The organism is Trichocoleus sp. FACHB-6 (assembly GCF_014695815.1).
Lineage (GTDB): Bacteria > Cyanobacteriota > Cyanobacteriia > Cyanobacteriales > FACHB-T130 > Funiculus > Funiculus sociatus.
This window is the reverse complement of sequence record NZ_JACJOY010000116.1, coordinates 1-57,671: the sequence shown is the minus strand read 5'-3', so window position 1 is coordinate 57,671 and position 57,671 is coordinate 1. Positions and strand designations below refer to the sequence as shown.

At 45.1% G+C, this 57,671-nt stretch carries 43 protein-coding genes and 1 tRNA gene; 25 read left to right on the top strand and 19 right to left on the bottom strand.

From position 1 onward, the window contains the following. Nucleotides 1-53 precede the first annotated feature (53 nt). Nucleotides 54-932 carry an aspartoacylase gene (locus H6F66_RS23445; RefSeq protein WP_190426278.1) on the bottom strand — a complete coding sequence of 293 codons (879 nt, stop codon included), beginning with the start codon at nt 930-932 and terminating at the stop codon, nt 54-56. 159 nt (nt 933-1,091) lie between these two features. Between H6F66_RS23445 and H6F66_RS23440 the strand changes: the two genes are divergently transcribed. Together H6F66_RS23440 and H6F66_RS23435 are read left to right on the top strand one after the other, a co-directional pair. Continuing rightward, nucleotides 1,092-1,979, top strand: coding sequence for a LysR family transcriptional regulator (locus tag H6F66_RS23440; protein WP_190426275.1), 888 nt, complete (start codon nt 1,092-1,094; stop codon nt 1,977-1,979). 34 nt (nt 1,980-2,013) lie between these two features. Continuing rightward, nucleotides 2,014-2,187 (top strand): hypothetical protein, encoded by a 174-nt coding sequence (locus H6F66_RS23435; RefSeq protein ID WP_190426272.1) that lies wholly within the window; start codon nt 2,014-2,016, stop codon nt 2,185-2,187. 320 nt (nt 2,188-2,507) lie between these two features. Here the strand turns inward: H6F66_RS23435 and H6F66_RS23430 are convergent, their stop codons facing one another. The 6 genes from H6F66_RS23430 to H6F66_RS23410 all read right to left on the bottom strand — a co-directional run bounded on the left by H6F66_RS23430 (nt 2,508) and on the right by H6F66_RS23410 (nt 10,022). Further along, a complete protein-coding gene (locus H6F66_RS23430; RefSeq protein ID WP_190426269.1) occupies nt 2,508-4,418 on the bottom strand; it encodes an acetate--CoA ligase family protein in 1,911 nt (636 codons plus the stop codon). Nucleotides 4,419-4,687: 269 nt separating this feature from the next. After that, nucleotides 4,688-4,876, bottom strand: coding sequence for a CsbD family protein (locus H6F66_RS23425; protein ID WP_190426266.1), 189 nt, complete (start codon nt 4,874-4,876; stop codon nt 4,688-4,690). Between the two features lie 246 nt (nt 4,877-5,122). Then, nucleotides 5,123-5,947 (bottom strand): cyanophycinase, encoded by an 825-nt coding sequence (locus tag H6F66_RS23420; protein ID WP_190426264.1) that lies wholly within the window; start codon nt 5,945-5,947, stop codon nt 5,123-5,125. Nucleotides 5,948-6,263: 316 nt separating this feature from the next. After that, a complete protein-coding gene (locus tag H6F66_RS23415; RefSeq protein WP_242019253.1) occupies nt 6,264-7,463 on the bottom strand; it encodes a response regulator in 1,200 nt (399 codons plus the stop codon). A gap of 91 nt (nt 7,464-7,554) precedes the next feature. Next, the gene (locus H6F66_RS29090) at nt 7,555-7,680 is read right to left on the bottom strand and encodes a hypothetical protein (RefSeq protein WP_277874035.1); all 126 of its coding nucleotides are present in this window, start codon (nt 7,678-7,680) and stop codon (nt 7,555-7,557) included. Nucleotides 7,681-7,799: 119 nt separating this feature from the next. After that, complete coding sequence (locus H6F66_RS23410) at nt 7,800-10,022, bottom strand: ATP-binding protein (protein WP_199295341.1); 2,223 nt, start codon at nt 10,020-10,022, stop codon at nt 7,800-7,802. A gap of 701 nt (nt 10,023-10,723) precedes the next feature. On the opposite strand from H6F66_RS23410, the gene H6F66_RS23405 reads away from it, so the two are divergent. The 4 genes from H6F66_RS23405 to H6F66_RS23390 all read left to right on the top strand — a co-directional run bounded on the left by H6F66_RS23405 (nt 10,724) and on the right by H6F66_RS23390 (nt 16,384). Further along, nucleotides 10,724-11,851 carry a HetZ-related protein 2 gene (locus H6F66_RS23405; protein ID WP_190426324.1) on the top strand — a complete coding sequence of 376 codons (1,128 nt, stop codon included), beginning with the start codon at nt 10,724-10,726 and terminating at the stop codon, nt 11,849-11,851. 404 nt (nt 11,852-12,255) lie between these two features. After that, a complete protein-coding gene (locus tag H6F66_RS23400; protein ID WP_190426263.1) occupies nt 12,256-13,425 on the top strand; it encodes a hypothetical protein in 1,170 nt (389 codons plus the stop codon). A 291-nt stretch (nt 13,426-13,716) separates the two neighbouring features. Continuing rightward, complete coding sequence (locus H6F66_RS23395) at nt 13,717-14,400, top strand: Crp/Fnr family transcriptional regulator (RefSeq protein WP_190426261.1); 684 nt, start codon at nt 13,717-13,719, stop codon at nt 14,398-14,400. A gap of 112 nt (nt 14,401-14,512) precedes the next feature. Continuing rightward, the gene (locus H6F66_RS23390; RefSeq protein ID WP_190426259.1) at nt 14,513-16,384 is read left to right on the top strand and encodes a M61 family metallopeptidase; all 1,872 of its coding nucleotides are present in this window, start codon (nt 14,513-14,515) and stop codon (nt 16,382-16,384) included. Between the two features lie 483 nt (nt 16,385-16,867). Here H6F66_RS23390 and H6F66_RS23385 read toward each other — a convergent pair whose 3' ends face one another. From H6F66_RS23385 to nadA, 5 genes are all read right to left on the bottom strand, one after another. After that, on the bottom strand, nt 16,868-17,986 hold the full coding sequence (locus H6F66_RS23385; protein WP_190426257.1) for a hybrid sensor histidine kinase/response regulator: 1,119 nt from the start codon (nt 17,984-17,986) through the stop codon (nt 16,868-16,870). After that, nucleotides 17,964-22,535 (bottom strand): PAS domain S-box protein, encoded by a 4,572-nt coding sequence (locus tag H6F66_RS23380; RefSeq protein ID WP_206755805.1) that lies wholly within the window; start codon nt 22,533-22,535, stop codon nt 17,964-17,966. The genes H6F66_RS23385 and H6F66_RS23380 overlap by 23 nt, the downstream gene beginning before the upstream one ends. Before the next feature lie 444 nt (nt 22,536-22,979). After that, nucleotides 22,980-23,672, bottom strand: a complete 693-nt coding sequence (locus tag H6F66_RS23375) for a TIGR04283 family arsenosugar biosynthesis glycosyltransferase (RefSeq protein ID WP_190426253.1) — start codon at nt 23,670-23,672, stop codon at nt 22,980-22,982. Nucleotides 23,673-23,709: 37 nt separating this feature from the next. After that, nucleotides 23,710-24,324: a TIGR04282 family arsenosugar biosynthesis glycosyltransferase gene (locus H6F66_RS23370; RefSeq protein ID WP_190426251.1), complete on the bottom strand. Its 615-nt coding sequence runs from the start codon at nt 24,322-24,324 to the stop codon at nt 23,710-23,712. A 265-nt stretch (nt 24,325-24,589) separates the two neighbouring features. Next, nucleotides 24,590-25,564 carry a quinolinate synthase NadA gene (gene nadA, locus H6F66_RS23365; protein ID WP_190426248.1) on the bottom strand — a complete coding sequence of 325 codons (975 nt, stop codon included), beginning with the start codon at nt 25,562-25,564 and terminating at the stop codon, nt 24,590-24,592. A gap of 155 nt (nt 25,565-25,719) precedes the next feature. Here nadA and H6F66_RS23360 point away from each other — a divergent pair, with 155 nt between their 5' ends. The 4 genes from H6F66_RS23360 (at nt 25,720) to H6F66_RS23345 (ending at nt 27,614) form a co-directional block, all read left to right on the top strand. Then, entirely contained in the window at nt 25,720-26,646 is a 927-nt protein-coding gene (locus tag H6F66_RS23360) for a TIGR04168 family protein (RefSeq protein ID WP_190426245.1), read from the top strand. A 42-nt stretch (nt 26,647-26,688) separates the two neighbouring features. Continuing rightward, nucleotides 26,689-26,773: transfer RNA gene (locus tag H6F66_RS23355), tRNA-Ser, on the top strand. Between the two features lie 58 nt (nt 26,774-26,831). Further along, the gene (locus tag H6F66_RS23350) at nt 26,832-27,293 is read left to right on the top strand and encodes an MgtC/SapB family protein (RefSeq protein ID WP_190426242.1); all 462 of its coding nucleotides are present in this window, start codon (nt 26,832-26,834) and stop codon (nt 27,291-27,293) included. A gap of 135 nt (nt 27,294-27,428) precedes the next feature. Next, nucleotides 27,429-27,614 (top strand): hypothetical protein, encoded by a 186-nt coding sequence (locus H6F66_RS23345; RefSeq protein WP_190426339.1) that lies wholly within the window; start codon nt 27,429-27,431, stop codon nt 27,612-27,614. 46 nt (nt 27,615-27,660) lie between these two features. Here H6F66_RS23345 and H6F66_RS23340 read toward each other — a convergent pair whose 3' ends face one another. Then, on the bottom strand, nt 27,661-28,452 hold the full coding sequence (locus tag H6F66_RS23340) for an SAM-dependent chlorinase/fluorinase (protein ID WP_190426239.1): 792 nt from the start codon (nt 28,450-28,452) through the stop codon (nt 27,661-27,663). Nucleotides 28,453-28,559: 107 nt separating this feature from the next. Between H6F66_RS23340 and H6F66_RS23335 the strand changes: the two genes are divergently transcribed. The 7 genes from H6F66_RS23335 to H6F66_RS23305 all read left to right on the top strand — a co-directional run bounded on the left by H6F66_RS23335 (nt 28,560) and on the right by H6F66_RS23305 (nt 34,166). Next, complete coding sequence (locus tag H6F66_RS23335; protein WP_190426236.1) at nt 28,560-28,886, top strand: hypothetical protein; 327 nt, start codon at nt 28,560-28,562, stop codon at nt 28,884-28,886. A 2-nt stretch (nt 28,887-28,888) separates the two neighbouring features. Then, the gene (locus tag H6F66_RS23330; protein WP_190426233.1) at nt 28,889-29,113 is read left to right on the top strand and encodes a hypothetical protein; all 225 of its coding nucleotides are present in this window, start codon (nt 28,889-28,891) and stop codon (nt 29,111-29,113) included. Nucleotides 29,114-29,192: 79 nt separating this feature from the next. Further along, on the top strand, nt 29,193-29,384 hold the full coding sequence (locus H6F66_RS23325; RefSeq protein WP_190426230.1) for a hypothetical protein: 192 nt from the start codon (nt 29,193-29,195) through the stop codon (nt 29,382-29,384). Then, nucleotides 29,368-30,063, top strand: coding sequence for a Nif3-like dinuclear metal center hexameric protein (locus H6F66_RS23320; RefSeq protein ID WP_190426227.1), 696 nt, complete (start codon nt 29,368-29,370; stop codon nt 30,061-30,063). The genes H6F66_RS23325 and H6F66_RS23320 overlap by 17 nt, the downstream gene beginning before the upstream one ends. Before the next feature lie 42 nt (nt 30,064-30,105). Beyond that, nucleotides 30,106-31,947, top strand: a complete 1,842-nt coding sequence (locus H6F66_RS23315) for an ABC transporter ATP-binding protein (RefSeq protein ID WP_190426224.1) — start codon at nt 30,106-30,108, stop codon at nt 31,945-31,947. Between the two features lie 270 nt (nt 31,948-32,217). Continuing rightward, nucleotides 32,218-32,994, top strand: coding sequence for a type I methionyl aminopeptidase (gene map, locus H6F66_RS23310; RefSeq protein WP_190426221.1), 777 nt, complete (start codon nt 32,218-32,220; stop codon nt 32,992-32,994). Nucleotides 32,995-33,224: 230 nt separating this feature from the next. Further along, the gene (locus H6F66_RS23305) at nt 33,225-34,166 is read left to right on the top strand and encodes a Type 1 glutamine amidotransferase-like domain-containing protein (protein WP_199295340.1); all 942 of its coding nucleotides are present in this window, start codon (nt 33,225-33,227) and stop codon (nt 34,164-34,166) included. A 144-nt stretch (nt 34,167-34,310) separates the two neighbouring features. Here the strand turns inward: H6F66_RS23305 and H6F66_RS23300 are convergent, their stop codons facing one another. The 3 genes from H6F66_RS23300 to nuoB form a co-directional block, all read right to left on the bottom strand. Continuing rightward, nucleotides 34,311-35,006 (bottom strand): pentapeptide repeat-containing protein, encoded by a 696-nt coding sequence (locus H6F66_RS23300; RefSeq protein ID WP_190426216.1) that lies wholly within the window; start codon nt 35,004-35,006, stop codon nt 34,311-34,313. A gap of 72 nt (nt 35,007-35,078) precedes the next feature. Beyond that, nucleotides 35,079-36,419 (bottom strand): cytochrome P450, encoded by a 1,341-nt coding sequence (locus H6F66_RS23295; protein ID WP_190426321.1) that lies wholly within the window; start codon nt 36,417-36,419, stop codon nt 35,079-35,081. A gap of 120 nt (nt 36,420-36,539) precedes the next feature. Continuing rightward, entirely contained in the window at nt 36,540-37,277 is a 738-nt protein-coding gene (nuoB, locus tag H6F66_RS23290; protein WP_190426319.1) for an NADH-quinone oxidoreductase subunit NuoB, read from the bottom strand. 120 nt (nt 37,278-37,397) lie between these two features. Between nuoB and H6F66_RS23285 the strand changes: the two genes are divergently transcribed. The 3 genes from H6F66_RS23285 (at nt 37,398) to H6F66_RS23275 (ending at nt 46,378) form a co-directional block, all read left to right on the top strand. Next, nucleotides 37,398-40,967: an NB-ARC domain-containing protein gene (locus H6F66_RS23285; RefSeq protein ID WP_190426213.1), complete on the top strand. Its 3,570-nt coding sequence runs from the start codon at nt 37,398-37,400 to the stop codon at nt 40,965-40,967. A 1,385-nt stretch (nt 40,968-42,352) separates the two neighbouring features. Continuing rightward, nucleotides 42,353-45,532: a DEAD/DEAH box helicase gene (locus H6F66_RS23280; protein WP_190426209.1), complete on the top strand. Its 3,180-nt coding sequence runs from the start codon at nt 42,353-42,355 to the stop codon at nt 45,530-45,532. Between the two features lie 6 nt (nt 45,533-45,538). Then, nucleotides 45,539-46,378, top strand: coding sequence for an SWIM zinc finger family protein (locus H6F66_RS23275; RefSeq protein WP_190426207.1), 840 nt, complete (start codon nt 45,539-45,541; stop codon nt 46,376-46,378). Nucleotides 46,379-46,436: 58 nt separating this feature from the next. Here the strand turns inward: H6F66_RS23275 and aroF are convergent, their stop codons facing one another. Then, entirely contained in the window at nt 46,437-47,327 is an 891-nt protein-coding gene (gene aroF, locus H6F66_RS23270; protein ID WP_190426203.1) for a 3-deoxy-7-phosphoheptulonate synthase, read from the bottom strand. A gap of 542 nt (nt 47,328-47,869) precedes the next feature. Between aroF and psb28 the strand changes: the two genes are divergently transcribed. Both psb28 and H6F66_RS23260 read left to right on the top strand, forming a co-directional pair. After that, nucleotides 47,870-48,205 carry a photosystem II reaction center protein Psb28 gene (psb28, locus tag H6F66_RS23265; protein WP_190426200.1) on the top strand — a complete coding sequence of 112 codons (336 nt, stop codon included), beginning with the start codon at nt 47,870-47,872 and terminating at the stop codon, nt 48,203-48,205. Nucleotides 48,206-48,262: 57 nt separating this feature from the next. After that, the gene (locus H6F66_RS23260) at nt 48,263-48,766 is read left to right on the top strand and encodes a MogA/MoaB family molybdenum cofactor biosynthesis protein (RefSeq protein ID WP_190426199.1); all 504 of its coding nucleotides are present in this window, start codon (nt 48,263-48,265) and stop codon (nt 48,764-48,766) included. A 64-nt stretch (nt 48,767-48,830) separates the two neighbouring features. On the opposite strand, the gene ctpB is transcribed toward H6F66_RS23260, so the two are convergent. Then, nucleotides 48,831-50,135, bottom strand: coding sequence for a carboxyl-terminal processing protease CtpB (ctpB, locus tag H6F66_RS23255; RefSeq protein ID WP_190426197.1), 1,305 nt, complete (start codon nt 50,133-50,135; stop codon nt 48,831-48,833). 299 nt (nt 50,136-50,434) lie between these two features. On the opposite strand from ctpB, the gene H6F66_RS23250 reads away from it, so the two are divergent. After that, nucleotides 50,435-51,145, top strand: coding sequence for a YdcF family protein (locus tag H6F66_RS23250; RefSeq protein ID WP_199295338.1), 711 nt, complete (start codon nt 50,435-50,437; stop codon nt 51,143-51,145). A 471-nt stretch (nt 51,146-51,616) separates the two neighbouring features. Here H6F66_RS23250 and gndA read toward each other — a convergent pair whose 3' ends face one another. Continuing rightward, entirely contained in the window at nt 51,617-53,119 is a 1,503-nt protein-coding gene (gene gndA, locus H6F66_RS23245; RefSeq protein ID WP_190426194.1) for an NADP-dependent phosphogluconate dehydrogenase, read from the bottom strand. 230 nt (nt 53,120-53,349) lie between these two features. Between gndA and H6F66_RS23240 the strand changes: the two genes are divergently transcribed. Both H6F66_RS23240 and ileS read left to right on the top strand, forming a co-directional pair. Next, on the top strand, nt 53,350-54,288 hold the full coding sequence (locus H6F66_RS23240) for a Ycf66 family protein (protein ID WP_190426192.1): 939 nt from the start codon (nt 53,350-53,352) through the stop codon (nt 54,286-54,288). 337 nt (nt 54,289-54,625) lie between these two features. Beyond that, the gene (gene ileS, locus H6F66_RS23235; RefSeq protein ID WP_190426189.1) at nt 54,626-57,511 is read left to right on the top strand and encodes an isoleucine--tRNA ligase; all 2,886 of its coding nucleotides are present in this window, start codon (nt 54,626-54,628) and stop codon (nt 57,509-57,511) included. Nucleotides 57,512-57,671 lie beyond the last annotated feature (160 nt).

The window sequence follows — 57,671 nt, the reverse complement described above, 5'->3', positions numbered from 1 at the left end:
TGGTAACTCCTTTGTAGTTTTTACTCACCGATTCACTTTTTATCCTTTTTGTCTCAAACTAGAACCAGTTCCTTTTGGGTTATGCACATGGCAATTCCTTTCTCGTAGTAAGCCGCCTCGTTAATGAAAACTGGATAAACGGTTGATGTTCCTTGATAAGCGATCACTCGACCATCAAATGTCAAAAACATTGGCTCGCTTGGTTTAATAGCTTCGTAATCTCTAAATTGAAGTTCTGGGTGGATCATTGCATGAATTTCCCCGTCCTCATTTCTGGGATAGTCGATTGTCTGTAGGCATTGATAAATTGTGAAGGTATCTCTTGCTGGGAAAGGTGTTCCCCGGTTATAGGCGTCTACAAAGTCTAAAATTGCGTAGATAAGTTCTTCTGTTTGCTGAAATAAACGTGCATCCAACACGCCTTGTGCAACAGCACCCACTTCGATCGCGCAACCGAGTTCGGAAATTGATCTCAGAAACGGGCTATTATTCTCGTCTTTCCATCGATACACCTTCACGCTAGGATTCACGGATTTGAGATAAGCGGCTAACTGAAGGTTGAATGGATGCTTGGTACTTGGAATAATCGTCAGCCCCATGTTGGCTGTGGTAGTGTGCAAATCGATTGTTAAGTTGGTTTGCTCTTTTGGGAGCGATGCCAACGTTTGGTAAATTTCTTTAGCTCGAATTGCTTCATAGTTGGAAAGCTGAGCATTCTTTAAATCCTGTGGGTGGAAACAGCGATTGAGGTCGGTATCTACGTACCGTCTCCCGATTGCATACGCTTTAGGATTCGCCAAAAGTGTAATGCTCTCAAAACTCGCTCGTGCGATCGCGTTGGGAAATCGCTCGAATTTCTTCACCAGGTAAATTCCTGTGAGTTCGTTTCCGTGAGTTCCACCAACAATGGCAACACGTTTGATCTGATTCATATAGAAATCCCTTCCTACCCCAACCACAGCACTGTTTGTTGAGTCAGCCCAGTTGAGGTTTATAACGTCTTGCGATCCAGATTAGCCAAGCTATTACTATATGTCCAATATTTTATTGAGAGGTAAACTATATTTAAAAGATATAGTAGTAGCTAAAAGATGGAACTTCGACATTTGCGTTACTTCATCGCGGTGGCACAGGAGTTGAACTTCACTCGTGCTGCGGAGCGTCTACATATCGCGCAACCTCCCCTGAGCAAGCAAATTCACGATCTTGAAGTCGAGCTAGGGGTGCAACTGTTTGATCGCGCCAGGCGACCGCTCCAGTTAACAGTAGCTGGAGTTATCTTTTTAGAAGAAGCAATGAGCGCGATCGCTCAGGTAGAGAATGCCGTCAAAATGGCGCAACGTGCCAGTAGAGGAGAAATCGGGCGTTTGGTAATCGGCTTTACAAGTTCAATGGCAAACAGCTTTTTGCCAGACATCCTGCGCGTTTACCGCGATCGCTTTCCCAAAGTGGAACTTGTCTGGCGGGAACTAGCAACTTCCCACCAATTGCAAGCGCTGCGAGATCGACAGCTTGATGTTGGCTTTTTCCATTTAACGTCATGGATGCTTCAAGCCGCTGATTTATGCTTAATGACGATTTGGCATGAATCTTTGATTGTGGCATTACCAGCAACTCATCCACTGGCGAACCAACCGCAAATTTCTTTGAAAGCACTGGCACAGGAAGTGTTCATCCTCCCTTCTCGCCAATTCTCTCCGGTCTTATCTGAACAGCTTGAACATCTATGCCAACAATCTGATATTTCACCTGTTGTGATCCAAGAAGGAACAATGATGTTGACGATCCTGGGTTTAGTCGCTGGTGGCGTTGGAATTGCCTTGCTACCTGCGAATGCCCAAAATCTTCAACGCAAGGGTGTCGTCTACAAAAACATCACTGAGTCAACATCAACTATCCCGATGGCTGCTGTGTGGCGACGCGACGATGCCTCAGCTACTTTGCGTGAGTTCTTAGAAGTGACAAAAGAAGTTACGTGAACTTACTCTCTAGCAGTGGGTTGAGGTTGATGCTATGTCTCAACTCAAACCTCCTATTAGTAAAGCAATAATTTTAGTTAGTAGAATCGAATTTTTATCAAAAATTAAAGGGTTAAAACTAGCTAAAGCGATCGCGTCTAAAACAGCAAGTGATGGTGTTTTTGAATGGACACCAGAAACCACAATACTACCACAGTCTGTTATTTGAGTGACAAGTTTAAAGCATAAAAATGTTTTTGGGAGCCTACTGTTAAAGTAGAAACTCCCAATATTTAAAGTTGATTACGCGAATAGCGACTTATTTTTTCTTGCGCGTCCAAAGGTCGGTAAACATCATTGTCATCCCGCCGAAAAAAATAGCGATCGCCATCCCGCCTGCAATTGCATTCATCCAATCAATATTTTCCATTAAATTACTTTGCCAATTTTCATCTAGTCAACGCTACCAGATTAACGCCTCTGATATTGAACGGGGACTGGGGACTGGAGACTGGGTAAGATTCTTCCCAATCCCCAATCCCCAATCCCTTAGGCAACTTTGGGGATTTCCTTGAGATAAACTCGCAAAAATGGTTCAGCCACGCCAAGCTTGTACTGTTCCAGCAAGCCTTTGGCGCGGATGGAGATGTTGTCTCCTTCCTTAATAACCAAAGTCGAGTCGTCGCTGATACCCCGCGCTAGCATCATCTCAGTTTCGGTGGGATTATCCAAAACTATAATGTCACTACCGTGGTAAAACATCCCCTCCTTCTCTAAGACATCTTCCCTGTACTCAGCAATCAGCAGATCCAGCTTGGGATTACGCAGCAGGTTCTGCACGTTGCTGTTGTAATCTTTGTTCAAGTTTTTCTCAGAACGATTGACAAAAACCCCTTCGCGACAAACCGCGCCAATTGTCCATTCCGGGTGTCGAATTAGAACATCGTCAATAATTTCTTGGAGTTCTTGAACTGAAATCTTGTTGAAGGTGATAATCGGTAGCCTCGCATCTTTCTCTGATGCAAAGAAGGTTTCCAAAATATGCGAGGGTACATCAACGCTTTCACCCACAGCAGGTTTAAGGTGCATATAAATACCGGGAGCGGCGTTAATCTCGATGATGCCAAAATCACCATTTTTCCAAGATTTTGCCAGGTCGCCAGCAATTACGTCAATCCCAAGGCAAGTTAGGTGAAAATGTTGGGCGATGTCTTGCGCCAGGATGATGTTATCAGGGTGAACGTCGCTTGTCTTATCGATGCTCAAACCGCCTGCTGAGAGGTTGGCAACTTTGCGAAGATAGACAATGCGATCGCTTTCTATTACGCTATCGAGTGACAATTCCTGTTCTTCCAAATACATCTCCATCGCCTCATCGCACTGAATCTTCCCCAGTGGCGAAGTCGGCGTATCTATCCGTGCTGGCTTGCGATTTTCTCGCTCGATCAATTCAGCAATAGTTGAGTGTCCATCACCCACAATCGATGCTGGACGGCGTTCAGTCGCCGCTACAAATCTGCCGTTAACGCATAGCAATCGGAAATCTGTCCCCGAAATACTTTTCTCAACGATTATCTGAATTGGCTGGTCTTTAGGAATCGCATTGACTGCTCTGCTAAAGGCATATTTCATTTCCTCCGCACTTTGCACATCAGCCGTCACCCCAATTCCTTTGTGACCAACTACAGGTTTAACTGCTACTGGGTAGCCAATTTCTCTGGCTGCTGCCCTTGCTTCTTCCAGCGTGTAAACGATATCACCTTTGGGTACCGGAAAGCCCAAAGTAGCTAAGAAAGCCTTACAGTCATCTTTGCGAGTGGTGAAGTCGGAATCCAAATGACTATCGCAGTCAAAAGTTGTGGCTATACCGCGAACCTGTTTTTTTCCATAGCCGTATTGAACCAGTCCTTCGTCCCACAGATAAAAGGTAGGAATCCCATTTTGGTAGGCTGTACGCCACAGAGCGTAAACTGTTGGCCCACCGTAAGCAGATTTCCGAAATATCTCCTGTATCGTCTTGATCTGATCTTCCAGCCGGAAGTTTTCATGTTGAGTAATTGCTTCAAACCAGTCCCAAACGCAGTAAACTACTGACCGAGTTGTGCGTGCATGGAGCGATTGAACCGCAATCGTCACAAAGTTTTCATTCGGTTTGACACTCCAGTGGTGGAGGTGCAGCCCCATGTCGAGCTTTCCCACTTCTGAGGTTGTCCGGGCGAAGAGTTGAGCATGGGAATCATAAGTTTCCTCGCCCAAGTGCGGGTAGCGATCGCTAATAATCGCAACATAATCTTCGAGAGGACGCGCTTCTGTATTGTTCGTTACTGCAAAATCGAATACTAATGCCCCTGTCTCCAAATATGGGTTCGGGCCAATGTAATGCTTGAAGTTGAATATGTCGAAGGCATCAGTTTTTCTAGCATTGACTCGGACTGCATCGGTGCTTGTATCTCGGTTCATTAACTTTCTCCGGTTATCTAAACACCCTTAAAATTTGGAGTTTCGGTTATTTTGAACCTAACCCTATTCTGTTGCATTTTCAGCTATCGCAGGGCATACTCATTCTGAGTTACGTTCCCATACTATCCCAAAGCCTCAGCTTGCTTGAGATAAAGCTTTTAACCAACAGATGAATTGTCAGAATACCTTACCAAAACTAAAAAACCCGTTTTCTTAAAGAAAACGGGTTTTTTAGTTTTGGTTTTATCACCTGATATTGATTAAAAAACCTAAGCGTTATCTACAACCTGTTTTGCTTTATCTTTCAGGTCTTCTTTAAGGTGTATTGCCGCAGCTTCATCCTGCTTCATTTGCCCTTCAACTTGGTCTTTTTGGTCGCCTGTGACATGACCAAGTGCTTCTTGAGCCTTACCTTCAAGGTTTTTAGCAACTGCTTCCGCTCTGTTTTCAATGCTCATTTTAACTTTTCCTTAACAATAATTAGTTATTTTCGATACCCTATTTTTAGTATTGAATTTTACTATAATAAATCACCTCCCTCGGAGGGTAGATTATAGGATAGCTACGGGTAGTTAATAGTCCCACCCGTAGCTATAGCAATCCTAAATAATTCGTGAACCCCTGTAGGAACACGGCAATACCCTGTCCCTACAGGGTAAATACTCGTTCACAACTTAAATAGGATTGCTATATCCTACTTTTTCTTAATCAAGAATTGGCTTGCGAGTTTGCAAGTCAAATTTGTAACCGTGTGGAAGAACATGAAGCCTAGCTCCGCAAACTGCCAAAGCCTCATCCTTTAATATTTCGCCGACGTTGCTATGTGTAATCCCTGACTCATCGACAATAGTGACAGCGCCTTCCCCAATCACTTCAAACTTGTTATCGCTGATGGCGATCGCTGTATTCTCGTCAATACCAAAACCCAAGACAGCAGGCTGCTGCGCCAAAGCTGAAATTAAGCGTCCCATACGGCCGCGCTGCAAGAAATGCTGATCGATCACTACCCCAGGCAGAAAGCCCATACCAGGGCCCATTTCGACAACATTAACGCGAGGATTTGTCTCTGAATCTCCTTCAATAATCATGATATCTGGCATCATGGCAGCGCCCGCGCTTGTGCCGCCCACCACGATTCCTTCAGCGTATCGTCTGTGAATAGCGGCATCGACTTCTGTACCCTTAAGATTGCTGGTGATACGAGCCTGATCGCCACCCGTAAAAAACACGCCCGTAGCTTTCTCAATAGCTTCCAACGCTCTAGGGTCGCTTCCATCTTCCCGACTAGCCGTGTCAATGATTCTCACGTCATCGACTCCCAGCCGCTCAAACACTTCCGTGTAGGTACGTCCGACTTCATCAGGTAGCCCTGTCGCTACTGTCATAACGACAATCCGAGCCTGGGTACCGCCAGCGCGGCGAACGAACTCTCGCAGAATCGTGCAATCTCCTTCTTTATCTTCTGCTCCCCCGATAATTACCAATTGCCCACGGGCATTAGTCACGGGTGTGGTTTCTCCGGTTTCCATTTATTTAAATCCCAGGTATCAATGAGGGTGTGAATCGCTTTTTTTGACATGGAAATTCCTAGGAGGTATAAAAACTCCTAGGAAATAGGATATTTGTCAGATTGGCTGTCCTTGTTAATTACTTTACCTAATAGTCGGTACTGGGACTTCTTTCTATAGATATAATTTTCAATGTGTCTGTGTTCAAAATCACATTTTCTTTTTACATGAGGATTGGAAAAAGGCAAAAATAAAAAGGTCAAAAAAACTTTTTTTTTCCTACATCCGGAGCAACAAGCATCCCGTCTGTAAATTCCCTCCTCCGCAGTTTCTTCAATTAGTAGAGTAACTTTGCTTCGCCCAATACAGGAGTTTGGGTGCCGAAGACTTCGTAGAGGTCAATCCCTTGCTGCTTACCACGAGGTATTGCGCGGTCAATCCATCGGCATCTGAATAACTCTGGTTGACTTAGCTGGGCGATAACGGCATCACTGGCAAGAATTTCACAGCTGTAGACTTTTGTCAATTCTTCTAGACGGGCGGCAGTATTTACCACATCACCAATTACTGTAGAGTCCATGCGATGATCTGATCCTACTGTCCCAATCATCGCAGTGCCTGTGTGAATTCCTATACCAATGCGAAGTGGCTCATTTAAGTTGTACTGTTCGCGATTGGCGTTAAACTCCTTTAGGCTGTGTATCATCATCACGGCAGCGGTGAGGGCATCCTGTGAGTGGTTTCCGGCGCGGTCAAAGACAGCCATGATGGCATCTCCCAGGAATTTGTCAATAAAGCCATGATTGGTAGCGATGGTTCGATTCATCCGGGTATAGAAAGCATTCAGCCACTCAAAGGTTTCATTGACTCTTTGAGATTCAGTGATGCTTGTAAACCCTCGTATATCGCAAAATAAAATAGTTAGTTCTTCTTGTCTAGCGTTTCCCAGTTGAATTGATTCTACCCCTTTGGGTGCAATGCGTCTCAAGAATTGATCTGGCACAAATAACCGCAGCTTCTCTGAAAGATATTGATTAATCTCCCATGCAGCTGATATTTGCCCCTTAATTTTTTCTTTTACTTGTTCTTCAATTCTTCGCTCTTGTTGTTGCGATCGCATCTTGTTCAATCGCAATGTACTAGATATTTTCTTGATTAACAAATTACTTTTTATCGGCTTAGTAAAATAATCATCTCCCATCATTTCCAAGCCTGTTAACCTGGAATCTTCATCATCCAAAGCCGTCAAAAAAATTATCGGCACCGTTTGCAGATTTTGATCTTCCCGCAACTGACGGCAAACTTCAAAGCCCCCCATTCCTGGCATCATTACATCCAGCAAAATCAAATCAGGCCGAAAATCTTGCACAATTTCCAATGCTTGAGAGCCTGATGATGCCACAAGAGTTTCATAGCCTTGTGACTGCAACAACTCTTCTAGCAGTAATAAATTATTTGGCTCATCATCAACTAATAGAATACGCGGCAGGGGCTTTGTCATGGGATTGACAAGAGATAGAGCAAGTGGCGCCGTCATATAAAACTGCTTCTCCTAGCAACGATTACACTCGCGCCTTAATTTTGACTTGAGTAAATCTACTTAAAACAGTTGTCTGACTTAAGTAATCTTAGTTAGATGCCCCTGACCAATCTTCAGCTTCCTGAGATATTCTCAGTACAACCACGTAGATAAATGCTTTGTGTGGCTGCTGTGTCGGAAGATATATCTGAATCTTCTTAACACATTGAAACATACGCAATTGGCGATGACAATTAGTCATCAGATAGAAAGAAATTCAACCCCTTTAAGGGGTTGAACTTTTTGGGAGTGCTGTTCAATAACTGTCCGAAAGCGGCTAAAGATGTTTTGTCACTAATTCTGAATAAAAGATCGGACGGTTGTAATGACAGTATCCAGGTCTAAGGGCTTGCTGATGTACCCGTCGGCACCAGCAGCCAAACAGCGATCGCGATCGCCAGCCATTGCCATCGCCGTCATCGCAATTACGGGGACAGACTTCCATAAAGGGTGAGCCTTGAGTTGACGCATAATTTCAAACCCATCCACACCCGGCAGTTGGATATCCATGAGAATCAAGTTAGGTAGCGATCGCGCCAACACATAAGGAGATCGCATCGCCTCCAGCATCGTGCTACCGTCATAAATTAACTCAACCACATAACCTTCTAATTCCAACACATCCGAAATCAATGCCTGATTGAAGGCATGATCTTCCACCACTAAAATCCGTTTGGTATCCCTTGCGGCTAGATTAACATCGCCGTGGGTTCCTACGAGAAATGAAGACGGTTGTTGCTTAGCTGGCATCGGTACTGGCGCGGCTAACTCCTGCGGCACATCAGCTATCGGCAGCCATACCCGAAACGTACTGCCTCGATTTACCACTGATTCTAGAGAAACAGTGCCGCCGTGGAGTTCCGCCAACCGCTTAGTTAAAGCCAAACCCAGCCCCGTGCCTTCATGTTTTCTGGTTAAAGAAGCATCTATCTGCTGGAAAGGTCGAAACAGCAGATGCCACTTATCTTCAGGAATTCCGATACCTGAATCGGCTACTTCAAAACATAAGTAAGGCGTACTGAGATTAACCAAACTGCGATCAGGGCGAAATTCTTCTGCTAACTCACTTCCATAAGCCAATCGTCCACTCAGTTTAATTTTTCCTCGATTTGGCGTAAACTTAACAGCATTGGAAAGCAGGTTAATCAATATTTGGCGGACGCGGCGCTCATCTAGAGAAACTTGACCCAGGGAATATTCGAGTTCCAGCGATAGAGCGATTTGCTTTTTCTCAGCACGAGGCTGAATCATTTTCAGGCATTGATTGCACAATTCTGGGATGTAAACTGGCCCCAGGTCGAGTTCTACCTTTCCAGCTTCGATTTTAGATAGATCGAGAATGTCATTAATCAATTGCAACAGGTGTTGACCACTTTCTTCAATCACCCGTGTATAGTTCGTCTGACGGGGGTTCAAGGTTCCGGCGATTTGTCGGAGCAATAGATCGGAGAATCCCAGAATGCTGTTGAGGGGAGTTCGCAGTTCGTGGGACATAGAAGCGAGAAACTCAGACTTGAGTTGAGAAGCCCGTTCTAAATCCTCGTTAATTTGGCGCAAGTGTTCTTCAGCCTGCGCCCTTTCAATCGCAACGCCCAGTGTACGACAGGCTGCTAAGAGCATATCTTGTTGGGGAGCGTCCTGAAGTTTCTGCTGACTGCGAGACTCCAGCGTTAACACACCAATGATGTTGCCGTTGGCGGCAGGAATCGGAAAAATGCCTAGTTGACCAATCCCTGGGTGGCGAAATCCAGGTACTGCTTGGGGATGGCTGTGATAATCGTCAATAAATAGCGGCGATCCTGTTTCTACTACTTGCCACAGTAAACCCTGACCGTAAGGAATTCCTTGATTCAGCAAGGCTTCTATCTCGGCAACTGCTGGTACCCCGTAGGTGGCAATGAACTGGCTGGAAATCTCATTTGTGAGCATACTGGCTCTCGCCTCCCTGCCCTGACCGATGATCACTTTGACATCGCCGAAGGCAGCGCCCATTGTCGCCACTAGGTAGGAAAGTGCAAATTGCCCAATCTCCCGTAACTCACTGGCTGGCTGTAGCCGTTGCGTCATTCCCTGCAAAAAGGTTAAACGCCTCAACTCGGCGTTTAAACGTGCCTGGGATTGTTGATAACCAGTGACATCGCGGAAGGTAAACAGCCGTCCGCCATCGTTGGTTAAGGTGGTGTAAACTTCGAGGCAGATGCCGTTAGCTTGCTCTATGTAAAGGGAAACATTCTCAGTGTCTGGTCTGTTTAGGGCAGATGCGATTTGCTGGCGCTGCTGTTGAGACCAGTAGCCCTGTGCTACGACTTCAGCGAAGACATCATTACAATGTGGCTTACTAGCAAGCCTGTCGTCAGAAAGCCCCAAAATTTCGGTTAATTTGCGATTAAACAATACCAGGTGATGGCAGCGATCAAACAATGCGATCGCATTGTCTACTTGATTCAAAATCAGTTCTTGTTCCTCCTTTAACTGCTGCAAAGTAGCGATCATCTGCTCTGGCTCTATTGTTTTCATCAAGAAGGAAGGGGTTAAACTTTATTTATCTAAATTAACGAAATTTAACACCTTCCTTGAGTGAGGCAAATAACGCATTAATTGTGATCTTAGACACATGGGTAATGTGAAGAAGGGATTGGGGATTGGGGATTGGGGATTAGGAATTAGGAACTAGAAATTGGGAATTGGGAATTGGGAACTAGAAATTAGGAATTGGGAATTAGGAATTGGGAAGAATCTTACCCAGTCCCCAGCCCCTAGTCCCCAGCCCCCAGTCCCCAACTCCCTATGTAAATATTTGTAACTTGTGGCGTAATTTTTTAACTCCTACCTGAGAAGTCAATTGAGGTGCAAAAGTGGGCTATTGGTAGTAGAATCAGAAATTACCCCTACTCCATTCGACGCATACTTTTAAAACCTCACACTTAGTGATAGCAAGCCAAAAGGCTTGGGTGTTATGATTTCAAGCACTTTGCCTTGAGATCGTCATCTCAGTCCCTTGTTGTTCTTCGTCAAATCTCTGGGTGGGGTGAGATCACTTCTATCCAAAGGTAGACATGATGAAATAGAGAGCAGTTAATACTCAAATGGGTTGGCGTGAAATGAGGTTTGTAGGGCAAACTTTAGATCAGGAAAGTGAGTTTGGTGTCGTTCGTCCTACGTCCGGATTCCAAACTCATGAATCGAAGACTCAAACGACGCTGGGAACTCAAAACTCCATGTCATCGGCTCAAGAAATAGCACAGAATTGGCAAAAAGAGCTGGCATCTGACTGTCCTGAATATAGCGCAGCAACCCACGAAAGTATTATTAGCTGGCTGATGGGCGAGGACTTAGAGCGTTTTGAAACGTTTAACCCAACTCAGATGACAATTGCTAAGCAAGCGATGGAATATCGCTATCGCATTTTACGGCAACGTTATTTAGGAGTGGGGCCAGAGCGTGCCTATCGCAACTTAACTACGCGACTGGGCAGTTTGGTGTTGTTGAGGAATAAAATCCGCACCTGGGTGGCTTTGTCGCGCGATCGCCAGCGAGCAGTAGTAGATGTGTTGCAGGAAGTAATTCAGGAGTTACTTCATAGTGATCGCTACATTCAACAACAAATTACCTGGATTACCAAATGTACCGAAGACACTCGTCTTCGTAACTCCCTGCTGATGAGCAGCATTGAAGAATATTGCCTTAGACCGATTCGCAACCAGCCGCTGTTAGTGTATAGGTTTGTTAACTATCTGCGTCGTTCTCAGCGCGGCGGCATGACTCACGTCCCGGATGGAGAGTTGGTGCGACTGGTTTCGGAGGAAGTGACGCCGGATGAAGCAGACAATCCGGTGAGTTTACTAGACGCGCAAGCGGTTTCCCAATACCAAGAAAATCAGGCAATTGAAGAACAAATGTCCATGCGGACAGCTGTTAAGCAGGAATTTAGGAGTTATTTAACTGAAAACGTCAGTAAAGAAGCTGCTGCATGGTTGGAGCTTTACCTGCAAGGAAAGTCTCAAGAAGCGATCGCCAGCGCCTTGAACTTGCAGATCAAAGAAGTTTATCGTCTGCGGGAAAAAGTCAGCTACCACGCGATTCGGGTTTTTGCCATCAAAACTCAGCCAGAGCTAGTCGCAAATTGGCTACAAACCTCTGTACAGGATAGCTTTGGGCTGACACTCACCCAATGGCAGCAATTGTGCGAAAGCGTTACCCCGGTAAGTCGCCAGCTAATTGAGCTGTTGAAAAATGGTAAATCAATGGAAGCGATCGCGGCTGAGCTGAACATGAAAAGCCATCAAGTTATGGGAGAATGGAGCAAACTCTACTTAGCCGCTCAAGCTTTGCGGAGCGATCCCTGAGCCGTGCCCAAAAACACTGGCATTCTCTCCCTATAGTCTTAACGAAACTATAACTATTGACTGGTTTATTGACATTAAACCGCTAATCAATCGCGGTAACTCCATCGAAGGTGCATCTAAGATATTAATCAGGACTTAGATATTTGGAATAGTGACTAGGGGCTAGGGAGGAAAAATTCTTTTTGCCTTTTGCATAAGAACCTTTTACCTTTGTCTTTGCCTTTTTCTCCAATCCAATACGGTCTGCTTAAGAATAGTTGTAGGTTAGTCCCTTAGCACCTCACTCAACAGGCATATAGCATTTGTTGGATGAGGTGCTATCCCAACAAATCGTAGGGTTTGGATATTTGGCTTTAAGTGAACCGTGTTGGTTCTCCAATCCCACCTTCGATAGATGTAAACAAATGTTTAGACTGATTGACAAGCTCCTGCCCTTTGAAGCCTGTCTTTACTATCAAATCTTACCCCTAGCCGTTGAAGGCAGCTGCCTGAAACTCGGCATGGTGCATCCAGACGATACCGCCACCTTAGACTACCTCCGCCGCATCCTGGCCTACCAGAACTACTCCCTAGAAATCCAGGTAATAAAAGCCGAGGCTCTACAGGCAATGCTCAGCGCCTACTTGAAAAATACTGGAAATTCTCAGAAACCAGCTAAAGATGCCCAAACCCCAACTCCGGCAACCAAACCCTCAGACAGTCGAGTTGGTGAGGAAAAACTGCACAAAAAGTCGGATCGGATAAATCGGGACACTCTACCAACCCTGATTGTGGATAGTCCACAGGAATTGATACAGGAAATCAATAGCGCAAACGCTCAACCTGCTTCCGGGCCAACTCAAGAAAGACCGACTGGAAAATCAGATTTAAAGCGCGACAACAAAGACACGGGCGCTAGACAAAAGACACCCGTTAGTAAAGAGCGAGTAGCGGGCGCATACCCTTCACCCCATCACGTTTATGATTCTACAGTTTTAACAACTCTTTCGCCGCAGCAGCTCCTTAAAGAATTGCTGCGGCGGGCGTTGAGCGGGACAATTGATCGGATTGATTGCGAACGCCATCTGTATGAAGGTAACATTCTCTGTAGTCGAGATAACGTCTTACATTGCGCGATCTCAGGGCTGCCTCTGCCCGTTTTGCAAGGAGTTATCGACGAGCTAAAGCGGATAGGAAGCTTACCTTTAATGCCAGTCCAACAGCATCAAAGGGTTGAGATTGAGCGATGTTATCAACAAGAAAGTTTGTTGCTGCGCTTGCAGATTATGCCTTCCCAGTATGGAGATGAGGCAACCCTGCAAGTGTTTCGGGGAGAAGCTTTGAAGGCTTATAAGCAGCAGCAACTCTCAATTCTGTGGCGGGAAGCTTTGAGTATTGGGGAGAAACTTCAGCGCAAGGTGAATCAAATATGCGATGTCTACGGCTCAGACTCGTTGCAGGGCGCTTCATCCGCTCCCATGCTGAACAAAGAAGCCCTCAATCACCTGCTAGAAAGCGTTGAGCAACAGCTCTCAACCCTCAGTCCATTGCCAAGTGATCGCAAACAGGATGATTCTGTTCGCGTTAAGGGATAAGATGGCTCCTCTGTAATGATAATCTAAGCGTAGGAGAAGCTTTTTCCTCAAGGCTCAAGGAAGGATGAAAGACGAAAGCTCAAACAAAGGCGGATGCGATCGCGCGTTTAGCCCATCGCTGCTATAAGAATGAAAGGCGGGCTGTACAGCGACTACAAAAGCCTATATCAAAGAGCGTACCTATTGCGGTAGGGTATTATCTAAGCTAAACAATGAAACGATTAATAGCCCATCCTAGATAATAGTATTTTCAGAAGTTAAATTAAAATTTCACACCTTACACTTCCTTTCATGCAGACCAAAGCTTTTTCTGAGCTTTTCCCCTTATTTAACACTGCCGCTCCAGAGACATTAGAATGGCTTTTGTCTGTTGCAGTCGATCACGAATACCCATCAGATAGAGCTGTTTTGATGGAAGACGCTTGGGGCAATGCAGTTTACTTTTTAGTGTCAGGTTGGGTAAAAGTACGTCGTCTCTCTGGGGAAGATGTCGTTACCTTGGCGATATTGGGCAGAGGTGATTTTTTTGGGGAAATGGCAATTCTCGATGAATCTCCCCGTTCCACCGATGTAATTGCTCTCTCATCAGTAGAATTGCTCAGTGTCTCCGCCCAGCGGTTTATTCAAACTCTTTTCAAAGATCCGCAATTGCATCACCGAATGTTGCAACTGATGGTGAAGCGTCTGCGCCAAACTAACTTACGATTTCAAATGCGCCATCAGCCGCCAGCTGTGAAATTAGCCAATACTTTAGTGGGTTTGGGAGAAAACTACGGCGAATCCACTGAGACGGGGACAGAAATCTTTAATATCCCCTTTAAAGATTTGGCTAATGTCACAGATATCAGCGTCGAGGACACAACAAAAATTATGGGGAAACTGGATAGTAAAGGCTGGGTCAAGATCAATCCGGCACGTCAGACGCTACATTTGACTAACCTTAAGCAGCTAACCCATCTGGCGGGACGAATTTAGGTAGTAGTCAGGGAAGAGTGGGAAGGTGGGATTGGGATGTTTCCACCTTCCCACGCCGACGGACAACTGGCTAATCGCTACATTAGTTAATAGTTCCCTATAAAAATTACAAATGACACAAGCAACAGCTGTTCGCGATCGCTATCTACCTCAGACAGCACCAAAAATTCATTACCAGGTGGCAATCCGCGAACCCGAATCCCATCTATTTGAGGTATCTTTAACTCTACAGAACTGGCAGCTACAGGTTCTGGATTTGAAAATGCCTGTGTGGACTCCTGGTTCCTATCTGGTGCGCGAGTATTCCAAGCATCTGCAAAATTTTTCCGCTTATTCCGGCGATCAACCTCTGACGTGGCGCAAATTAAGTAAAAATCACTGGCAGGTAGACACAAATGGTGTGTCACAAGTTACAGTAAATTACCGTGTATTTGCTAACGAGCTAACAGTGCGGACAAATCATCTGGACGCAACTCACGGCTATTTTAACAGCGCAGCCTTGTTATTTTATATACCAGAATTTGAGCAACAACCACTTCTAATTACGATTGTGCCGCCGCGCCCAGAGTGGCATATCACAACACCCTTACAAGTTGCATCTGATTTGGAATTGCCGATTTTAGATTTTGGCTCCGGGGATGTTCGTCAGGAATCAGAAAGTGTCGAATCTAACCAGGAATCTGATTATCCAAAATCGATAATCGATAATCGAAATACCTTCCTGGCTCCTGATTTTGACACGCTGGTAGATAGTCCCTTCGAGATTGGGACTCATCAGTTGTATCACTTTGAGGTTATGGGAAAACCCCATGAATTAGCTATCTGGGGAAAGGGTAACGCGGAAGCAGAGCGAATGATTCCGGATATGCAGAAAATTATTGAGGTGGAAGCTCAACTGTATGGGGGATTACCTTATGACAGATATGTGTTTTTGCTGCATCTAGCTTCTACGGGGGCAGGTGGCTTGGAACACAAGAACTCTTGCACCTTGAATTACCACCGTTTCGGGTTTCGCGAACCGGATAAGTACAATCGCTTCATGCAGCTGGTGGCGCATGAGTTCTTTCACCTGTGGAACGTTAAGCGCATCCGCCCGAAAGCGCTAGAGGTGTTTGATTATACCGGGGAAAATTACACGCCTTCTCTGTGGTTTAGTGAGGGTACGACGAGTTATTACGACTTGGTGATTCCGTTTCGGGCTGGTATATATGATATTAAGTCTTTCTTGAATGAGTTGGGTAAGGAGATTACGCGGTTACAAACGACACCAGGGAGATTGGTGCAACCCGCAAGCGAGTCGAGTTTTGATGCTTGGATTAAGCTTTATCGCCCGGATGCTAATAGTGGAAATTCTCAGATTTCGTACTATTTGAAGGGGGAAATGGTATCATTTTTGCTGGATTTGCTGATTCGAGCGCGTCATGAAAATAAGCGATCGCTTGATGACGTGATGCGGAAAATGTGGCAGCAATTTGGGCAAGATGAAGTCGGTTTTACTCCAGAAGAGTTGCAGCAAGTAATTGAATCGGTTGCTGGAACAGATTTGCAGGAGTTTTTTGCTCGATACGTTGACGGCACCGATGAGTTACCTTTTGATGAGTATTTGTCACCTTTTGGCTTGCGCTTGGTTGGGGAAAAGGAGGAACCAGTTGCTTACCTGGGGGTGACGGCGAAGACAGAAAACGGGCGGGAAATGCTCAAATTTGTGGAGGCGGGTTCTCCGGCGCAGTTAGCGGGAATTGATGCGGGAGATGAGTTGCTGGCGATAGACGGTTTTCGGGTGACGGCGCAAAATTTGAGCGATCGCCTGAAAGATTACAATCCAGGTAATACTATCCAAGTTACAGTTTTCCATCAAGATGAACTCCGCACAAGTCTGGTGACTTTGGCAGAGCCTCGTCCGACTTCCTATAAAATTGTGCCAGTCGAGTCTCCAGACGATACCCAGAAACAAAACTTTGCTGGGTGGCTGGGTAGTAATTAGTTGTTGATGGTTCATTGTTCTTAATACGAATGGCACTGACTTAACGGGAATTGGATTTTATCGTAGTAGCGCGTCAAATCTAAATTGCTCTAGCTAGTTTTAGGTTGGGTAGCCACGCGAAAAGCGGGGATTTCCCCGTTGAGCGACGTGGCGTTTGAGGTAAGCGTTACCCAACTTTATCAAGCCTTTGTTAGATAGCGAAAAAGGCTCTAGCCAATAAACTAATTTAGACTATACACGCTACTACAAGCCTTAAGTCAGTGCCATTTCTCTTAATACAGATGCAATAGACATTTTGCAAAAGTAGATAAACTATCTGCGTTCATCTGCGGTTAAAAATTCTAATATTCGAGTTTTGCAAAAAATATAATCAACCATGAACCTTAAACCATCAAGTTGAAATAATATAGCAATCCTATTTGAGTTGTGAGATGCCCGTAGTTCAGATCCCCGACTTCTCTCTCGAAGTCGAGGATCTCGCCTTCATAAATCATTTAGGACTGCTATATTACTTGATATAGGCAGCGAAATATGTATTGTTGTTTGCCGAGCGGGTATACTTTGAATCGTCAATTGTCCTCCATGTAATTCAGCCAATCGTTTAGCAAGAATCAGTCCTAATCCCGAACCTTGCTGTTCGTAGATTTTACGATTAAATTGCATATAGGCTCCCAGATTGGCAATTTGTTGGACATCCATACCCCGTCCCTGGTCGCTTACACCTAGAGTAAAGGTATTATTTTCGGAAATACTGAAAACGCGAATTGGGGTGCTAGTTGCAGAAAATTTACAGGCATTATCAACTATTTCTTCAACAATTTTCTTCAGGTTTGCCTCAGAAATCTTCAGAGGCGCATCTTGCAGTTCTAAAGATAAATCTGCTTCTCTGCCAGCTGTTTGAACTATTTTGCGCGCAACTTCTGCGATCGCTTTCTGGGGATTGTTCATTTGACTAGCCCGCAATTCCTGAATTCGCTCTGGCTTTGTCGCAATTAGTTCAAGGTCTGCATATAGCAGAAAATTCAGAATCAGCCTGTTTAAACGACTGGCAGAAGTATTGATGTCTGAGAGCATTTCCAGAACTTCTTCTTTTTCCATCAAATCATATGATTCGATAAGAAGTTGTGAAAATGCCATAATTCCATTAAGGGGGGTACGCAATTCGTGGGGAAGTGACTGGACGATATTACTCCGCAACTCATCCAGCTTTTCTTGGGATTGCTTATCTCCCGCTACCTTTTTTTCCAACCGAGCCGTGATAGCTCCCAAAAGTTCTTTTACTGTAAAGGGTTTGGTGAGATAATCATCTGCTCCCAATTCCATACCTTGACGCAAATCGGCTTTGCTAGCTTTGGCGGTAAGAAAAATAAAGGGAATCATCGCCGTTGCGGGGTTTTGGCGCAAGTTGGTAAGTACACCATAACCATCGAGTTCAGGCATCATTACATCGCAAATAATCAAGTCAGGTAGGTAAGACTGAGCTAATTGGATGCCTACTTGGCCATTTTCTGCACTAAGGGCATCAAAATTCTCGTTATCAAGCATTTCTAAAATAATCTCTCGAAGATCTTCTTGATCTTCAATTACTAAAATTCTTGTCATAAGTTTGTGTGTATCTATTCAAGGGAAGAGTAACAGTAAATGTTGTACCTACATCAATTTCGCTTGTAACCGCGATTGCTCCACCGTGTGACTCTACAGACTTTTTGACAATTGCCAATCCTAGTCCAGTACCAGGAATTTTGCCGACATTTTTAGCACGATAAAATGACTCAAACAGTCTTTGTAAATCTTCTTCGACAATGCCAAGACCTCGATCTTTGACTAGGAAAATGGCTACTCCATCCCCAAAAGATAACTCAAAATCAACAACACCGCCTTGGGGCGAATACTTAATAGCATTCGAGAGTAAATTGGTGAGGATGTGCCGCAGCAGTTTTTCATCCATGCAAGCATCGGTACACGTACCTCGAACCGTAAAGTCAATTTTATGCTGGCTGCCAGTTGTAAGTTGCAGTTCTTCGACCACGACAAGGCAAAATTGCACTAGATCGATCGGGGAAGGCTTAAACTCTATTTTTCGCGCTTCTGCTTTGCCAATCAGCATCACATCTTCTAATAACTGAACTAAATGTTTGACGTTAGATTGAATGCGATGGATATAGCTAAGTTTTTTCTCCTCTGTCCATTTGTGGCTGTAATTTTCTAGTAATTCGGCAGAACCCAGAATTGCTGTCAGTGGGGTACGAAACTCGTGAGAAGTCATGGAAATAAAGCTGGATTTGAGTTCGCCGAGTTCTTTTTCTTTTTCCAGTGCCTTAATAACTTCTTCTTCTGTTCGCTTGCGCTGAATGAATAAGCCCAATTCAGTCGAAGCTGAAATCAGTTCAATCAGTCGTCGATCCTCGTCACGAGATTCAAACATATAGAACAAGAGGACAGCGAGGACATTATCATTAGCAACAATAGGAATTGCTAGTGCGGCTTTTAATCCAGCTTGCATCGCCATCTGTACGCGGGGATACACTTGCTTGGACTCAATTGAAACATCTCGTCGCCACTCTGGTTCTTTCGATACCCAGACGCGGCCGGGCATTCCAACGCCTGGTGCAAATGTTACCTCCTCGCTCAGTCTTCTGAATTCGTGTAAAAGATCGCTGCGGGTATACCAAGCTGGGCTGCATTCGAGGACGGTTCCATCGGGGCGTGGAATCCAGGCTTCTCCAACATCCCACCCTGTCGCTTCGCACACTTTCTCTAGGGCAATCCGCAACGCAGCGTGAAAGTCTTCGGAATCAAAGACCGCTTTCGTTATTATTTGTAGGAAACGGACTTCTTCCTCGGTCTGCTTGCGCTGGGTTATATCCTCTGCAAGACCGACAATGCGAGAAACTTTCCCAGTTTCGTTTTTAACAGGAAAAGCGCGATCGCGTATCCAGCGAATCGTACCGTCATTGCGTACAATTCGATACTCCTCGTCGTAGTCGCTAAGCTGTTTCTCTTGAGCAGCTATCAGGCGCTCCCGATCCTCCCGATGGATAGCGTTCATCCAAGAGCTAGGCTGCTCGTACAGGCTTTCGCAACTGTAGCCCCATATCTTTTCATATGCAGAACTGACATAAAATATCTGAGCATGATCTGGAGAAGTTATCCAAAAGACTTCATTGATAGTTTCTGCCATCTGGCGGAACCGCTCCTCGCTTTCCCGCAGCGCTTCTTCCGTCTGTTTTCGCTCGGTTATATCAATTGCCACTGAAACAGCAGCGCTGCCTTGCTGATACTTTTGAGCAACGATTAAGTAATCTCTAATAGAGTTATTAATTTTAGATTGTATGACTCGACTTGCTGCTAGCTCCTGGCTGGCAAGAAACTGATGCAGAAATTCAGCACACTGAGAGTTTTTTTCTAAAAAATCTAAAGTTTGACCGACAAAGGCATCTGGAGACAAGTTAAAGCTGGCAGCAAGATGTCTATTGACACCCTTGAATCGCAGATCTGAGCCAATCCAAGAAACAAACCCAGGTACCGCATCCAAGACGGCTTGGAGGTGTTCTTTAGCCTGTTGCAGTTCCTGCTCAGCTACTTTTCTTTCAGTGATATCTGTTTGAATGCCAATATACTGGCTGAGATTGCCAGCAGCATCATAAATCGGCGCAATGCTTAATTCATTCCAGAACAGAGTGCCATCTTTGCGGTAGTTGCGTAAAACAACGGTGCAATCTTTAGCTTCTTGAAGTGCATCCCTAAGTTTGGTTAACTCTGCTTGATGGCGATCGCTACCTTGAAGAAATTGGCAGTTTCGTCCCAGCACTTCTTGTGCTTTGTACCCAGTCATTCGCTCGAAAGCAGGATTGACGTAGATCATTGGCAAATCGGGCAGTCTGGCATCACAAATAACAATGCCGTTGCTGCTAGCTGCGATCGCGCGATCGCGCAGTCGCAATGTTTCTTCTGCCTGCTTGCGAGCAGTTATATCGCGGCAGACACATATCATTCCACCATCTGAAATTAAGGTAAGGGAAATTTCCACAGGAAATGTAGTCCCATCCCGTTTTTGGCCAATTGCTTCTCCTTGCCAGCTACCCTTTTCTAAGAGAACGGGAAAAATATCGCTTTCAATTCTCCGCAGTTCTTCTTGATGATATAAATCTTTCCAAGCCTTGCCAATCATTTCCTCCGCGTTGCCATAGCCAAATGTTTGGACGTGCGAACCGTTGAGATAGATATATTCAACATTCTTATTAAGAATGGCGATGCCATCTGTTGCAGCCTCTACAGCAGCTAACTGTCGCCGCATAGTTTTCTCTGCTTGCTTGCGCGAGGTAATATCTTCTGAAATACCCAACAAATATTCTGCTTTTCCTGTGGCGTCGAAAATCGGTATCTTTTTGGTATGCAGTAGCCTTCCGCCTTTATGGCTTGTTTGTATCGGTTCTTCCGGTATATCTAAAGATTTTCCGCTTGACAATACTTCCCGGTCTTTAGCGTTGAAGAAATCAGCTACTTCTTGAGGAAAAAAGTCGCGATCACTCTTGCCCACGATATTTTTTTTGGAAAACCCAAACAGTTCTTCAGCTGCTTTGTTTATGCTGACAAACTTAAGCTCGTTGGCATCTTTGACAAAAATTGTATGGGGAATATTTTCGACAATAGAGTTAAGAAAATTTTGTGTGCGCCGCATTTCTTCTTCAGCTTGTTTGCGCTTGCTGATATTTTTAAAATAAACTGATAGTCCATCTTTAGATGGATAAGCATGGACTGCAAACCAGGTATTAAGAGTGGGATAAAACTCTTCAAATTCGACCGCAATTTTCTGGGATAATGCTTTATGGAATTGCTCGTAAAAAATTAAGCTAACAGCTTCGGGGAACTCGTTCCACAGATTATTACCCAGCAGTTCGTCGCGCGATCGCTGCAAAAGTGGCTCTGATTGCGGGTTCAGATAGGTAAATCGCCACTCGTTGTCTACAGCAAAGAAACCATCGGTGATGCTTTCTAAAATGTTCGTAACTCTATTTTTCGCTGCCTCCGCTGCACTCCTTGCTGCCTGCTCTCGTTCTAGAAGTTGCAGTCGCTCTTGTTCTGCCCGCCGACGAGCAGTGATGTTGCGAAATACTAATACCGCTCCATACATTGCTCCATTGCTACTAAGAATGGGGGCACAACTATGATCTATAGGGATTTGTCTGGCATCTCGTGCGAGCAAGACTGTATTATTAGTTAATTGTTCGACAACCACTCTTTCTTGCAGCACTTTCTTTATAGGAATTTCAACCTCTTGCCGCGTTTCACCATCAATAGTAGAAAAGACTACATCTATTTTTCTGCCTATAACTTCTTTGGCAAGCCATCCTGTTAGCTCTTCTGCCCAAGGATTTATGAAGGTTATGTTTGCTGTTGTATCAGTTGCAATTACAGCGTCACCAATGCTGGAAAGAGTTACTTCTAGTAACTCCCTCTGTTCTTGCAATGCCTCCTCGGCTTGCTTTCGTTTAACAACTGTGCGTTGTAACTCAGTAACATGAATTCGTAGTTCTAGTTGCGTTATAACTTGCCTCCCCAAAGCTTTTAGGGACTCAAGCTGCTCGTTGGTTAGATTCCGAGGAATTGTGTCGATCGCGCAGAGGGTTCCCACAGGAAACCCTTCAGGTGTTACTAAGGGGACACCTGCATAAAACCGTATTGCTGGGTTAGAAACTACCAAGGGGTTCGTGGCAAAGCGCTCATCTTCTAAGGCATTGGGCACAACTAGCGGTTTCTCTGGTATAAGAAGGGCATGGGCGCAGAACGCTAAATCTCTTGGTGTTTCTGTTGCTTCAATACCAACTTTTGACTTGAACCACTGCCGATTTTCATCGACAAGGCTGACTAAGGCAATGGGAGTGCCGCAAATATATGAAGCCAAGAGAGCCAGATCGTCGAATGCCTCTTCCGCAGGAGTATCCAGAATGTTGTAGCGGTGTAGCGCCTTTAGTCTCTCCGTTTCGTTGCTAGGCAAGGGTGCTGGGTTAGCTTTTGGTGTCGGCGTGTTTTGAGAACTAGAAGAGACTGTTTTTGTGTTACTCCTCTTGAGGTAGCTACGAAAAAAACTAACGCAGCCTAGAGATATTTTGCCCAGTTGTCTGTAGAGCGATCGCAGGATTGGACGCATAACTTTCATAGAGGGACTAAATCTGATATCTTAAGTGAAGATTTTGCCTTAACGTACTTCTCGATTACTCACTGCACTATCAACATGGCGATATATTGGGTTAGAGATAACCATGCGTTAGAAAACTTCTTCGCTACACTTGCTCCCCCGCTTTGACTAAATTTCTCCCTCTAAAAACAATAATTAACCTGAAAGATAACTGCAAAAAGTTTTATACTTTATATAGTTTCTATTTTTATGTTATGCACTAATTGTGCAATGTTCATGTAGCATTGACATCGGTATTATTACTATATAAGCAGCAAATAATAAAAACACTAGATATAATTAATATTAATCAAATTTTTATATTCTGGCCTATAAGCAGCAAATAATAAAATTACTAGATATAATTAATACTAATCAAATTTTAAAATTTTGGCGTTCCAGCCTCAAAAAAATCTTTTAAGGGCGGAATCTCCCATACCAACGAACTAGCTGCGAAGGAGGAACTCGCAGAAAGTAGCCAATAATTACTACTTGGTTAATGAAAGTAGTTTTTACTACACCAAGTTTTTGCCAACGACGTGCAGAAGTCAACACCGAAGCCGGGACAACGGTAATATTTCCCAAACGTCTCAGGCGAAGGATAAATTCAAAATCTTCCATAATTGGGAGATTGGGAAAACCCCCAATCTCGTGAAAAACCGATGCTTTCAAAAAGATTGCTTGATCGCCGTAGGGTAGATGCAAAAAGCGCGATCGCCAATTTACCATCTTTTCTACCAGACGAAGCGATCGCATCCGTGCATCAATCTTCAACTCAAATGCACCAGCAATTGTTCCTCTTTCAGCTAATGCTTGGCGAACTATAGCATCGAAACCAACAGGTAAACGGGTATCCGCATGAAGAAATAGCAGAATATCCCCCGTAGCAACTTTAGCACCCGCATTCATTTGGCGATCGCGACCAGCAGCAGCAGACAGAACTTGCACACCCAAAGATTTAGCTATAGCGACAGTTTCATCCTGACTTCCCCCATCCACCACAATCACTTCCACATTTGTCGTCTTTTCAAAGCTTGCTAAATTTAATCTAATTCGGGAAGCCTCATTTAAAACTGGAATAATAACCGAAATCCTGGGTGCTTCTGTCACTCATAACTCCTAACTCTAGACGCGATATATCGCATCTCTACAATTCAAAATTCTTAAGTTGTGCCAAATCCTCTGGACGGTCAATATCAGCCAGCGGTGGAAGATAGGCTATACTCAAATTCATCGAGGATGCGATCGCTATGGTTTTTGCAAATACCTCAGAAGTTCCCCAAGGAATTTCCACAAACAGTTGGGGAAAAACCCGACGCAAACCTATTAAATAATATCCTCCATCCAAAGCTGGCCCCAAAACCAAATCGTGCAGAATTAGCCCATCAAACGCTTCTGACATAATTTTCGCACTCAAATCGGGGCAATCAGTGCCAATAATCAAAGCACCCTCTATCCCGTTACTAAAAGCACCATCAAACGCCGACACTATCCGCAACCCTAAATCTCCATCAACTTGAGGCTTACAGACAAAATCAGCCCCTAGCCAGTCTTGCATCAGCTGTTGATTACCGCCAGAAAAATAAACTTCCACACTCGTAGGACGTTCCCCCTGGAGTTCCCTAACCCGTGAAAGAGTATATTCAGTTAACTGACGATGAAGATTTGCCGCACCTTGGGTTCCCAAAGCCGGAATTAATCGAGTCTTCGCTTTTCCCGGTTCTGGATAGCGAGTAAAAACAATTAAACACTCTTTACTCATTTTTCCGATTTTAGCTAAAGCGTAGGTTGGGTGGAGGCACCAAACCCAACTACAATTATTTTTAACTTAGCAGGAAAAGTATTCAGCTATAGCAGTCCTAAATGATTCGAGAAGGCGAGATCCCCGACTTCTTTAAGAAGTCGGGGATCGGAATAGCTGGCTGAAAACACCCTCAACGCCCTTTTAGAAGAGCTAAGAAAAAGCAACATCTGGCGTTACTTCTCAAATTTTCTTCGCTTCTATCTTCGCGTTCTTTGCAATTCAATTAAATACTCATTTCCAACATCCGCTGCATTGGACGCAACGCTGCAACTCGCATTTCCTCCGGTAAAGTCACTTCTGGCGTTTGATTTTTCATCGCTAAATAAAGCTTCTCCAGTGTATTTAACCGCATAAACGGACACTCATTGCAAGCACAATTATTCATTGGCGGTGCTGGAATAAACTTTTTATTTGGCTCCCGCTTCTGCATTTGGTGGATAATTCCCGGCTCAGTAGCAACAATAAATTCCCGGCTATCACTTGCTTGAGAATAATTCAGCAAAGCTGAAGTAGAGCCAATATAATTGGCGTGGCGCAAAACTGGAGGTTCGCACTCAGGGTGAGCAATTACCTCAGCATTTGGATGTTGAATTTTTAGCTGGATAATCTTCTTTTCTGAGAAAGTTTCATGGACAATACAACTACCTTGCCACAGCACCAAGTCTCGCCCAGTTTGCTCCATAACATATCGCCCTAAATTCCGGTCGGGAGCAAAAATTATCGGTTGATTTTCTGGGATTTGGTTGACAATTTTAACCGCGTTGGAACTTGTGCAAATAATGTCGCTCATCGCCTTAATTTCAGCGGAGCAGTTAATATAAGAAACCACCAGATGTCCGGGATGAGCAGCTTTAAATTTGGCAAAGGCATCCGGCGGACAACTATCTGCCAAAGAGCAACCCGCGTCCAAATCTGGCAGCAACACCAGTTTATCTGGATTGAGAATTTTGGCCGTTTCCGCCATAAAGTGAACCCCTGCAAAGACGATGACATCAGCATCGGTGCTGGCTGCTCTGCGGGAAAGTTCTAAGGAATCCCCGATATAATCTGCTACATCCTGAATATCAGGGTCTTGATAGTAATGGGCAATAATAACGGCGTTAAGCTTCTCTTTTAAGGCTTTTATCGCCTCAAACAAATCGTAAGGTAGTGCCTCGGTCTGGGTAATACCGCGTTGGGGAAGTGTATTGGTAAACACAGTTAAAAGATGCCTTGAGTACCAAGTTGTTAGGGGTGTAATCAGTAATTATAGTTGTTTTTACCAAAAGCTGCTGTGGGGGATTAGGTTTTTTATATAAGAAATTTCTCTCGTTCCCCGGATTGCTATTCTGGAATATAGGCAAGGGAGTAGGCATGACGAGTCATCAAGAGAAAATTATCAAAATCGCTGTTGTGGGAGATGTTCACGACCAATGGGAAGCGGAGGATGAACTAGCCCTCAAGCATCTAGGCGTTGATTTGGTGCTGTTTGTGGGGGATTTTGGTAATGAATCGGTGGATGTGGTAGAGGCGATCGCATCCCTCAACCTCCCCAAAGCAGCAATTATGGGCAACCATGACGCTTGGTATAGTGCCTCAGATTGGGGCAGAAAGCGGTGTCCCTACGACGGTGAAAAAGAAGACCGAGTGCAGGAACAATTGGATTTACTGGGAGAAACCCATGTCGGCTATGGTAAGCTCGACTTTCCAGAACTCAATTTAAGCGTGGTCGGGAGTCGTCCCTTTAGCTGGGGTGGTTTGGTTTGGAAAAATGCGGAATTCTATCAAGAGCGTTACAAAGTAACGAATTTTGCAGAATCCACCGAGCGCATCGTCGCGGCAGCAAATAGAGCTGCTTATGAAACTATCATTTTTATGGGACACAATGGCCCGATTGGGTTAGGCGATCGCGCAGAAGATCCTTGCGGGAAAGATTGGTATCCCATCGGCGGCGACTATGGCGATCCGGATTTTGCGGATGCGATCGCTCAATCTCGCAACCAAGGTAAAACCATTGCTCTAGTTACCTTCGGTCATATGCACCACCAACTGCGTCATACTAAAGAGCTGCGAAACCCCATCTATATCGGCGCAGAAGGCACAGTTTACTTAAATGCGGCGAGTGTACCCCGGATTATTCAGACACCAAGCGATCGCCTGCGTAACTTCTCCCTCGTTTCCCTGCAAAACGGTGCCGTCTCCCAAGTCTCCCTCGTTTGGCTTGGGCGTGACTTCAACATAGCATCCGAGCAAATTCTTTACTGTCGCCAAGAGTCAGTACAATCAATCCTCAGCCAGTAGTCAAAAGATCCACCAATCTTGATATGATAAAAAAATGAACCTGGAGAGGTGGCAGAGTGGTCTAATGCGCTCGACTTGAAATCGAGTGAACCGAAAGGTTCCGAGAGTTCGAATCCCTCCCTCTCCGTTACCCAAAACAGCTTGTAACTTAAACTGGTTGAAGTATTCCTTCTTCCAGTACAAAATTGTCACAAACTTACTTACTTTCCCCGGATGATTGGTTAGGCATCAGCTTCAGGCTATGCTTTGCTATGCTTGTTGGAGCGGTTATCGGCATAGAACGGGAACTAAAGAACAAACCAGCCGGCTTAAGAACTCATATGCTGGTGAGTTTTGGTGCAGCACTTTTGACATTAATACCCCTTTTGCTAGATGAAAACGAACTGAACTCTGATGCTCTAAGTAGGGTAATTCAAGGAATTACCGCGGGTATCGGGTTTTTAGGTGCTGGGGAAATTTTACGGGAATCGCAGCAGGAATCGAGGAAAAAGATTAAAATTCACGGACTCACTTCTGCTGCTGCTATTTGGGTTTCAGCGGCGTTGGGAATTGCCGCAGGTTGTGGGTTATGGCAGATAAGCTTAATTGGTGCTTTGTTGTGTTTTTTGGTGCTGAGAGTCTTTAAAAAGATAGAGCCTCATAGCTAAATTTTCCCCACATTTGGAGTTTGTGAATCGGCGTTTCATCTCTCAAAGTGATGATATTAAATTCAGCAAAGGGGAAGGCGCGGCTTAGGGAATCGCCTTGATATGCTGTATGAGTAGAGTAGCCTGGAACTGGAAATGAAACTTATGAATAGAGCAGTGGTGTCAATTCTAGTTTTTGCATTGTTAATATTAACCATTTTCTCTCCCTTTGCAGCTCTCGGTACTTTGATGCTGGTACTTTTAGCATCGGCATTTGTTTCGGCATTTTGGAATGTGGCGCAGGCAGTAGTAGGAAATCCTAAACAGCCTTCAAAAAATTAAAAATGCAAAACCCTAATTAATTTTGCATTTTTAATTTTTAATTTGGTTAACTCAGGCGAGTTACTAACTGATTTAAGCGGGGTCTGCCGAAACGTTCCCAAGCACTTCCGCCGCGCAGAAATAACTCCATCCAGCGGATCGGTTGATTATCTTTAGCGGAATTCCAACCGGAACTTCCCGGCGAAAATGCCAGAGTTCCTTCTGGGACTTTGAAACTGCCGTCTGAGTAGATGGCATCACTGACCACATCTCCGACTCGAACCACCACCTTTTGTTCTGGTTTCAAATCGACGCTATGGGCGGGGATAGTGGTTTTAATGTTACCGTAACCGTCACACCAGGCGATGCGATCGCTTGGTGCATCAGGTATCTGGTCTGGCTGCAAGACTTCTCCCAAAAGGCTAGTATCTCCCGAAGCGATCGCAGCAGCAGCAGTGGGAAACACATCCCGCGATCGAAACTGCGATCCTCCCCGCGAAACCTTCACTGTGTGTAAAACTTCAGCATGGTCTTTGATAAAAGAGAGAGTGTAGCCAGCAAATACACCCACCACTTTGACACCGTTTGGTAGCAGAGCATAAGTCAATCCCTCGCCCTCGTTGTTTTTCCGGGCCTCCGGGTCATCTTGGCGAGGAGCGCAATTGTGATATATTAGTCGATCTGCGGAACCAGGGTTTAGTCCGAGTTGCGCCACCCAAAAGCCAGTCGCCAGGGTACTGAAGGGAGGCACCGAGAGGCAGTAAATCTGGGATGCTGGTAAAGCCATCAAAAGACGTTGTGTAACCTCAGCAAATGCTGGATCACCGTTTCCGTAGTCTGCAATCAGGCTAATGAACATAGCGCCTCTGAATAGAAGTTTGCTACAGCAATATTACTGCTCACCGAATCAAAAAGCGATCGCTTTTATTTTGAGATAAACTCGTGACACTAGAAGGCAATGGTTAGATGTCCGATATTTTCGTAATGATTCGGAATCAGGATAACAATGCCCTGACTTCCATTGATGGCATTGCATTTGTAACTTTACTTCGGCAAGACGGACAGCCGCTTGCAGAGGAGACTTTTGACTTAATTTATGCGGATGCGGGTTTTGATGACCTTCCGGTTGGGGAATACACTGTAGTTGTGAAACATGAACTGGTTGAACCTCAACAAGCAACCTACGATGTAAAAATTATTAGTGAAGATGAAGTGATATTGCTAACATTTGTTTATCTAGAGCCAGAATGGGTATTTCTCCGCATTCAAGCTGCTGTAGAACAGAGATTATAACTATGAAAATTAAAGTTATTCCGCCCTGCTCAATTAAAATGTTTCGCTATCGAGTGAATTTTCTAGCGAAGGATCTCTGGAAAGAAAAAGACCCAATTTGTCGGGCGAATTTAGCTTTACAGCTAGCGGATGCGGCTACATCGCTGGCGAGACTAGAATTGCAAGAAGCGCAAAAATTACAGCAAACTTCTCATACTCATAACATTTCAGGTTCTAATGAGCCATGATTAGCCAAGTTTAGAGGATGCGTCGCCTACGTCAAATTAAATTGATTCCCCTAAAAGCGTAAATATCGCCTTTTTTACTATGAATTCCTTAACTTCTTCTCATCCCCAATCTGAGAATGCTGCCAAGATTGTTGTAACTGAAGTTATTGGAAATACTTTATGTATAACTTCTGAGGATGGACAAAAAGTTTACCAGCAGATTGCAGCAGCTTTTAAAGGAGGTAAAAAGGTGATTCTTGGCTTCAAGAAAGGTTATGCTCACTCTAAATGATATTGCCAGATTTTTAGATCAATTCTTTGCCGTCCATCGTTTCGGTGATGACCAAGGCGGAATTTACCACCATTCAACACGCCCAATTCATCGTTTTGGATTAGCGGTGGAACCTTGGGATGGATTGGCAGAATGGGCAAAATCTAGACAAATAGATGCTTTATTTTTACATCGTCCCTGGAAACTGGAACCAGGATTAGCACCAGATATGGGGGTGGTGGCGTATCATTTAGCTTTTGATGAACGCCTGACACTAGGGTTTAATAATCGTCTTGCAGATGTGTTGGAAATGTCTGCATTAGAGGTGTTGGGTGAGAAAGAAGGGCGACCGATTGGGATGGTGGGGGAAATTCCCACACAGAGTATGGTGAGTTACTGTAGTGGTTTAAACGAAATCTTCGGCGGACGCGACAAAGTGCTGGCGGGAGTTAGCGGTGAGGTGAAGCGGGTTGCTGTAGTTGGCGCGATGACAGATGCGCTGGTACGCGAGGCGGCGTTGCGTAAGGTCGATTTATATATTACAGGGCAGTTGAGACAACCTGCTGAAGCTGCTGTAAAAGAAACTGGAATCAGCGTTGTTGCAGTTGGTCATCGTCGCTGCGAAGAGTGGGGGTTACGGGCCTTATCTGGAGTGTTGCGCGATCGCTACTCGAAACTTCAGGTTGTCTTACCTCCCTGAAGGTGCAACACAACACCCCTAAAGACGATTTATAACAAAGATATGAGTCGTCACCAGAAATTTAACTTTCTCCAGAGTATTTGGCAACGTTTGCGTCAATCTCTGGCAGTTTTCCGATACAGCGATCGCGCCCTCAGCTTAGTTTGGACTACTAGCCGCATTCTGACAATCATCTTTGCCATCCTTACTATAGTGGCAGGTTTGCTGCCAGCAGCCGTCGCCTATGTAGGCAAATTAATTGTCGATGCAGTAGTCTTAGCTTCTCAAACCGGGTTGCAAAGCGAACGCCTTCAAGCTTTGGGTTACGTGGGACTCGAAGCGATCGCAGTCATATTACTCGCAGGTAGTCAGCGGGGTTTAACTGTTTGTCAATCTTTGCTGCGAGTCCTGCTGGGACAAAAAGTGAATGTTCTAATTTTGCAAAAAGCGCTAACGCTAGAACTTCCCTATTTTGAGGATTCCGAATTTTACGACAAATTGATGCGGGCGCGGATGGAAGCATCAAGCCGTCCCCTCTCCCTAGTAAGCCGCACATTCAGCTTAATTCAAAATGCCCTCTCCCTGGTGACTTACGGCGGCTTGTTACTGAATTTCTCCGCTTGGGCTGTGGTGGTACTTGCAACAGCAGCATTACCCGCCTTCATCGCCGAATCTCGCTTCTCTGGGGAAGCTTTTCGCCTATTCCGCTGGCGATCGCCTGAAACTCGCGCCCAACACTACCTAGAAACCCTGATTGCGCGAGAAGACTACGCCAAAGAGGTGAAACTATACCAACTGGGGGATCTGTTACTACAACGTTACCGTGACATCTTCCATCGACTTTACGACGAAGACCGCAACCTGACTCTAAGGCGAGGATTTTGGGGTTACTTGTTGGGGTTATTGAGTACCTGCGCCTTTTATCTCGCCTACGCTTGGATTGTACTGGAAGCGATCGCCAGTCGCATCTCTCTCGGCGACATGACCATGTACTTAATGGTATTCCGCCAAGGACAGTCTACCTTTTCCGCCGCCTTGGGTTCCATCGGTGGAATGTACGAAGACAACCTGTATCTCTCCAACCTCTACGAATTTCTAGAAGAAGAAATCCCGAAATCTTGGGGTACAGCAACTGAGGGGTCAATTCCCGGTGATGGGGTACGTTTTCAGAACGTCTACTTCACCTACCCCGGAAGTTCGCAACCCGCCTTAAATGGAATTTCCCTACACCTGAAACCGGGAAAAAAACTAGCAATTGTCGGTGAAAACGGTTCGGGAAAGACTACCCTGATTAAGCTTTTAACCCGACTGTATACACCAGACTCAGGACGCATTTTACTCGATGGCTTAGACTTACAAGAATGGGATAGTGAAGTGTTGCGCGATCGCATCGGCGTAATTTTTCAAGACTTTGTGCGCTATCAGTTCAAAGTTGGGGAAAATGTCGGCGTTGGCGATGTAGACCACATAGAAGACGAAAAACGCTGGAAAATTGCCTCCGAAAAAGGCATGGCTGAACCTTTCATTGAGAAAATGGCGCAAGGCTATCAAACTCAATTAGGGAAATGGTTTCGGGGAGGAGTCGAACTCTCCGGCGGACAGTGGCAAAAAATTGCTCTTTCCCGTGCATTTATGCGAACTGCGGCGGATATTTTGGTATTAGACGAACCAACAGCAGCGATGGATGCGGAAGCTGAAGTCAAGATTTTTGAACGTTTTCAGAAGCTTACCCAGCATCAGATGGTTCTCCTCATCTCGCACCGCTTTTCAACTGTACGGATGGCTGACACAATTGTAGTTTTAGAAGGAGGCGTTGTACTGGAAGAGGGAACTCACCAAGAGTTGTTGCAGCTTCAGGGACGTTACGCTACCCTTTTTAAACTGCAAGCCGCAGGATACCAGTAGACTCAACACAAAACGAAACCCAACATCCGTGTAAACAAGCGTGACTTATTGGATTTCTCCACGAGTTCGTCCAACCTACAAATTACTTCTTCTTTCCCCTTCTTTCTCTTCCTTCGCGCCCTAAGCGCTAACGCGCAGACTCTGCCAACGCGCCTAAAGCGCTATCGCGCATGGCTAAAGCGCTATCGCGCATGGCTTCGCTAACGCTAACGCGATTCATCTCTTAAATTCAACCCAAAACCATCAACCACAACTTAAAAGGCAATAACAATGAAAACCGAAATGATTGAGATTTTATCCAGCAGAGAAGTAGAAAAAATGCGTGCCTCTGGACGCTTAGCCGCCGCCCTCCTGTCCCACCTAGAACCAATGGTTAAACCAGGAGTAAGCACACTACAAATCAACGACGAAGCTGAACGCTGGACAAAAGAACATGGAGCAATAAGCGCTCCACTAGGCTACAAAGGATTTCCCAAATCTATCTGCACCAGCATCAATGAAGTAGTATGTCACGGCATCCCAAGTGCTAAACAAGTTCTTAAAGAAGGTGACATTATTAACATTGACGTGACACCAATTCTTAATAGTTATTACGGAGATACATCCAAGACATTCTTTGTCGGTTCGCCCTCACCTACAACAAAAAAGCTGGTTGAAGTAACCAAAGAGTGTCTTTTCAGAGGAATTGCCGAAGTTAAGCCTGGGGCGCGGATTGGCGACATTGGTGCAGCTATCCAAGAATATGCTGAGAAAGAGGGCTTTTCCGTAGTACGGGATTTTGCAGGACACGGCGTACACCGCATTTTTCATACTGCACCTGAGATTCCCCACTATGGTAAACGCAATACAGGTAAGCGTCTGAGATCGGGAATGGTCTTCACTATCGAACCTATGATTAATGAAGGTACTTGGGAGGTGGAAGTTCTCAAAGATGGCTGGACTGCTGTCACCAAGGATCGAAAGCTTTCCGCTCAGTTTGAGCATACAGTAGTTGTGACTGAGGAAGGTGTCGAAATCCTGACTCTACGCGAAGAAGAGATTCTGTAGAGTTGGTGGTTTGACGCAAGCGATCGCAAAATTATTATCGGCGTATCCACATATCTCGGCAAAACGCCAGCTTCCCGGTTAGTGCCATTCGCCCGGTAATATAATTCTCGTTACCAGTAGGGGCGGGAAAACCCCACTCCGACAATTTCAGTCAGCAAGCTATGGTAAATTTATCCCGACTCCCTTCAGCACTGAAAATCAGCACGGTCGCACTGTTGTTGATGATAATAATGACAGTTCTAACCTTACCCGCCCAAGCCAAAGTTACGCGCTATCTGAAGGGTAACTCCGCCGATGTTAATCCTACCTTAGCTGGCCCAGCCTATAACTTTGGCGGCGGTGGCCCTGATGTAGATGAGGCGATTCAGTGGATGATTAATCAGGTAAGGGGTTGTACAGACTGCGCCACCAAAGTTGATGTCGTAGTTATCAGATCCTCCGGCGATGATGGATACAACGATGCGATCGCATCCATGAACGGTGTTGACTCCGTGGAAACTCTTGTCATCACCAGTCGGGACGATTCACAAAAAGCGAATGTTGTCAATCCTATCAAAAACGCTGAGGTGATATTTTTTTCTGGTGGCGACCAGTGCGAATACACCCGGAACTTCAAAAATACAGCGGTTGAGGCGGCGGTAAAATCAGTAAATGCCAGAGGTGGCGCAATTGGTGGCACCAGTGCAGGTTCGATGATCCAAAGTGATTTTGTTTACAACGCCTGCTCGGATACTGTGGAAACCAGGGAAGCTTTAGAAGACCCCTATGAAGACATCAGCTTCACCTACGACTTGTTTAAGTGGGCGAATATGAAAGCAACCCTTGTAGACACCCACTTTAGCAAACGCGATCGCATGGGTCGCACCATGACCTTTATTGCGCGTCAAATCAGAGACGGGATATCTGACAGCGCCTTGGGAATAGCAGTAGACGAAGATACATCGGTTGTTGTAGATAAAAACGGGATGGCGCGGGTGATGGGAGGTGCTGCATACTTTGTCCTCGCTGACCATATGCCAGAGGTATGCGAACCGCAAACCCCCCTGACCTTCTCTAACTACAAGATTTGGAAAGTTGAAAGCGGCGATACATTCAACCTCAAAAATCGCCCTACATCTGGCTACTATCTCAGAAGCGTTAACAAAGGGCGACTTAGCTCAGATCCGTACTAATATAGCGTTTCTCAGTTGGGCGGAATATATCGCGGTTCTGAAGTTCTCCCCATCTTGGTAGGGACATGGCAATGCCATGTCCCTACATATGTATCGCACCCAATTGAGAATTGCTATAATCTCGTTCCCAGTCATATCTTAAAGCTAGTCGTGGATTGTCCCATCTGGCAAGATTGCGCCAGTCAACTTGGCTCCAACCAGCTTAACCAGCAGGCGGTCATTTACCCCAACCTTTGCATCAGTCAAATCAGCACCACTCAAATCAGCACCACTCAAATCAGCGCCAATTAAGTTAGTCTCCCGTAAATCGGCATCCCTCAAGTTTGCTTGCAGCAAATTGGCTCTAAAAAGATTCGCTCTGTAGAGAGAGGCTCCCTGAAGATTGATCTTATGTAGAAAGGCATCGCTCAGGTTAGCTTGGCTCAAATTAGCATAACTGAGGTTTCTGCCTGACAAGTCTTTTTCTTTGAAGTTAGCACCACGAAAGTCGCCTCCACTGAGATCCGAACGCGCCGAGTTGGTTTGATGGTGAGATTTAGCCTGTTCGTTCGGGCGGGAGCGAGAATTGGCTGCGGTATTATGTGGTTGTGTACGAGATTGCGATCGCTGCGATTGAGCCGTTTTTTTAGAAGTATTTCTTTGAAATGACCGCAATTCATCCCGTGCGTGATTAATCTCTTTGAGTTTTTCTTCAGCCTTTTGCCGCAACCGAGGATTATCTTCAGGAATCCGATCGGGATGCCAAATAAACGCTAAATCCTTATAAGCCTGGTTCACCTCTTCCGGTGACGCTCCAGGCTCAATTCCCAGCACTTTGTAGCATCGGTTTAGATCGCTCATCTAAACCATCCTATCGAATGCTAAGGTATGTTGACACTGATGCAAGGAGCCTGGAAATAATATTCAGGTCATTTAACGCTGAGCGACCATCATCATCGGCACGCCTCTAGCAGGTGTTAAAGTGATACCGCGACGTACAGGCAAAACTTCCCGATTATCGGTAAGTGCCATTTCATACCGAGATAATACAGTCGCCAACACCAATTTCATCTCCAGCAGAGCAAGCGCCCAACCAATACAGCGACGACTCCCGCCACCAAAGGGGATAAATTCATAGGGGGAAAATTGACGTTCCAGAAAACGCTCTGGCTTAAAACTCTTCGAGTCTGGGTAGATATCTTCCCGATGATGAGTCAAATAAACACAAGCAGTCAGCAGTGTACCCGGATCGAATTTGTAACCCATAATCTCGATTGGTGACTTCACAATGCGAGCGAAGGAAAACAACACAATCGGGTAAATTCGCAGCGATTCCGAGCAGATAGCCGTAAGATAGGGAAGTCGGGCAATTTCCGTTGGATCTGGATCGGAACCGATACTTTCCAGCTCTTTTAAAAGTTTCTCGCGGACTTCGGGCAGATGGTGAATCCAGTAAAATGCCCAAGCTAAGGATGATGCTGTGGTTTCGTGTCCAGCAAACAGCAACGTCATTAATTCATCGCGCAACTCAACATCTGTCATCAGTTGCCCGTTTTCATCGCTAGCAGACATCATTAAACTGAGGATGTCTGTACGATTGGAATCTGGTTGCTCCCGACGTTCCCGAATTTCGCTGTAAAGGAGTTCGTCAATTTGCTGACGCTGACGCAGAAAACGTCCCCAAAAACTCCAGTCACCTAAATCTTGTTGGAGAATTGGGAAGAAAATGACGGTAGAAGTCAAAGGCGAGTTAAAAGCATCCAGCATGGAAACCAATAGTTGCCTGAGTTGCTGAAAACGCGCTCCTTCATCAATGCCAAAAACTGCCCGCAAGATAACTCGCAGGGAGATTTCTTGCATGGCTGGATAAACTGGTTGAATGTTACCAATTGTCCAGCTTTTCATCACTTGTTCGGCTATTTGACAGATCAGCTTGCCATAAGCTTTCATTCGTTCGCCGTGGAAGGGAGGCATTAATAGCTTTCGCTGTCGTTGGTGGCGATCGCCATCTAATAAAATTAATGAGTTATTCCCCACTATAGGCTGTAAAATCTTGCTACCCTCGGCAGAGTCAAACTGATGTGGGTCAGCGGTAAAGATTTCCTGAATTGCTTGGGGGTTGCTCAAGACTACAGTCGGGGGAAATCCAAGCGATCGCATTGTAAACACATCACCGTATTCCTTGGCAGCAGCTTCCAAATATTCCAAAGGACGCGCCATTCCTTGGATGGTCTGCATCCACGCTGGAATCCGCGGACTATCCGGTAGTTTAATCGCAGTTTTGCTTGTCATAAAAACGAACCGCACTTATATTTTTTTAAGGCTGAGGAACCTTAAACGCCACCCCCCTCAACGTCTGAACAAAGCGCACGGGGGTGGCTCCCATTCCCTACATCAGATTTTTGATTGATTCTTTTCTGGGAGTGATGGAAACATCACAGAAGATGCCTCTTTGATCATTTTGGCTAATTCTTCGGGTGGATTATTCCGCGACGAGGACTCTAAATATTCCCCAGAGTAAAGCGGTGGCGCAGGCTTCATTTTGTGAGTAATGCTGTAGTAGCGATGACTTTGAGAAAATGCACCTTGCTCCTGTATCGATTCTTGCGCTACTTTCTTACGCAGTTTGATGATGGCATCAATAATTGCCTCTGGTCTGGGAGGACAACCAGGTAAATAGACATCTACCGGAATTAACTTATCCACCCCTCGCACTGCTGTCGGTGAGTCGCTACTGAACATTCCCCCAGTGATTGTGCAAGCACCCATCGCGATTACATACTTGGGTTCTGGCATTTGTTCGTAGAGGCGTACCAAGGCGGGTGCCATTTTCATTGTGATGGTGCCAGCAGTGATAATAACATCAGCATGGCGAGGACTGGTCCAAGGTTTGAAGCCAAAACGCTCGAAGTCAAACCGTGCTGCGAAAAAAGCAGCCATCTCAATAAAGCAGCAAGCAGTCCCAAACATCAGAGGCCACAAACTGGAAAGTCTAGCCCAATTATACAAATCGTCTACTGTGGTTAAAATGATGTTTTCGGAAAGCTCTTGGGTAATCTGAGGACGCTCAATAGGATTGATTATCTGAGTTTTTTGCTCGTTCGGCTCAAGTATAGTTGCTGTCGGGTTCATAATTTTCTCCTTTAGCTCAACATTGAGAACCTGATTCCAAGATGTCACCATCAATCAGGTTTCGCCAGTAAAGTTAAAGGTGTTAAGCACTAACTTAAGTCTCTAACCCCCGAATGAGGTATGGATCGCTATAAGCAAAAACGCCAGCGCGGTGTTATCCTTACTCTCCAAGGCTTGAAGAAGCTGCAAGATGCAAGACATCAGGCGGAAATTCTGGAAAATGCTGGAGACAAGTATACTCTTGAAGAATTAAGCGATCGCACTCAACTGGCTCCCTTTACTGTTGCGAAGGTTCTTGCTCGTGATGAAGGTGTCGATAAGCAGACACTCGCTCTTTTTTTTCGAGCCTTTAATCTGGCGCTAGATAAATCTGATTATTGCCGACCTAAACCAGATATTGAATCAACGTCCAAAAATCCCCCTAAAACTCGCTCTTGTTGGGGAGAAGCGATTGATGTCTCGGTTTTTTACGGACGCGAGGATGAACTTGCAAAACTAGAATACTGGATTTTGAGCCAGCACTGCCGGCTTGTCACCATCCTGGGAATGGGGGGAGTTGGTAAAACTGCGGTTTCGGTGAAATTAGCCGAACAAATTCAGGATAGTTTCGAGTATGTCATTTGGCGATCGCTTCGTAATGCCCCACCCCTCAAAGAAATTCTTTCCCACCTGATTGAGTTTTTCTCCAATCATCAAGAAACCCATTTACCAGAAAATATTAGCGCTCTAATTTCTCGCCTCATTGATTATTTACGTTCTTCACGTTGCTTGTTAGTTCTAGATAATGCTGAATCTCTTTTATGCAGCGGCAATTGTGCTGGATACTATCGAGAAGGATATGAAGATTACGGTGAATTATTCCGACGAGTAGGGGAAGCCGCTCATCAGAGTTGTTTAATTCTTACCAGCCGGGAAAAACCTAGAGAAGTTGCCGCCCTAGAAGGAGGATTACCCGTTCGCTCTTTGCAATTATCCGGTTTAAATGAAGTTGCCGGACGAGATATATTTAAAGCTAATAATTTCTTTCTCGGCTCAGACTCTGAATGGCAAGAACTTATTAACCGCTACGCAGGTAATCCCTTAGCTTTAAAAATTATTGCCACCACAGTCCAAGAATTATTTAATAGCAATATATCACAATTTCTCGCTCAAGGCACAACCGTTTTTGGCGATATTCGAGATTTATTAGACCAACAGATTAACCGACTGTCAGATTTAGAAAAGCAAATAATGTACTGGCTGGCAATCAATCGCGAACCCGTTTCGCTTGCCGAGTTGCGAGAGGATATTGTTGCGCCTTTATCCCCGGCAAAGTTACTAGAAGCGTTAGAATCGCTTTTCAGGCGATCGCTTGTCGAGAAAAGCAACTCCCTCTTCACTCTTCAACCAGTAGTAATGGAGTATCTAACTGAGCAATTCATCGAGCAAGTTGTTGAAGAAATTGTTAATCAAAAACTTTCATTTTTCCAAACCCATGCTCTCATCAGAGCTACAGCAAAAGACTATGTAAGGGATACTCAAATTCGCCTTATTCTGAAACCGATTAGCGATAAATTGCTTTATCTCATCGGCAGCAACAACAATATTAAAAATCAACTCGTTAAAATTTTATCAACCCTGCGCGGAAAATCTCCAAGAGAAACAGGCTATGTCGGAGGTAATTCCATAAATTTGATGATTCAAATGCAGATTGATTTAAGCCAACTTGATTTTTCTCATCTAACAGTTTGGCAAGCTTATCTTACCAAAGTTAATTTGCATCAAGTCAATTTTGCCCACTGCGAATTATCCAAATCTGTTTTTGCGGAAAACTTAGATAGCATCATCTCGGTAGCATTTAGTTTGGATGGAATTTTGGCTACTGGGGATGCAAATGGTGATATTCACCTGTGGCAAGTTGCGGATGGTCAACAACTTTTAGCTTGTCATGGGCATACTGGTTCTGTACAATCAGTTGCCTTCAGTCCTCAAACTAAGATACTAGCCAGTGGCAGCCACGACCATACTATAAGGCTATGGGATGTTGCCACAGGTCAATGTCTGAAAGTTTTAGAGGGACATAGCAGTTGGGTTTGGACAGTTGCTTTTAGTCCAGATGGGCAGATTTTAGCTAGTGCCAGTGTAGACAAGACGGTGAAACTTTGGGATGTCGCCACAGGTTTAGAGTTAAGAACTTTGCAGGAAGATAGCGATGCGGTATTGTCAGTTGCTTTCAGTCCGGATGGCAAAATTTTGGCGAGTGGCAGCATAGACAAAAAGGTGCGTTGCTGGGATGTTGAAACAGGTCGCTGCGTCAGAATTTTGCAGGGACACACTTGGTGGATATGGTCAGTTGCTTTTAGTTCGGATGGTTGCACCTTAGCTAGTGGCAGTGAAGACTGTACAGTACGTTTGTGGGATGTTGCCACAGGTCGAGAGTTAAGAACTTTGGCAGGTCATGCGAACCGAGTATGGTCAGTTGCCTTTAGTCCATCTGATGTCAAAGGGAAGATGCCTGTGTTACTGGCTAGTGGCAGTTGCGATCGCACAGTGAAGTTGTGGGATATTAACACTGGCGAGTGTGTCCGAACTTTACAGGGACACACCAGTTGGGTATGGTCAGTCGCCTTTTCTCCACATGGTTACACCCTTGCCAGTGGTGGTTTAGACCAAACTGTAAAACTGTGGGATGTCTCCACAGGTCGCTGCATCAAAACTTTGCAAGGACGGATCAGTTGGATAAAGTCAATTAGCTTCAGTCTGGATGGTCAAATTTTGGCTAGTGGCGGTTATGACCAAAAGGTACGTCTTTGGGATGTGGCAACAGGTCGCTGCATCAAAACTTTGCTGGGACACAGTAATGGAATTTTGGCAGTTACTTTCAGCCCTGATGGTCAAATTGTGGTCAGTGCTAGTTATGACCAAACGGTACGTTTCTGGTATGTGGCAACAGGTGGCTGCATTAGAGTTTCCCAAGGGCATATTGATGGAGTATGGTCTGTTGCTTTCAGTCCAGATGGAAAAACTTTGGCTGTTAGTTCGTACCGCGAGGTGAAGCTTTGGGATGTTGCTACAGGTGTCGAGTTAAAAACTTTGCAGGGGCATTCTGATGTAGTCTATGCAGTTAGCTTTAGCCCGGACGGTTCTATACTTGCCAGTGGTTCTCAAGATTTTACGGTAAGGCTATGGGATGTGAAAACAGGCAAATGTCTGCACGTATGCCAGCAACATATCAGTTGGGTACATTCAGTTGCTTTCAGTCCCGATGGTAAGATTCTGGCTAGTAGCAGCAGTGACGAAACTATCAAGCTATGGGATGCGGTGACAGGTCGCTGCTTAAAAACTTTGCCAGAAGGTAGTCATGGAATATGGTCGCTGGCTTTCAGCCCTGACGGTGTTCTAGCCTGTGGTAGCACTGACCCCAAGGTGAAACTCTGGGATGTGGCAACAGGTAAGTGTATCAAATTGCCAGGACATAGTTTGGCGGTATATTCAGTTGCTTTCAGTCCCGATGGGCAGATTTTAGCCAGTGGCAGCAAAGATGAGACGATTAAGCTTTGGGATATGCAGACTGGTGAGTGTTTGCAGACGCTAAGAAGCGATCGCCCTTATGAAAAAATGAATATTACTGGTGTTAGTGGTTTAACTGAGGCGACTATCACCACTTTGAAAGCTTTAGGGGCAGTTGAGTCTCCTGTATCCCCACAATAATATTTCAATCCCTAATAGGGATTAAGACCCACGACGCACCTATATCCTATAGGTAAGCGTAAACGTTACTCAGTCCAGTCTTAAATAAATGCCGGGGCTGGATTCAATTTCTTTGCTTGATGAGAAAGGTGATAAATTATCGTCTTACCTAAATTTATTCTGATTTGGCAGGGAAAACCGCCTTGTGCTGGTTACAACCCACATCAGAAGCAAAAGCTGGAGTTGCCACGGTGAAAACAGCAAACACACAATCAGACTAACAATCGCTGCTGATGCAGCGAGTTTGGCGATTTCGTCATGGGAGTTTTCCAAGACTAGGTAGGCTGAACCTAGCGATATCACCAAGGGGATCAGAAAAAGTAAGGACATTACCTGTCACCTCTCGAACTAGAATATACACGCTACTCCGTTTAAAAAGTACGCTTTTTTAGAGTCATTACTGACGGTTATTACTCATTTTTCTCTAGCCGCCTCTTGTTGTCATCACCCAATTGGATAAGGTTTATCAGTTAATGACTTAGATACACTGAGGAATCAGTATAGATCAGATTTTAAAATTATGCTTGATAGTGCTTGGCGAATAGGAACCGGCGTGAATGAGAACGATAATGGCTGACCTAAACAGAAACAGAAAAAACTTCAGCCAAAGAATTAAACGCTCTGCTCTTATAACGCAAAGATAGTAGTAGATTTTGATTTTTTTGGCTTCTATCTAGCGTTTAAAGCGATCGCGTTATCAGAGGAAATTTAGACAAAGGATGGTTTCCCTAGCCGCTAGATACCAGACGGGAATCTTACCACCGGCAGCCACTATCGGCGATATATTAAGTTTTGTTACAAATATGGCGGGGTGGGGGGTGTCACCCCTCAGAGAGGTTATAGTTAATTTAGTAGATGCACCCTGATGATCGACGCCCTCAAGTTCTTGTTGGGCGTTTTTATTTTTGGGGGTACGCCACCTAGACTAGAGCGGCGAACAGATTTATATTTATAAGCAAGTTCAGCGAGAGAGGGGATTAGCGATCGCTATCCCCTCCCTCGCCTACCCCTTAATTTTTGCCTTTTGCTGCCCTAACTCCCCGCCAGTCGGGGACAAATCGGGAGAAAACTTTTATTGCTGCGGACATGAGGAGACTTTAAAGACAACTAGCCGCTAAAGCCTACCAGTATTACTGCTAAAGCACCTATCACCGCCAAGATAGTGAGTACAAATCCGGCATTTGGGCTACCTTTCCAAGAATAATCTTTGTCTTTCATTAGAACTCAGCTTTTTTAAACGACTTTTGCTTTAATTGTTACATTTTTTAATGATTAGAATACCAATCTCGCTAGGGATTGCTCTGTTAACCAGCTAAAATTCCATCAAACTCACCCCGCATCTACCTATGAAAATCCTCCACGGCACATGGATTCCCAAGGCAGAAGCTAGCTTCATCCAAACTGGTGCATTTTACCTGTGGGTAGAAACTCCCGTTGTCCCAAAACGCCGCAACGCCAAACACCCAATTCATCCCTATCATCTTCGCGAATCCGACTTGGAAGCCTTCCTCAGTAATGAACTAGGCATCGCAGCAGCATCCAGACATAAGATTAGCGAAAATATTTCTCCCCAATATTTTGCCTTTCCCACCGCCAACAACCAACCTTTACCATCTCCTGAATTAACGAAATATTTAGAAGCTGAATTTGAAGAAGACTATGAAGGCTTTCTCTATTGGGAAGTTGATGCTTATGAAGTGAATACCATATTAAAAGCTGGCACTTCTAGCTATGATACGGTAAGCAATATTATCAAAATAATAAATGATATTCACTTTTTAGCTTTACATAATTCCTCAGAAATTCTCATCGGCTCAGACCTATTATTTTGGTATCACTACACCCAATCATTTAAAGAAATTATCCTCAAAGACCAATATATTCCCGCGCTCAAATATCGCGAACTCCCTGCCGCAACAAAAGGAAAGCGGAAACAAACAAATACTTTTGAAATTTATTCAGGCTGGGAAATTATCTCGGAAAAGTACGAGTTACTAATTGAAAAATTTGTAGAGTATATGCCTTTAGTCTGCGCTGCTGGCTCTGCCACCTTCAGCACAACAGTTGAATTTTATTCAAAAGAAACTTTCCTCCGCAACTTTTCCGAATGTTTGCTCAATGAAATCGTCACCCATACACCCTCCACTGCCAAATTCGATCAACAGATTACAGACACCATCCTCTACGGTTGCCTTTATCCAGAAAGAAAAAACCCGCAAACTACCGACCAAGCACTAGAAGAATACAAACAATGGTACGCTTGGAAAGACAAATTAACCCGCAGCCAAAATCCAGGTAATTTTCACCTCTGCTTCCAGTTAAAAGAAGCCGCTGCTGATAATGTAGATAACTGGCAAATTCAATTTTTGGCTACAGCTAAACAAGACCCATCCTTAAAACTTTCCTTAGCTGAATATTGGCAACTGGGTCAGAAACAAAAAAAAGACCTACAAAAATATTTTGGCAAGGATTTTGAAAATAACCTGTTGTTGAATTTGGGATATGCAGCACGGATGTATCCCAAACTTTGGCAGGGATTGGAAACTGACCAACCTATAGGTTTGCAAGTAAATTTAGCAGAAGCCTTTGAATTTCTCAAAGAAAGCGCCTGGGTATTAGAAGATTCCGGTTACAAAGTCATCGTTCCCGCTTGGTGGACACCGGAAGGTCGTCGCAAAGCTAAAATTCGCCTGAAAACTTCCTCTCGTCCCAGTCAAACTAAAGCTGCTAGTAAGGGATACTTCAGTTTAGACTCAATTGTGCAATATCAATACGAATTAGCAATCGGCGGTCAAACTGTTACTGAAAAAGAATGGCAGCAACTTGTAAACGCCAAAAGTCCACTGGTGCAATTTCGCGGTCAGTGGATAGAGTTAGACCAAGGAAAAATGCAGCAAATGCTGGAATTTTGGCAAAATAATGCCAAAGATAAGCCAGAAATGACGCTGACAGATTTGATGAAACTAGCCGCAGAATCAGAAAATGAATTAGAAGTAGAACATGACCAGACTTTGGCGGAAATGATGGCAAAGTTGCAGGATAAAAGCAAGCTGGAACCAATTGAAAATCCGCCGCAGTTGCAGGGAAATTTACGCGAATATCAAAAGCGAGGTGTGTCCTGGTTGCAATATCTGGAAAACCTGGGTTTAAATGGTTGTCTTGCAGATGATATGGGATTGGGAAAGTCGGTTCAGGTGATTGCTAGATTGGTGAATGAAAAAGAATCGACACCATCAATTTTACCAACTTTGTTAATTGCACCTACGTCAGTTGTAGGAAACTGGCAAAAAGAAATTGAAAAGTTTGCTCCCCATCTTCAAGCAATGGTGCATCATGGTAGTAACCGCATTCAACAAGTAGCGGAGTTTAAAGCAGCTTCTCTGAATCACGATGTTGTTATTACTTCATTTACTTTGGCTCGAAAAGATGAAAAGCTTTTGGAAAGTGTGAAATGGCATCGATTGGTGTTGGATGAGGCGCAAAATATTAAAAATCCTAAAGCTGCCCAAACTAAGGCAATTTTAAAGTTGCCAGCTACACATCGACTAGCTTTGACGGGAACCCCAGTAGAAAACCGCTTACTAGATTTATGGTCGATTTTTAACTTTTTAAATCCTGGTTATTTGGGTAAAGAAGCACAGTTTCGCAAGTCTTTTGAAATTCCAATTCAAAAAGATAATAATAAGGTGAAGTCTACGACATTAAAAAAGTTGGTAGAACCGTTCATTTTACGCCGGGTGAAGACTGACCAATCAATTATCAACGATTTGCCAGACAAGGTTGAACAAAAATTATATTGTAATTTAACTAAAGAACAAGCTTCGCTGTACGAGGCAGTCGTTAAAGATGTAAGCGAAAAAATTAATAATTCTGAAGGGATTCAGCGCAAAGGGTTAATTTTGTCAACCTTACTGAGGCTAAAACAAATTTGCAATCATCCAGCGCAATTTTTACAGGATGGAAGCGAGTTTTCAGTTGAGCGATCGCATAAACTCGGTCGTCTGGCAGAAATGGTCGAAGAAGCCATTTCTGAAGGCGAAAGTATGTTAATTTTTAGCCAGTTTAAAGAAGTTTGCGACTCCTTAGAAAAATATCTGAAACACACTTGTCACTACAACACCTATTACATTCATGGAGGCACCAATCGCAACAAGCGAGAGCAAATGATAGCTGAGTTTCAAAACCCAGAAACAGAACCTTCGGTATTTATTCTCTCCTTAAAAGCTGGTGGCGTAGGTATTACCCTCACAAAAGCTAATCACGTCTTTCATTTTGACCGTTGGTGGAACCCCGCAGTCGAAGACCAAGCCACAGATAGAGCTTTTCGTATTGGTCAAAAGAAAAATGTGTTTGTTCACAAATTCGTTGCTATCGGCACCTTAGAAGAACGCATCGACAAAATGATTGAAGATAAGAAAAAGTTGTCATCTGCTGTGGTTGGTGCTGATGAAGCTTGGCTTACAGAACTTGATAATGAAGCTTTTAAACAACTAATTTCACTCAATAAAGCCGCAATTTTGGAGTAAACTATTATGACGCAATTTAGCCGTACCTGGTGGGGTAAACGCTTTATTCTAGCCTTAGAATCTTTCAGCGATTCCGCTAGATTAGGACGCGGACGTTCCTATGCGAGTAATGGAAAAGTTCTCAAATACAAAATTGACCAAAACGAAATAACTGCTACTGTTAGAGGTTCAGTCAATCCCTATTTTGGAGTATATAAAGAGCCAAAATATAGCATTAATATCGAAATTAAACCAATTGATAAGGCTAACTGGTCGAAAGCAATTAAATATATTTCATCAAAAGCCAGCTTTGTTTCTAAGCTGCTGATGAATGAGGTTCCTGATAATATTGAAGAGGCTTTTGCTGATTTGGGGTTGAATCTCTTACCCCACAGCCAAAAAGACTTTAAAACCAGTTGTTCCTGTCCAGATTACGCCAATCCTTGTAAACACATTGCTGGTGTTTACTACGTGGTAGCGTCCCAATTAGACCACAACCCGTTTCTATTATTTGAACTCAGGGGTTTATCTAAAGAAGCCTTGCAAGCAGAACTGGCAAAATCTCCTTTAGGACAAGTTTTATCCAGCGAACTTACGGCGAAAGAAATTCCTTTAGAAACCTCAGCGTCTTACTATACTCCCCTAGAAAAAGTACAAATTACTGAAAAGATAAATCCCAGAGAGTTTTGGCTAGGAACTAAGCGACTACCGCAAACTGTTGAAGCAGTATCGCCAGCAAGTTTGCCAGCGATTTTGATTAAAAAACAGGGAGATTTCCCGCCTTTTTGGAAGAAAGATAGTTCTTTTATTGAAACGATGGAGGAGCTATATCAGCGAGTAAGAACCAAAAATAAGGAAGTTATGTAATACGCTCTTCCCCTCGTTCCCAAGCTGAGCCTAGAAACGAGAGGAAGAGGGTATGATATTAAGCGATCGCTTCACAAGTCTTGACAGAAAAATGAACTGGGGCAGATTTTAAACCCGCCCCTACTTCAGATATATTACGTCCGACAGCCGCTGCTACAGGTCTTAAGCTGTGAACTAGACTCACCATATCTTCTAAAGAAAGCGCCTGACGGGCATCGGAAACCGATTTTTCGGGTTCTGGATGACATTCAATAATTAACCCATCTGCGCCACACGCGATCGCAGCCTTCGCCAAAGGTGCCACCAATTCCCGCTTACCTACCGCATGAGAAGGATCTACAATGACTGGCAAGTGCGTTATCTGCTTCAAAGCCACTACTGCGCCTAAATCCAGTACATTGCGCGTATAGTTATCGAAACTGCGGATACCCCGTTCGCACAGCACTACATCCGGATTGCCGTGGCTTAAAATATATTCTGCCGCCATGACAAATTCTTCAATAGTAGAAGCTAACCCACGCTTAAGTAGTATTGGTTTACCAGCTTCTCCCAAAGCTTTCAGCAAATCGAAGTTTTGCATATTGCGACTACCAATTTGCAGCATATCAGCATCAGCCGCAACAGCTTCTATTTGCCCAATTGACATGACTTCTGTGACGACGGGGATCGAGTAACGCGATCGCACCGAAGCCAAAATCTGCAATCCTTCTACTCCCATTCCTTGAAAAGCATAGGGAGAGGTGCGGGGTTTGTAGACACCGCCACGCAAAGCCTGAACGGGTGCGGCGGCGAGATGACTAGCAACAGTTTCCATCTGATCCAAGCTTTCCACTGTACAGGGGCCGCCGATAATAACCACGTCTTCTCCACCGAAGCTGACTTTTTCTGAAAGTCTGACAACGGTTTGGTGATTAGAGTGAGATTGTGAGGCAAGTTTAGCGTTGATCATGGTTCGATTCTCCTTACAAAAAAAATGTGATGTTGACAAAACAAAAAGCCCGGAACCTGATTGCAAGTTCCGGGCGCTGGACGATTTATCGACATGACGCTATTTACCCGGAATTTGCTCTGGGCCAAAAGTAAAAGCCATAAAACCAGCTACTGAAATAGGTCATCACGATTAAAATCCAATCCTTGAAAAAAACAAAAAAACCGCAGAGTTTGCTCTGCGGTTCACCAGGCGGTTCCAATGGGGACATTGGATTCACTCCCAGTGAACCGCGTTAAACCAATAAAAGTAAAAACTGCTGCTGAACATTTGTAAGACCTATAAATCTGAAAATTTATTACATACCTTTAACCATTGACGTTAGCAGAGGGATCGGGCGGTGTCAAGAGGTTATGAGAGTGGTTAGGTCTGCCCGATCCCACATTGACCCTACAACTACTTTTTGGAATCAGCCCAAGCCAGTAGAAGCTAGACAGTGCAGTTGTCTTCTAAATGATGAGATGATATTAAATTGACCATTATAAAAATTTAGTCGTACCATTATGGCGGAAATTCAGTTTGCCAGAGGACTCAAAGAAGAAGTCATACCGGATGTAAAGCTAACCCGTTCGCGGGATGGCAATCAAGGTACTGCGACGTTTTATTTTCAAACTCCCAACGCCTTCAACAGCGAAAGCGCGGAAGAAATCACCGGGATGTACATGATTGACGAAGAAGGCGAAATAGTGACCAGAGAAGTCAAAGGCATATTTGTCAATGGTCAAGCTAGAGATTTACAAGCGGTTTACCTGATGAAGTCAGAAGATGAATGGAATCGCTTTATGCGCTTCATGCAGCGGTATGCCGAAGAGAATGGTTTAGAATTTAGCAAATCCTAAATAGATTTTGAGTTTTGAGTTAGGGTTGGAAATTAAAAACTCAAAACTCTTGCTTGTATGACTAACCTGCCTCACCCTGATATAAAGGGGATGACAGTAACTTGCGCTGTCATTACCGTTAGCGATACGCGATCGCCCGAAACAGATACTAGCGGTCAGTTAATTAAGCAGTTACTCCAAAATGCAGGTCACGCAATTGGGGAGTACGCCCTTCTCAAAGATGAACCTACGCAAATTCGGGCGCTGCTAGCAACGCTAGGTCAACGCCCGGATCTAGATGCTTTAATTTTCAATGGTGGCACTGGGATCGCACCGAGAGACACGACCTACGATGCTCTAGAGAACGAACTCTCAAAAACTTTGCCTGGTTTTGGCGAGTTGTTCCGCTTTCTGAGTTATCAAGAAATTGGTTCACGGGCGATCGCATCTCGCGCTGTTGCTGGCGTTTATCAAAGCAAGCTGGTCTTCTCTGTTCCCGGTTCCAGCAACGCCGTTAAACTTGCAATTGAGAAGCTTATTTTGCCAGAGCTTGTTCACTTGGTCAACCAAATTAAAGGCTAAAAAGCAAAAGTAGAGAGATTAAATTTAACCTCTCTACTTTTTGCCTTTTACATGATTGCCTAATTTACCGGACGCTGAGCGATCGCGGTAATTGGGGCTTACCCGGCTGGGCGAGTTTAGTATTTTCCAACTCAGCGATGGCGCGGGCATATTGCGGATCTTCCGGAGTTCCCAGTAACGTCGGATTACTGCCAAGACGCTTGCGCTGGTCGTCGTTCAAGTCAATCTTGACATCAGGAGTAACCCCCTTGTGGCTGATATCCGTTCCCTTTGGCGTGTAGTAGTGAGCAATCGTCACAGCTAAACCAGAACCATCGCTCAGAGAATGCACCGACTGAACTAGCGCCTTCCCAAAAGTTTGAGAGCCGATAATCTTCGCACGACCATTATCCTTCAGCGCCCCAGAGAGAATTTCGCTAGCCGATGCCGAATTGCCATCTACCAGCACCGCAAGAGGCAGCTGAGTCAACGACTTGCCATTTGTCATAAATTGTTCGTTTTCTCCCTTGCGGTCTACTGTCCGGACGATGGCACCCTTATCCATCCACATCTGGGCAATTTCTACGCTGGAGTGCAGTAACCCACCCGGATTACCCCGCAAATCCAATACAAAAGCATCCACCTTCTGGTTATTGAGAGTCTTAATCGAGCGACGCATTTGGTCTGCGGCGTGGGCGCTAAACTCATTCAAGCGGATATAGCCGACCCGGATTTTACCTTCCTGCTTGACCGAAGAACGGACAGCAGCCAGTTCAATCTGCGCCCTAGTCAATGCCACATCCTTATCCCTGCCTTCGCTGGATATCTTCAGGGTGACTTTCGTCCCAACTTCGCCCCGGATCAAGTTAGCGGCAGCTTCCACACTCATCCCCTTTGTGGTTTTGCCATTAATTGCCAAAATCTTATCTCCCGGCTTGATACCCGCTTTGAGAGCTGGGGAATTCTCAATCGGTTCCACAACGGTCAGATCCTTGGTTTTTTCGTCCAGTTCCAGCTTCAAACCTACGCCAGACAGTTCTCCGGAAGTTTGGCTAGTCAATGCTTGATACTGTTTGGGATCAAGAAAACGAGTGTAAGGATCCTCTAATTTTTCCAGCGCCACCCGGATAGCCTTGTAGGCTTCTTCGCGGGTAGTGTAGTTTTTGGAGAGCAGGTCTTGTCGGGTCGCTTGCCAATCCACCTGATTAAAGGTGCCATCAACATATTCCCGGTTGACAATTTGCCATGCTTCATCGACAACCGATTTTGGACTTTCTTGCAGGGCAGCTCGGACAGAGGGACCGAAGAAAGACAAAGCTGCCGTGGTTGCGATCGCTCCACCAAACAGAGCAAAGTGGAGCCGAGAGAAGTGTTTTGGGGATGGATTCATGAAGAGTGGCTTGAAGAGGGGTTTAATCTGTAGATACCGTGTGACGCCTGAAACGAACTATTTCCAAGATACTCAGGTTTATTATCTAGGCTGCATCAATTTTGTGCCAGTTCGCCCAGTGTCCTCATTATTCATATTAGTAGCCAGGATAACAGCCTTGTTTGACTCGACTTTCCTGCTAATTTTTTACTTACCTCAGTTTAATAGGCGCCAGCCTAAAAGAACAACAAAATAGTCTTAATAGTTAAAGTAGTGTAAAGCATTACTAAATTTCATCCGAACAAATACTCAAATAAATTGTGAACCGCCCAGTTAGATTTACTTACCAGCAGCCCCACCGTGCCGCAGTTCATCAGTTTGCCTTCAGAAGCGCTCGACGGCTTTTACCCTTCATTATCGCTATTCTAGGCGTTATCTTGGGCGGATGGTTATTAATCATTATGCTTTCTTTGTACTCTGCCTCACAAACTAAAGTAGATGCCTATTTTGTCTTAGGCGGGAGTATTAGTAGGGAAATATACGTAGCCCAGCAAGTAAAAAAAGACCCAGGAATACCGGTTTTAATTTCTCAAGGCTCTAAAGACCCCTGCATCTTGCTAATTTTTCAAAGAGAAAATGCTTCTATTGAGCAAGTTTGGCTAGAAAAGTGTGCAAAATCAACTTTTAGCAATTTCTATTTTGGGATACCAATTCTCCGCTCTTGGGGAGTCCGTAAAATTAAGTTAATCACCTCCGCCAGCCATCTGCCAAGAGCGCAGTGGCTCGCGCAAATTTTATGCGGCGCTCATGGGATTTGGGTAGAGACTGAAATCGTACCAGAACAGGGTATTCCTGCCAATCGAGAATCGTTTCTCAAGACAGGATTAGACGTAACTCGTAGCTTAGTATGGGCGGTATTGAGCCAGGTAATCCAACCCAAATGCAACCAAGTAACTCGGCTTGCGGATGTGGATATAGAACAGTGGCGCGAACAGGGTTTTAAGTGCGAGCATCAGGGAAATGTAAAGTGAGCGATAAGCTGAGAGCTTAACAACGCTTACGCGCTTTGAAGTGTTGCGTCAAGCGATCGCACTTTCCTAGAACTACAATCAAAACTATCAGATTATAACATTTTAAAAAGCACTTTTCAAACCTTTTTAAAGTCAGGACACTACAAACTAGATATTGGCTTTGTTAAGCATAGCAGGTACGCAGTTGAAATTTATAAAAATGCAATTGCAAAAAGTATAGCAATTTTAGTTTCTAAAGCTACTTTTTAAAAGGAAACGGCGAGGCACTCTAAAATCCAGAATAAGAGAAAAGATTTATAAATAAATTAGGATTGGTATAGTAGTTCCCAATTTTAAAATTACTAGGTGCAAAATTTTCGGACGATATAAAAATATGAAGACGCTACAGAATATTTTGCTATTTCCACCTGCTTAAAGCTGAAAAAAAAAAATAGGGTAGGTAAAAACCTACCCTATTTTTTTTCTACTTTTCTATTCCGGAGCGTCCGGGGCGGCTAAAACTACCGCAGGATCTTGAGCTTGAAGGGGTACAGGTGTCGAGGTTTGTAAAGTTTCCTCGTCAAGCGTCGTCCATTCGGTGTGGAAGAAGCCTTCTTTGTCAATACGCTCGTAGGTGTGAGCGCCGAAGTAATCGCGCTGAGCTTGGGTGAGATTTTGTGGCAAGCGATCGCGTCGATAACTATCAAAATAATCCAGCGACGCACTGAACGCCGGAACTGGAATCCCCAGCTTCGCCGACTGCGACAACACTTCCCTCCAAGCGTCCTGGCGATCCAAAATTGTCTGCTTAAATTCAGGAGCCAAAAGCAAATTAGGCAACTCTGGATTTTCCTTGAAAGCAGATTTAATCTTATTCAAGAACCCAGCTCGAATAATACAACCACCCTTCCAAATCCGGGCAGTTTCGCTCAAATTCAGGTCATAGGAATAAGCCTTTGACGCTGAACTCAATAGCGCCATACCCTGAGCGTAAGAGCAAATCTTCGAGCAATAGAGAGCATCACGGATTTGGTTAATAAAGGTTTTGGTGTCCCCCTCATACTTCCCACTAGGGCCCGTTAAAATCTCCGAAGCAGCCACCCGCTCCTTCTTAAAGGAAGACATGATCCGGGCATTAACCGCCGCCGTCATAGTCGGAATAGAGATCCCCAACTCCAGCGCACTCTGAACAGTCCAACGTCCCGTACCTTTTTGCCCAGCCGCATCGAGAATCTTATCAACCAGAGGCTGATTAATATCTGGATCGATGTAAGTAAAGATATCCGCCGTAATCTCAATTAGGTAGGAATTGAGTTCATCGGTGGTGTTCCATTCGGCAAAAATCTCGTGCAGTTGCTGGTGATCCAACCCCAAAGCATTCTTGAGCAAGTCGTATGCTTCCGCAATCAGCTGCATATCGCCGTACTCAATCCCATTGTGTACCATCTTGACGTAGTGACCAGCACCACTAGGGCCAATATAGGTCACACAGGGGCCATCATCCACCTGAGCCGCAATCTTCGTCAAAATTGGCTCTAGATACTCATAGGAGCTTTTCGTGCCTCCCGGCATCAAGCTAGGGCCATTCAGCGCCCCTTCTTCACCGCCACTGACACCCATCCCGATAAACCTGAAACCCTCCGGCTCTAATTCGCGAGTGCGACGAGCGGTATCGTCAAACAGGGAGTTTCCACCGTCGATAATAATGTCGCCCTCATCCAGCAGGGGTTTGAGCTGGTTAATCACCGCATCCACTGGCGCACCAGCTTTTACCATGATCAGGATTTTGCGGGGGCGTTCCAGAGATTTGACAAAATCTTCAATTGAATAGGCGGCGTGGACATTTTTTCCCTGCGCCCGCTGGGCCATAAAGGCATCCGTTTTTTCTGGCGTCCGGTTATAGACGGAGATGGGGAACCCATTGCGCTCTACATTTAGCGCCAAGTTTTCGCCCATGACGGCTAAACCAATTACACCAAAGCTCTGCTGTGTCATAAGATTCAATGTTCAACTCTGCAATGCTTTTGAACAGTTGCGTTCCTTTCAGGGTATCCCGATATCCTATGGGTTTCCCGTAAAGAAGATATTAAGAGTCGCCAAAACTAAAGCGCCCTTAGTACAAAAGACATCAAATTGAAACAGCTAATTTAATTTCAATTTGTATCTAGGTCAACAGTTCTCTTGCAAAATTGGATCATAGACACAAGTTTTGGAGCATCCATAAAATGCTGGCATATATCCTGGCGATCGCTGTTGCTGTTAGTAGCCTCGCCCTTTACTTAGCAGCTTTCTTTTTCCCTGAAGTCCATCGCAAGAATGACTTTATCTGGAGTGGTGTGGGATTATTCTACGCCTTGGTTTTGTGGGTGTGTGCGGGACGCATCACAGGCGGTGTACTGCTGGGACAATTAGCTAGCGTGGCGCTACTCGGTTGGTTGGGTTGGGAAACGCTGACATTACGGCGCTCCCTCACCCCAGCAGCACAGCAGACTGCGATACCTAGCCCAGAGGCGTTACAGGAACTGACAAAAATATCCCCACAGCAGCGAGTCACTAATCTGTTCGCAAATCTTAAAGAAACTGTGGGTAAAGTGACAGGGGGTAAAAGCAAATCAGACACCCAAACCACCCCACCCCCAGCACCCACTGACTCAGCAAAATCACCCGTTACGGTGGTGGACAACCGAGTAGCTGATAACAATCAACCGCCCGTACCACCAGCGCCCCCCCAGTCTCAACTGCTAGATTCCATCGCAGGAAAAGAAGTAGTTGATGAAGTCACTGTAGAAGAACTGGCTCAAGAAGCCGCACCCCAAACCGATTTGGATGACTTGGAACCCCAAGCATCTGTAGAAGCAACTGAATCAGCCACAACCGAATCAGAGGCTCCTGAACCCGTTCTTCCGAACCCACCCGCTCCTGTGGTGGAAACCGATTTGGATGACTTGGAACCCCAAGCAGCTGTAGAAGCAACTGAATCAGCTACAACCGAAGCTGAGACTCTTGAACTCGTTCGTCCGCACCCACCCGATCCTGAATTGGTGGAAGCGGCTATAGAAGATGCCGAAGAGAAGCATATCCCAGCTTCACCTCCACCTACCTCAGAAGAAACTCTAGCGTCAGAAGCTAATCAACCCTTAGAAAACCCACCCAACCCAACTTAAGAATAGGGATTGGGGGCTGGGGACTGGGGACAAGGAAGCAAATCTCCCTTGTCTCCCCCAATCCCTCCTATCGTTAAGAGAGGCACGAAACCCAACATCCATAAGCATTTGTTGGGTTTCACTATCGTTCAACTTAGCCTACTAGCGCTGTGTTAGTGAAGCGGCGCGTAAGTGCGGCGGTCGCCTCACTTGTGTAGTTTTATTAGCGATTGGCGGAGACGGTCGCCTCTCTAAGCGCGTTCCCAGTCTCAGCCTGGGAACGAGAAAAAGTTGAAGACCGTGGGACTTGTAACCGATAATGAAGAAATATGACTCTACCATTCATCGGTATTGAACTGTGACAGCAACAGGGAACTATAAGGACACCGTTAATCTGCCCAAAACCCAGTTTGATATGCGGGCGAACGCCATCAAACGGGAACCCGAACTGCAAAAGTTTTGGGCAGAACAGCAAATTTACGAGCGCTTGTCGCAGAACAATCCCGGCGAGTTATTTATTCTGCACGATGGCCCACCCTACGCCAATGGGTCGTTGCATATTGGTCATGCCCTAAATAAAATTCTCAAGGATATCATCAACAAATACCAACTGCTGCAAGGGCGCAAAGTTCGCTACGTCCCAGGTTGGGATTGTCACGGTTTGCCTATTGAGCTGAAAGTCCTTCAGAAAATGAAACAACCTGAGAGGCAAAATCTCACTGCTCTGGAACTCCGCCACAAAGCCAGAGACTTTGCTCTCAAGACTGTGGATGAGCAGTCCCAAAGCTTCAAGCGCTATGGTATCTGGGGCGACTGGGAAAACCCTTATCTGACGCTAAAGCCGGAATATGAGGCGGCTCAGATTGGCGTTTTCGGTCAAATGATGCTCAAAGGTTACATCTATCGAGGTTTGAAACCCGTTCACTGGAGTCCCAGTTCTAAAACGGCTTTGGCTGAGGCAGAGTTGGAATATCCGGAAGGTCACACTTCGCGCAGTCTATATGCGGCGTTCCGGATGACGAATCTTTCGGAGGCAGTGAAACCTGCGCTGGGAGAGTTTTTGCCGGATTTGGGTGTAGCTATCTGGACGACGACACCTTGGACGATTCCCGCTAACTTGGCTGTCAGTTTAAATCCAGACTTAACTTATGCGGTGGTTGAAGTTGAGTCGCAATCTGCTATTGGCTGGAAATACTTGATCGTCGCTGCTGATTTGGTTGAGCGATTATCTGCTACGTTTGGTACTCAGCTGACCGTAAAAGCGACAGTTATGGGTAAGGATTTGGAGTATTCCACCTACCGCCATCCCCTATTTGACCGCGAAAGCCCGGTTGTAATTGGGGGGGATTACGTCACAACTGAGTCTGGAACTGGTTTGGTACATACTGCCCCTGGTCATGGTCAAGATGACTACTTGGTGGGTCAGCGTTATAATTTGCCCATTTTGTCTCCGGTTGATGCCGATGGGAAATTTACCGAGGAGGCGGGACAGTTTGCGGGATTAAATGTCCTTGGTGATGCCAATCAAGCGGTGATTGATGCTCTGGTGGGAGTGGGTTCGTTGCTGAAGGAGGAACCCTATGTCCACAAGTATCCTTACGATTGGCGGACGCAAAAGCCGACGATTTTCCGGGCGACAGAACAGTGGTTTGCTTCTGTGGAGGGATTTCGGGAGGAGGCGCTCAAAGCGATCGCATCCGTAAGATGGATTCCCGCAGTTGGTCAAAACCGCATCACGCCAATGGTTGCAGATCGTTCCGATTGGTGCATCTCCCGTCAGCGCAGCTGGGGTGTCCCAATTCCCGTCTTCTACGACGAGGAGACGGGCGAACCCCTGCTAAACGAAGAATCTATCGCCCACGTTCAGGCAATTATTGCCCAGAAGGGTTCTGATGCTTGGTGGGAAACGTCAGTAGAGGAGTTGTTGCCAGAAACATACCGCAATAATGGCAAGTCTTACCGCAAAGGCACCGATACAATGGATGTCTGGTTTGACTCCGGTTCTTCTTGGGCAGCTGTACTAAGTCAACGCCCGGAATTGCGCTATCCCGCAGATATATATCTGGAAGGTTCGGATCAGCATCGCGGTTGGTTCCAGTCCAGCCTCTTAACCAGTGTGGCAACTAACGGCATCGCACCCTACAAAACCGTCCTCACTCACGGTTTTACTCTGGATGAAAAGGGTATGAAGATGAGCAAATCGCTGGGTAATGTTGTCGATCCAGCAATGGTCATCGAAGGCGGCAAAAATCAAAAAGATGATCCTCCCTATGGTGCTGATGTCTTGCGTCTGTGGGTGTCCTCGGTAGACTACACCTCAGATGTCCCGATTAGCAAAAGCATCCTCAAGCAGTTGGGAGATGTGAGAAACAAGATTCGCAATACGGCGCGTTTCTTGTTGGGGAATTTGCATGATTTCGACCCTGCGAAGGATGCAGTTCCTTACGAGCAGTTGCCGGAACTCGACCGCTATATGCTGCACCGAATGACGGAAGTATTCGCTGAGGTGACGCAAGCGTTTGAGAGTTTCCAGTTTTTCCGCTTTTTCCAAACAGTGCAGAATTTCTGCGTAGTTGACTTGTCTAACTTCTATCTAGATATTGCCAAAGATAGGCTCTATATCAGCGCCCCGGATTCTTTCCGCCGTCGCAGCACTCAGACAGTGCTGGCTGTGGCTGTAGAGAATTTAGCACGAGCGATCGCGCCCGTTGTCTGTCACATGGCGGAAGATATCTGGCAATATATCCCCTATCCCACACCTTACAATTCTGTGTTTGAAGCAGGTTGGGTAAAATTAGACGAGCAATGGCACAAGCCAGAAATGGCACCATTCTGGCTACAGTTGCGGCAAATTCGCACCGAAGTTAACAAGGTGATGGAACAAGCACGCGCCGAAAAAATGATTGGTTCTTCCTTGGAAGCCAAAGTTTTACTCTACATCCCGAATGCTGAATTTCGCTCTTTACTGCAAGATTTGAATCCTAACTCAGTCCTCAGCACACACAATGGTGTGGATGAGTTACGTTACCTGTTTATTACTTCTCAGGTAGAACTGCTGGATTCTGCGGACGCTTTGCAGGGTTTAAAGTACAGTTTGCAGTCAGATGGGATAGGAATTGGCGTGGTTAAAGCAGATGGGGAAAAATGCGATCGCTGTTGGAATTACTCCCTTCAGGTCGGCGAATCAACCGAACATCCCCTACTTTGCGAACGCTGCATTCCAGCCTTAGCAGGTCAATTTTAACTGGTGCGACGATACATCTGTAGGGACATGGCAATGCCATGTCCCTAAGAGGATGTTTTAAAAGTCGGTTAGATAGCAAAAAAGCTCACTCAGTGTAAGCTGCGAATATGTAGTACACAGCACTGAGAGAGCGTTATGAGTAAAGCTTACCCCAGTAATT

Coding starts and splice junctions, on each gene's coding strand:
- H6F66_RS23445 (WP_190426278.1), bottom strand. CDS start 932: ATGAATCAGATCAAACGTGTTGCCATTGTTGGTGGAACTCACGGAAAC.
- H6F66_RS23440 (WP_190426275.1), top strand. CDS start 1,092: ATGGAACTTCGACATTTGCGTTACTTCATCGCGGTGGCACAGGAGTTG.
- H6F66_RS23435 (WP_190426272.1), top strand. CDS start 2,014: ATGTCTCAACTCAAACCTCCTATTAGTAAAGCAATAATTTTAGTTAGT.
- H6F66_RS23430 (WP_190426269.1), bottom strand. CDS start 4,418: ATGAACCGAGATACAAGCACCGATGCAGTCCGAGTCAATGCTAGAAAA.
- H6F66_RS23425 (WP_190426266.1), bottom strand. CDS start 4,876: ATGAGCATTGAAAACAGAGCGGAAGCAGTTGCTAAAAACCTTGAAGGT.
- H6F66_RS23420 (WP_190426264.1), bottom strand. CDS start 5,947: ATGGAAACCGGAGAAACCACACCCGTGACTAATGCCCGTGGGCAATTG.
- H6F66_RS23415 (WP_242019253.1), bottom strand. CDS start 7,463: ATGACGGCGCCACTTGCTCTATCTCTTGTCAATCCCATGACAAAGCCC.
- H6F66_RS29090 (WP_277874035.1), bottom strand. CDS start 7,680: ATGTTTCAATGTGTTAAGAAGATTCAGATATATCTTCCGACACAGCAG.
- H6F66_RS23410 (WP_199295341.1), bottom strand. CDS start 10,022: ATGAAAACAATAGAGCCAGAGCAGATGATCGCTACTTTGCAGCAGTTA.
- H6F66_RS23405 (WP_190426324.1), top strand. CDS start 10,724: ATGTCATCGGCTCAAGAAATAGCACAGAATTGGCAAAAAGAGCTGGCA.
- H6F66_RS23400 (WP_190426263.1), top strand. CDS start 12,256: ATGTTTAGACTGATTGACAAGCTCCTGCCCTTTGAAGCCTGTCTTTAC.
- H6F66_RS23395 (WP_190426261.1), top strand. CDS start 13,717: ATGCAGACCAAAGCTTTTTCTGAGCTTTTCCCCTTATTTAACACTGCC.
- H6F66_RS23390 (WP_190426259.1), top strand. CDS start 14,513: ATGACACAAGCAACAGCTGTTCGCGATCGCTATCTACCTCAGACAGCA.
- H6F66_RS23385 (WP_190426257.1), bottom strand. CDS start 17,986: ATGACAAGAATTTTAGTAATTGAAGATCAAGAAGATCTTCGAGAGATT.
- H6F66_RS23380 (WP_206755805.1), bottom strand. CDS start 22,535: ATGCGTCCAATCCTGCGATCGCTCTACAGACAACTGGGCAAAATATCT.
- H6F66_RS23370 (WP_190426251.1), bottom strand. CDS start 24,324: ATGAGTAAAGAGTGTTTAATTGTTTTTACTCGCTATCCAGAACCGGGA.
- H6F66_RS23360 (WP_190426245.1), top strand. CDS start 25,720: ATGACGAGTCATCAAGAGAAAATTATCAAAATCGCTGTTGTGGGAGAT.
- H6F66_RS23345 (WP_190426339.1), top strand. CDS start 27,429: ATGAAACTTATGAATAGAGCAGTGGTGTCAATTCTAGTTTTTGCATTG.
- H6F66_RS23340 (WP_190426239.1), bottom strand. CDS start 28,452: ATGTTCATTAGCCTGATTGCAGACTACGGAAACGGTGATCCAGCATTT.
- H6F66_RS23335 (WP_190426236.1), top strand. CDS start 28,560: ATGTCCGATATTTTCGTAATGATTCGGAATCAGGATAACAATGCCCTG.
- H6F66_RS23330 (WP_190426233.1), top strand. CDS start 28,889: ATGAAAATTAAAGTTATTCCGCCCTGCTCAATTAAAATGTTTCGCTAT.
- H6F66_RS23325 (WP_190426230.1), top strand. CDS start 29,193: ATGAATTCCTTAACTTCTTCTCATCCCCAATCTGAGAATGCTGCCAAG.
- H6F66_RS23320 (WP_190426227.1), top strand. CDS start 29,368: ATGCTCACTCTAAATGATATTGCCAGATTTTTAGATCAATTCTTTGCC.
- H6F66_RS23315 (WP_190426224.1), top strand. CDS start 30,106: ATGAGTCGTCACCAGAAATTTAACTTTCTCCAGAGTATTTGGCAACGT.
- map (WP_190426221.1), top strand. CDS start 32,218: ATGAAAACCGAAATGATTGAGATTTTATCCAGCAGAGAAGTAGAAAAA.
- H6F66_RS23305 (WP_199295340.1), top strand. CDS start 33,225: ATGACAGTTCTAACCTTACCCGCCCAAGCCAAAGTTACGCGCTATCTG.
- H6F66_RS23300 (WP_190426216.1), bottom strand. CDS start 35,006: ATGAGCGATCTAAACCGATGCTACAAAGTGCTGGGAATTGAGCCTGGA.
- nuoB (WP_190426319.1), bottom strand. CDS start 37,277: ATGAACCCGACAGCAACTATACTTGAGCCGAACGAGCAAAAAACTCAG.
- H6F66_RS23285 (WP_190426213.1), top strand. CDS start 37,398: ATGGATCGCTATAAGCAAAAACGCCAGCGCGGTGTTATCCTTACTCTC.
- H6F66_RS23280 (WP_190426209.1), top strand. CDS start 42,353: ATGAAAATCCTCCACGGCACATGGATTCCCAAGGCAGAAGCTAGCTTC.
- H6F66_RS23275 (WP_190426207.1), top strand. CDS start 45,539: ATGACGCAATTTAGCCGTACCTGGTGGGGTAAACGCTTTATTCTAGCC.
- aroF (WP_190426203.1), bottom strand. CDS start 47,327: ATGATCAACGCTAAACTTGCCTCACAATCTCACTCTAATCACCAAACC.
- psb28 (WP_190426200.1), top strand. CDS start 47,870: ATGGCGGAAATTCAGTTTGCCAGAGGACTCAAAGAAGAAGTCATACCG.
- H6F66_RS23260 (WP_190426199.1), top strand. CDS start 48,263: ATGACTAACCTGCCTCACCCTGATATAAAGGGGATGACAGTAACTTGC.
- ctpB (WP_190426197.1), bottom strand. CDS start 50,135: ATGAATCCATCCCCAAAACACTTCTCTCGGCTCCACTTTGCTCTGTTT.
- gndA (WP_190426194.1), bottom strand. CDS start 53,119: ATGACACAGCAGAGCTTTGGTGTAATTGGTTTAGCCGTCATGGGCGAA.
- H6F66_RS23240 (WP_190426192.1), top strand. CDS start 53,350: ATGCTGGCATATATCCTGGCGATCGCTGTTGCTGTTAGTAGCCTCGCC.